This window comes from Paractinoplanes maris (assembly GCF_023544465.1).
In the GTDB taxonomy this organism is placed as follows: Bacteria; Actinomycetota; Actinomycetes; order Mycobacteriales; family Micromonosporaceae; genus Actinoplanes; species Actinoplanes maris.
On the sequence record NZ_JALPVL010000002.1, the window covers coordinates 283841 to 341055 of the forward strand.

The window sequence follows — 57215 nt, forward strand, 5'->3', positions numbered from 1 at the left end:
GGCGCCGGAGCACTCGGCGCGGGAGTAGTCGACGCCGTCGGTGCGGGTGTGGTCGGCGGTGGAGTGCCGGGAGCTGGAGTGGTCGGGGCCGGAGTGGTCGGTGCGGTGATGGGGTCCGGCCGGCCGATGGTCAGCGGGGCGGCGACACCCGGGGCCGAGCGCCAGGCATCGCCGACGAGCGCCTCCACCCCGTACGCCCAAAGGCCCTGGGAAACGCCGACCTCGACGCATCGGGTGCGGGTCAGGACGCCTGAGCAGCCACCGCGCGCGCCGACCGTCTCGCGCGTTGTCGCGTCGGTGCGGAAGACGCGGTAGCCGCGCACGACGACGCCGGCGGGCAGAGTCATCGCGGGCCAGTTGACCGTGACCGACACGCCGTGCGCTTTCACGATCGGGGCGGAAGCGGCGGGCAGTTCACCGGCCCGGGCTCCGGCCACCGCATCGGCGGCACCCGTGTCCCAGGCCGCCAGCGCCGCCAGGGGACTCGCCCACAAGGTGGCGGCGGCCAGACCGGCACTCGTGACGGCGTACAAGGAACGCGGCAGTCTCATGGCACCTTCTTCAACCGGCGATGGAGGCCTGGGGGCCGGACGCGGCACCGCCGCGCCCGGCCGTCCCGGCTCAGGCGTTGCTGGTGCCGGTGGCCTTCACCTTGATGCTGAAGACGGCGCCCTGGCAGCCGTCCTCCGAGTTGTTGATCATGTGGACCGCGTGGGGCAGCGTGAACGTCGTGATCTGGCCGGCGGCGAGGTCGAGCTCCAGGCCGGAGAGCAGGCCGTCGGTGCCGACCGGGCCGTTGCTGAAGTCACCGAAGTAGACACCGGTGTTGTTGCAGGTCGAGCCGGGCTTGACGTGCGCGGCCTGGACGCCGTCGGAGGGCGTCCACTTGATTTTGTCGACCCGCACCGGGTACGCGTTCGGGTTCTCGATCCTGATGGTGGCGTCGCCGGTCGCCCCGGGGTAGAGCGTGGCGGTGGTGCGGGCCTCGCTGATCACCAGCTCCTTGGCCGTGCCGGCCTCGGCGTAGGCGTTGCCTGAGCCGTTGGCCAGCCACGACGCCCAGGCGGCACTGGCGACGCCGGTCACGGCGAGGGCGGAGACGAGGACGATGGCACGCTTGACGGACTTACGCATGATGGCGCTCCTGGCAAAGTAGGAAGGCGCCGGTTTCGCCACTGACTCCCCGCCGGACTGTGGCGACCATCCTCATCGCCCAGCGGATCTTCGTCTCGCCCCGGCCCGTTGTCGGGCCTGGCCATCACTGTGCCCTGGCTGTGGCCCCGCCCTCTACCACCTTTGTTACCGAGAGTGACGTCAGCCAGGTAGCCAAAGCGTATCCGAACGGCTGTTTACAGGTGCAAAACGGTTGCAGCCCTTGACGCAGTAACTGCCGGTGATGGTCAGCGGCAGCCGCGGAGCACGGTCAGCGTCGTGTTCACGTCGAAGATCGGGCCCTCGGCGCTGTCCCAGCCGCCGTCGGAGCGCTGAGTCTCGCCGAGTCGCTTGCGCGCACTCTGCAGCAGCCAGTCGTCGCCCAGGTTGACCCGGCGCAGAGCGGCCGCCATCGAGGCGATGTCGGCCGGAGCCATGTCGGGCAGCCGGTCGCCGAGCACCAGCTGCACCCGCGCCGACTCGTAGAAATACTGCTGGCCGTAGAGCAGACCGGCGGCGTGCCAGCCGGCCGCGAGGAAGGACGGCCAGGTGCCGTCGGGCTGGATCTGATGAACCACCCAGGTCGCGGCGGCGCCGAGCGTGCGGGCGTGCCGCGCCGGGACGTCGAAGTGGGGGTGGGCCTCGAACTCGGCCAGGGTCATCCAGAAACCGGCCACCGAGGTGAGGTAGAGGGTGGCCTCGGGGTCGCCGGGCATCGCCCAGGCCGGCGCCTCGGCGGCGAGCTCCTCGGCCTCCTGCCAGGTGCCGTCCTGCCGCTGCACACTGGCCAGCCAGGCCAGGGCCCGATCGACCGGCTCGCCGTGCAGGCCACCCAGGTCGTCGAGCTCGTTGAGGCGGAAGCAGGTGGCGTCGATCGAGCTGACCGCACCGTCGGTCGAGGCCGGCCAGCCACCGGCGTCGGTCTGGCCCTCGACGATCCGGGCGATCACGTGAGGATCGGGACGCTGGCCGGTCCGCAGATACGAAAGACGGGCCCGCTCGACCGGATCGCCGTGCGCGACGACGTAGCCGATAGCAGCGTCGATGTCTACCACCCCGGTGACGCTACAACCCCGCTCCGCATTTTGCTGTGTCGTCCCGACCTATGCCCCATAGGTCCCTTCCGTTATCCGACAATCACGCTGGGGAGTCACCGGTGCGACTCCCCAGCGTGATTGAACGGTTACGGATCAGTACGACGGCTGCGACGGGTCGACAGTGTTGACCCACGAGACGATGCCGCCCTGGACGTGCACGGCGTCCTTGAAACCGGCCGCCTTGAGAGCCGCCAGCGCCTCGGCCGAGCGCACCCCCGACTTGCAGTGCAGCACGATCTGACGGTCCTGCGGGAAGCGCGCCAGCGCCTCGCCGGAGAGGATCTCGCCCTTGGGGATGAGGGTCGCGCCGGGAATCCGGTTGATCTCCCACTCGGCCGGCTCGCGGACGTCGACCAGGAACAGATCCTTGCCGGAGTCCTGCCAGTCCTTGAGCTCGCGGGCCGTGATGGTCGCGTCGAGCGTGGCCTCCTCGGCCTCGGGCGAGACGGCGCCGCAGAAGTCCTCGTAGTCCTCGAGCAGGTCGGTGACGGTCGGGTTGTCGCCGCAGAGGGCGCAAGCCGGGTCCTTGCGAACCTTGATCTTGCGATACTCCATCTCGAGGGCGTCGTAGACCATCAGCCGGCCCACCAGCGGCTCACCGATGCCGGTCAGCAGCTTGATCGCCTCGTTGACCTGAATCGAGCCGATCGACGCGCACAGCACGCCGAGGACGCCACCCTCGGCGCAGCTCGGGACCATGCCGGGCGGCGGCGGCTCGGGGTAGAGGCAGCGGTAGCAGGGACCGTGCTCCTCCCAGAAGACCGAGGCCTGGCCGTCGAAGCGATAGATCGAACCCCAGACGTACGGCTTGCCGAGCAGCACCGCGGCGTCGTTGACCATGTAACGCGTCGCGAAGTTGTCGGTGCCGTCGACGATCAGGTCGTACTGGCTGAAGATCTCCTTGACGTTGTCGACATCGAGCGCGGTGTTGTGGATGACCACGTTGACCAGCGGGTTGACCTCGCGGATGCTCGCCGCGGCGGACTCGGCCTTGGGCCGCCCGATGTCGGAGACGCCGTGGATGATCTGGCGCTGGAGGTTGGACTCGTCGACGGTGTCGAAGTCGACGATGCCGAGCGTGCCGACGCCGGCAGCGGCCAGGTAGAGGAGCGCCGGCGAGCCGAGGCCACCCGCGCCGACGACCAGGACCTTGGCGTTCTTCAGCCGCTTCTGTCCGTCCATCCCGACATCCGGGATGATCAGGTGCCGCGAGTAACGGCGGATCTCATCGATCGAAAGCTCTGCGGCCGGCTCGACGAGCGGGGGCAGTGCCACGTTAACTCCCCGGGTTGACGGTAAGGAACGCCCACCATTGTCACTCGCGACAGGCGTGATCTGCCATGACGATGCCCACCGGCCCGACATGCGGGACACGGGAATTTTCCCGGGCGTTCACAGCGACGGACCGGTGAGCGCCTTCCCTTTCAGGCGAGGCCACGCGTACGCCTGGCAACCGCGCAGCGTGAGCGTCTGCTGCACCATGACCGGGGCCGGCCCGCCCGCCCGGGGGCACCCCTGGTGATGATGCCCCAGCTCGTGACCGACCTCGTGGTTGATCACATATTGCCGATAGATGGAGAGGGGAACCTTGGCCCGCACGTACGGCGGGGCCGAGAGCCGCCACCGGTCGAGGTTGATGATCGCCTTCCCGTTGGTCCGGCAGGACGTGTACGGGCGTCCGCCGACCCGGATGTTCGTGCCGCCGTTGAGGCACATCCGGCCGGCGGTGTCCCGGGTCGCGAGGAAGACCGTGAAGTCGGCCGGATCCGCGCCACCCACCCGCTGCAGGCGCAACTGGCCACCGCCGGTCCAGCTGCGCGCATCCCCGAGCGTGGCGGCGACCTGCTGGGCGAAGGCGGCGGTGTCCTCGTTGCTGCCCTTCTCGACGGCCACCCGGAAACGGCGCAGCTGCCCCTTGCCGCCGAAGACCGGGCTGCGCCCCCCGGCGTACGCGAATCGGCCCGAACCACGAGCCGGAACGGCGCCGGGCAGCTGCAGCGTGCTTGCGGCCAGGGTGGTCCGAGCCGGGGTCCTCGACGGTGCCGCCGAGGGCGAGGGCGCGGTCGTTACCGGCGCGGCCGCCGACGGCGCGATCGAGGGGCCGGACGACGGGATCACCACCGGCGCCGCGCCCGGCTCCATCCGCCGGGCCACCGTGAAGCCCCCGGCGATCAGGACGGCCAGGGCGAACGCGATCAGCCACCACTTCCGCCACCGGTCACGCCCGGACGGCGGACGGATGGCAGGGGGCGCCACGGCTTCGTCGATCATCGCCGCCAGCGTCGCATACCCCGCTCAACGCTGTCCGGCCCTGGCAGATCTTGTGAGATCCACGTCGCGCCGGAAATCGCCGAATTATCCCCCGACCGGGGAACGGATCTCGTCGAGCAGACCCACCACGGCCCGGGCGACCAGCCGCGGTACCTCCATCTGGGCGACATGGCCGACACCGGGCAGGATCAGCAGGCGCGAGTCCGGGATCGCCCGCGCCACCTGCACCGGCACCCGCGGGTCGACCAGCTTGTCGTTGAGACCACCGACCACCACTGTGGGCGCCTGCACCCGGGCGGCCAGCCGCCACTGCGAGTTGGCCCCCGGCAGGTAGGCCCGCAGGAAGCTCGACACCAGGCCGCGCAGGGTGCCGAGATAGGCCTTGGGGTAGTGCTCCACGGTGTAGCGGAGCCGGATCTCCTCCATCGCCTCGGCCCGGCGCTGCGGCGAGACCTTGCTGGTGTCCCCGAAACAGGCGGCCAGCACCTGCTCGGCCATCTCCTCGGCGGTCAGGCGCGAGAACGCCCACCCGAGCAGCCGGTCAGCCCGCGGCAGGGCCAGCAGCGGCAGGGCGCGGGCCTGAGCCGTACGCCGGGGGTCGAGGAACGGCATGGCCGGGGAGATCAGGGTCAGCGTGCGCACCAGGTCGGGCCGGAGGCCGGCCACGCGCACCGCGATCGAGCCGCCCAGCGAATTGCCGACGAGGTGGACCGGCCCGCGCCGGTCGTGCTCCAGATAGCTGATCATCGTGCCCGCGAACGACGCGATCGAGTAGCGCGGACTCGGGTCGCTGTAGCCGAAGCCCGGCAGATCGACGGCCTGGGCGTCGAACCGGTCGGCGAGCAGGCCGGCGAAATCGGTGAAGTTCTGCGACGACCCGCCGAGCCCGTGGACGTAGAGCGCCGGCTCCGCGTCGGAACGCGTCGCCGGGGTGTCGCGGACATGCAGCATCGACCCACCGACGGTGACTCGGCGGGCGGGCCAGGGAACCGGTGCTTCGCCCTCCGGCAGCAGTGAGCTGTCGGGGGCCAGGATCGCGCCTCTCATCGAGACAAGAGTGCCTCAAGACGGCGGTTGACCGCGGCCAGCGTGGCCCGGACCATCGCATGCCGGTCGTCACTGGTCACCACAGCCGAGCCGGCCAGCTGCTCGACCCAGCCGCCGCAGGACAGCAGCAGCACGACCACGGCGACCTGCGACGCGCCGAACGGCACCGCGGCCGCGTGCTCGACGAAGCACCGGGCCGGGCCGTCGGGGTGCTCCGAGTCGGCGAGCAGCTCGTCGACCGCGCCGGCCGTCGCCATCGCGCACAGGCGGAGCAGGTAGCCGTCGACGGCGGGACCGCTGGCCACACCGGACGCCGTGCGGGTGCCGACGGCGAGGCGGACCTCGACGGTGGCGTCCGACCCGAACGTGTTGACGTGCACGTTCTCGATGACGATGCGGGGGCCGGGGTGCTCGCCGGGGTAGAGCGGCCGCGGTTGTCCGCACTCGACACCGGTCGGGACGACCTCGGTCGCCTCCTCGACCTCGGGGACGAGCCGGGCCGCGGCGGCGTGCCGGTCGCGCGCTTCCCGTTCCCGGGACTCGCGCTCCTTAACCTCGCGCACCCGCGCTTCCTCCTCGCGGGCCTCGCGCTCGTTGGCCTGGCGAAGTCGTGCCTCCAGCTCGCGGGCGGCCCGCAGGTCGCGGGCCTCGCGCTCGCGGCTCTCACGCTCACGCGCCTCGAGCTCCCGGCTCCGGCGTTCCCTCGCTTCGCGCTCCTGGGTTTCCCGCTGGCGGGTCTCGCGCTCCCGGGACTCGCGCTCCCGGGACTCGCGCTCCCGGGTTTCCCGCTGGAGGGCCTCGCGCTCCCGGGTTTCCCGCTCCTGGGCCTCGCGGTCCCGGGTCTCCCGCTCCCGGGACTCACGTTCGGCGGCCTCGCGGTTGACGCGCTCTTCCACTCGCTCCCGCGACGGGGCGAAGCGATCGACGGACGCAGCCGGCGGCACTGCCACCGCGGGTGTGGAGGTCGAAGCCGGCTCGGCCGAGCGAGCCCGGGGCGTAAGGGGCGGCGGGGAGATCGGGGCCGCGGGCGAAGCCGGAGCCTCGGCGAGCGGTGCCGGGGCAAGCGGTGACTGGGCGAGTGGCGAAGGGGCAAGTGACGAAGGGGCAAGGGGTGGCTGGGCAAGTGGTGACTGGGCGAGCGGCGGCGGGGCGAGCGGGGTGGCCCGGGTGGGCTGTGCGGGCACGGCCGGGGCCGGCGCGGGCCCGGCCAGGGGCTCGCCGGGCATGGCGGCGTCGAGGCCCATCCGGTCCTGCAGCAGGCGGGCCACCCGGCGGCTCACCTCGGCCGGGTCGGCGCCCTCGGCCAGATCCAGCCGCAAGCTGTGCGCACCGGTCGGGGTCTGGCGCAGCGACGCGTCACGCACTCCCTCGACCTCGCGGACCGCCGCCAGGATCGCCTGCACGTCGAATCCTTCCTCGCGTTCCTGCGCGGGCAACACGTCGCCGCGGCGCAGATGGGTGGCGATCCGGGCGAGGGCGGGGGTCTCCGCGGTGGCCTCGACGAGCGGCGGCTCGGGCACGCCCTTGGGCACATCGGGCTGGGCGGGAACCCGTTGGGGCAGGCCACGAGGGTTCGGCTCCCCCGGGGCCTCGAGGCGCGCGGTGGTCTCGCCGAAACCCGAGTAAGGGGTCGGTGGCGTGGGTGGCGTGGGCGTCGCGTAGCTCTTCAGCGGCTCGAACGGCGTCGGCGTCTCATAGGGAGCGGGCGGCTCGTAGGACAAGCGCCGGGGAAAGCTGGACGGGTCGTACGCCGGGCGGGTGGGCCCGGACTCGTCGGAGGCCACCCGTGGCACGCCCTGGATCGGCGTGCCCCCGCTCAGCGCGTGGCGGGGCGGCTCGGTGGTGCTGTGCTCGGCCGTGCCCCAGTCGGCGCGGCGGCCGCCGGGCGTGGCCGGGCGCACCAGCGGCACGGCGGCCCGCTGCTGGGTGGCCGGCGGTGGGGGCGGGGGCGCGTCGTCGAGGTCACCCTCGTACGGATAAGGCGGGGCGCTGCTGGGCGTCGGGACGTCGTAGGCCCGCGGCGCGGCGGGGCGGCCCGGGGTCAGATTTCCGCTGCCGGTGCCGGGCTCGGGCGGGGTGGGCGCGCCCTTCGACGACGTGAGCGGGCTCAGCAACTCGGAGAACCGGGACCTGTCCCAGCGGGAGCCACTGGCCGGGGACTCCCCGGACGGGGGAATCTCGCCACTTTTCCGGGCATCGGATTTCTGGGCATCGACGAAACCGGGCGGGGCCGGGGCCGGGGCGGGCGCCGGAATGCTCGACGAGGGCTGCGCCGACACGGGCAGGGCGGAAACCGGCAGGGCCGAGGACGGAAATGCCGGATTACGCGGGAATGAGCGCGTTTCGGTGCCCGGACGACGCCAGGCCGGCACCTCGTCGTCGGTCTCGACGGCGGAGCCCGTGTAGGACCAGGGACTATCTGATGTCGCCCAGCCGTTCACCCGAGTGCGCTCACGCGAATCGGCGCCGTTGCCGCTGTCTGCGGCTCCGGCGTCTCCGGAATGCCCTGATTCATCCACCGCGTGCTCCTCGCTCGCCCCCGCTGAGGCTACCGTGTGCTTGCAGTGGCGATAAGTTGCAGCGGCGCGACAATTGCCCATCGACAGCATCACGCGCCGATCCGGGCAATCCGCGCCGGCGAACGGGGTCCCACCCCTGGAGGTACGAGAGACATGACCGCTGCGTCCGGCGGAGCTCAGACGGCCCGTCCCACCCGTCTGCCGCGCTCCGCACGCCGTAAGCAACTGCTGGCGGCGGCTCAGCAGATCTTCGTGGCGCACGGCTACCACGCCGCGGCGATGGATGACATCGCCGAACGGGCGGGGGTCTCCAAGCCCGTGCTCTACCAGCACTTCCCCGGCAAGCTGGAGCTTTACCTGGCGCTGCTCGACACGCATTGCGACGCGATAATCGCCAAGGTTCGCGACGCCATGCTGGCCACCGCCGACAACAAGGAGCGGGTCAAGGGCGCCGTCCGGGCGTATTTCGACTTCATGGATCACGAGAGCGAGGCGTTCCGGCTCGTCTTCGAGAGCGACCTGCGCAACGACCCGCAGGTGCGCCAGCGGGTCGAACGCGTCGAGCAGGGCTGCATCGCCGCCGTGACCGACACCATCATCTCGGACACCAACCTGGCCGGCGACTCGGCTCGGCTGCTCGCTTCGGGCCTCGTCGGGGCGGCCGGACAGTCGGCCCAGTTCTGGCTCGCGAGCGGACGGCGTACGCCTAAAGCTGAAGCCGAAGCGCTCGTAGCTGCGCTTATCTGGCGGGGAATAGCGAGCTTCCCCCTCCAGGGCGGCGCATCAGGCGGCACCACGGCCGAAATCGGATAGCCTGGCACGCGGTAAGACAGCGAAAAGGAGGGCCCCGTGGAGGTCAAGATCGGCGTGCAGCACACGCCGCGTGAGCTGGTGCTCGAGAGCGCTCAGACCCCGGCGGAGGTTGAGCAGGCCGTGACCGAGGCGATGGCCAAGGACAGCGTGCTGTCGCTCACAGACGAAAAGGGTCGCAAGGTGATCATCCCGATCGCCAAGGTGGCCTACGTGGAGATCGCCGACTCCAACCCGCGTCCGTTCGGGTTCACCACCCGCTGAGTTAGTTCCCGCAGTCGCGGAGGGCGTCCCCACCCGGGGGCGCCCTCCGCGTGCTTTCCGGCTGGAAGTCCGCTCTGAGGTGCACGATCGCCCAGTCGGGTAGACTAGTCGCGTTGCCGTCGACGTCGATCTCTACCGATCGCCGCGGCAACCCGCGCGTGCGGCCCGCTTTTCTCCTGTGAGCGTGTGGCCCGCGCCCTATCCACACCGCGCCCCAGACTTCCGACGGGCGCACCACGAGAGGCACCCGTAAAACTTCATGACCGACAACATCGAGATCACCGAACCCGCACTCGTACCAGTGACGAACCGCGCGCCGGTCCGCCCGGACAGCCCCACCTTTGCTGAGCTGGGTGTCCGCGCCGAGACCGTGGAAGCGCTGGCCAAGGCCGGGATCACGCACGCCTTCGCGATCCAGGAGTACGCCCTTCCGATCGCCATGCGCGGCACCGACCTGATCGGCCAGGCGCCGACCGGCACGGGCAAGACCCTCGGCTTCGGTCTGCCCATGCTCGAGCGCGTCACCGCCCCTTCCGAGGGAGCCGACGGCCGTCCGCAGGCGCTCATCGTCGTCCCCACCCGCGAGCTGGGCCTCCAGGTGGCCCGCGACCTCGCCGCGGCCGGCAGCACCCGCGGCATCCGGGTCCTGCCGATCTATGGCGGCGTGGCCTACGAGCCGCAGGTCGACGTGCTCAAGAAGGGCGTCGAGATCCTGGTCGGCACGCCCGGCCGTCTGCTCGACCTGGCCAAGCAGAAGCAGCTCAAGCTGGACACGGTCCGGACGCTCGTGCTCGACGAGGCCGACCGCATGCTCGACCTGGGTTTCCTCGAGGACGTCGAGAAGATCCTGGCGATGATTCCGGCCGAGCGGCAGACCATGCTGTTCTCGGCGACCATGCCCGACCCGATCGTCGCCCTGTCGCGCCGCTTCCTGCGTCACCCGGTGACCATCCACGCCGGCCACACCGCCGACAGTGGCCCGTCGCCGCTGACCAAGCAGGTCGTCTACCGCACCCACCCGCTCAACAAGGTCGAGATGGTGGCCCGCATACTGCAAGCCCGCGGACGCGGTCTCACCATGATCTTCACCCGCACCAAGCGGGCCGCCGACCGGCTGGCCGAGGATCTCGACTTCCGCGGCTTCGCGGTGGCGGCGGTGCACGGCGACCTCAACCAGGGCGCCCGCGAGCGGGCCCTGCGCGCGTTCCGCAGCGGCAAGATCGACGTGCTCGTCGCGACCGACGTCGCGGCCCGTGGCCTGGACGTCTCCGGCGTCACACACGTGATCAACTACGACTGCCCGGAGGACCCCGAGACCTACACGCACCGCATCGGCCGCACCGGCCGGGCGGGCGCGACCGGCGTCGCGGTGACCTTCGTCGACTGGGAGGACATGCCCCGCTGGGTCCTCATCGACAAGTCGATGGGGCTGAGCATGCCGCAGCCCCCGGAGACCTACCACACGAGCCCGGCGCTCTACAGCGACCTGGACATCCCCACCGACGTGTCGAGCACGCTGCCGACCGCTGACCGGAGCCGGGTCGGCCTGTCCGCCGAGATCGAGGAAGACCTCGGTGGTGGGCGCCGGGGCCGCCGGGAGACCGGCCCTCGGGGACGCGGCGGCCGGACCCGGAGCGGCTCCGCCCCGAGCACGTCCGGCGGATCGGGGTCGGGCCCCGACTCGGGTTCGTCGTCGAGTGACGAGGGATCGGCCGAGCGGCCCAAGCGCCAGCGGCGCCGGCGCCGGGTCGACGAGGACGCCGTGGCCGGCGCCGAGACCACCGTCGCCGACGCTCCGGCCGAGACCGATGGGGCCGAGGGCGAGCGACCGGCTGGTGCCACGCGGACGCGGTCCCGTCGTCGTGTCGCCACGCCCGAGTTCTCCGAGGCCGGTGACTCCGCCGAGTCCTCCGACGCGCCCGAGTCGACCGAGTCCTCCGACGACTCCGACCCGACGGCTCCTCGCCGCCGGCGGCGCCGGGGTGGACGCGGCAACCGCGGCTCCGGTTCCGGCTCCGAGTCAGCCGCGTCGTCGGATTCGGTGGCTCCGGATTCAGCGGCTCCGGATGCTGTGGCTTCGAGTGCTGTGGCTTCGAGTGCAGCGGCTTCGGGTGCAGCGGCTTCGGATTCGGCGCCCGCCGACATGAGCGGTGGCTCGGAAGCCGGCGTCGGCACGACCGCCTGACCTCCGTACGGGAAAGCCCCTTGGTCCTCGACGACCGAGGGGCTTTTTACCGTTCTAGTGGCTGGGCTCGATGCCCAGGGCCGCGCAGGCGTCGCGATACATGCGGACGGCCTCGGCCCGCACCTGGCGGCGCTCGGTGAGCCGTTCCGAGAAGGGCACGCTCACCGGCACCTCGATGCCGTCGACCACCGCCTTGAACTCCATCGCGTCGGCGTCCAGGCCGGACACCCGGGCCGCGGTCGCCGCCGGCATGCCGCCGAGCGCGCGCACGATGAGGACATTGTCGTCGGCGTGGTCGTCGTTCATGTGCCGGGCGATCTGGTCGACGACCTCGGGCGGAAACGGGTCGGTCACGGGTGCGGCCCTCCTGGCGGGACGGATTCAGCCCCAGCGGCTCTGGAGCTCGTCGAGCACGGCGATGTTCAGGCGGTAGGCGCCGGTGACCTCGGCGATGAACTCGTCCTGCTCGGCGAGGGTCCAGGGCGCCGCGTCGAGCAGGGCGCGGTAGTGGCTCTTGAAGGCCGACGGGTCGACCCCGGCGAACACGAAGAAACGGTGGCCGTCGGCGCCGGGCAGGCCGTAGGACTGGGCGATGGCGGGGCCGAGGTATTGGCCGCCGGAGAGGTCGCCGATGTAGCGCGTGTATTGGTGGGCGACAAAACCGGTGGCGGCACGGTGGGCCACGTCGCGTAGGCGCGTGCAATAGACGGTGGTGGCCGGTAGCGCGAAGAGGCGGTCGGCCCACCTCGGCCCGTACAGGAACTGAAGGTCGGCCTCGAGGGACGGCAACCGGCGCAGCTCAGGGAACAGGAACGTGCCGACCACCGGGTCGTCGGCCATCGTGGTGGCGGCCGACTCGAGTGCCTCGTAGATGAACCAGTGCTGCGCGGTCAGATCCGCATATGCCTCCCAGGGCAGGCGGCCGGCCGCGAGCGCGTCGAGGAAGCCGCTGCGCTGGGCCGCGTCGTGCGCACCGACTGTGTTACGGCGCACACGAACGGAAAGCCGGGCAGCCCCCGGCGGATCGGTCATCAATGACATCGGCAAGGCACCCCACTTCCCAGCCCATCAGCCTATCTAAAGATCCACATGGCACCGAAGGCACCTCACGGCCCGTGCGCGGCGGGATCCTACGCCGTGCGGGTTTCCGAACAACGCGCGGCAGAATGGAGACATGCCACAAATGCTCGACGACGCCCTGACCGAGGTCCGGGAACTGCTGCTCGCGCCCGGGTTGACCCGTGCCGTCGCGGCCGGCCGCCGCCGCGGGTTCACTCCTTCGGTGACCAGGGCCGAGGTCCGGCCGGTGACGCTCAAAGGTGGCCCGCGACTGCAGATCGTGACGGACGACGGCTCGCGACCGTTCACTCGTAACGTAGCGCCCGGCGCCGAGGCGTCGGCGGCGATCGACGAGTTGCTGGCCGAGCCCTTCGGGAACTGGCACGTTTCCACCGACACGGTCACCCTGCAACTGCGAGTCACCAAGAAGGGTGAAGCGCAGGTGCACCGGGCGGCCGCCGCGCCCACCCCGGCGCCGGCGACGGACGGGCACGATCGGCAGAAGCAGTGGCTGCTCGACCCGGGTGATCCGCTGTTCGAGGTGATCGGCGGCAACGCGGCCAAGCGGCGCCAGATCGACGCCTTCCTGCGGGCGCTGGCGGCCACCCTGCCGTCGGAGCTGCCGTCACCGCTGCGCGTGGTCGACCTGGGCTGCGGAAACGCTTACCTGACGTTCGCGGCCTACCGCTACCTGGCTGGGCGGGGCGTGTCGGTCCAGGTGGTGGGGGTCGATGTGCGGGAGGACCAGCGCGTACGGAACACAGCGGTGGCCGAGCGGCTCGGCTGCGCCGACGACGTGACCTTTGTGGCGGGCACGATCGAGGAGGTGTCGCTGCCGTTCGAGCCCGACCTGGTGCTCGCGCTGCACGCCTGCGACACCGCCACCGACCAGGCGCTGGCCCGGGCCGTGGAGTGGCGGGCGCAGTGGACGCTGGCCGCGCCGTGCTGCCACCACGACATCGCGGCCCAGCTCAAGGGGCGTCCCGCGCCGGCCCCGTTCGGCGAGCTGACCCGGCACGCCATCATGCGGGAGCGCTTCGCCGACGTGCTGACCGACTCGCTGCGGGCCGCGCTGCTGCGGCTGAACGGCTACAAGGTCGAGGTCGTCGAGTTCATCGACTCGGCCCACACCCCGCGCAACCTGCTGCTGCGGGCCCGCCGTACCTCGACCCCACCCACCGAGGCCCAACAAGCCGAGTACGAGTCCTTGACCTCGGAGTGGGGCGTGACCCCGGCCCTGGAGAAAATGCTCCGCTGACCGCTCGCGGGTTGCCTTTGCGTCCGCTCGCTATTTGCCGGCGCGCCCTCAGTCGACCTTGAGAGTCCAGGCCGCGGTGTGGACCTGGCCGGCCACCTGGAAGTCGAAGAACATGCGGTAGCTGCCGCTGCTCGGCGCGGTCAGCCAGAACTTGACCTTGCCGTCGACCAGCGTCGCCTCGGGGTGGACGTGCACGTAGGCCAGGTCACCCTCCCGCATGACGACCAGGTGGCCGAACGCGCCGAGATAAGGGTCGAGCTTGGCGATCCGCCCGCCGGCACCGGTCACGGTCATCAGCAGCGGCTGGGTGGCCTGCGTGCCGGGCGTGCCCTCATAGGTCACCGCGAAGCCGTCCGGGCTGTCGCTGCGCCCCGGCGCGGGCAGCGCCTGCGGTGCGTAGTCGCCCGCCACAGTCAGGTCGCCGCCGAGCGTGGTCGCGGTCTGCTGCCCACCGACGACGGCGGTGAAGTCGGCGATCATCCGATAGATGCCCGGTTCGGCCAGCGTGAGGTCGATCCCCCAGGTGCCGTCGGTCGCCATGGTCGGGTGCAGATGCTGAAAACCGGTCAGGTCGCGCCGGACGACGATCAGGTGCAGAGGCTTGTCGTGCACGGTCGCGTACGTCGTGACCGGCGCCCCACCCGCCCCGGCAACCCGGAAGCTGAGCCGCTGCGGCTTGCCCGCCACGAAGGTCGTCGTCTCGGGCACCAGGGTGAGACCAGCCGAGCTGAGTGACAGACCACCGACGGCGGCACCCATCGGCATGGCCGCGCCGGGCTGAGTGGCAGTGCCGTCGGAGTTGTGCGTATGCGGCTGGTTCTCGTCCATGGCCATACCCGGCATGGACGACCCGGTCTGCGTACCGGCCGGGGGCGGCGCCGAGGCTGAGGCCGTCGAGTTGTTCAGCCGCCCGAGCCCATACCCCGCGAACAGCACGACGATCAGCACCGCGCCGAAAGCCGCCAGCCGAAACCCGGCCCGGTCCCCCACCGGAGTCTCAGCCCCACCGTCCGCAGAGTTGGTCGGCGCACCTCCGCTCGGAGGCTGGCCGTCCGCGGGCTTTGCCGCCGCCGCTTGCTGCTGGGGCCGCGCGTCGGACTGTGACGCCTCGGCACCGGGGTGGCGGACGTGGTCGTCGCTGGCGGCGGCGTCAGGCATTCGCGAGCTCGTAGCCGGCCTCGTCCACCGCCGCGCGCACCGCGTCATCGCTGAGCGGGGCCTCGCTGGTCACGGTGACCGCACCGGAGGCGAGATCAACCTGCACGTCGCCCACGCCCGGCAGAGCGGTCAGCTCCCCGGTCACCGCTTGCACGCAGTGCCCGCAGGTCATGCCGGTCACGGTGTAGGTATTGGTCACAGCCATGGCAGAAAGCCTTTCAGAACGGGTCACACGGACGGGCACTTCACTCGCTCATCGCGCCGGACAACCGAGCCCCGGCGCAGAAGCGGAGCCCGGTCAGGAGCGGACGAGCCGGGCGATCGCGTCCGACGCCTCTTTCACCTTGGCGGTCGGATCCCCGGCACGAGCCGCGTCGACGACGCAGTGCGCCAAGTGATCCTCGAGCAGGCCGACCGCCACCGCCTGCAGAGCACTCTTGGCCGCCGAGATCTGGGTCAGGACGTCGATGCAGTAAGTGTCCTCATCAACCATCCGCTGGAGCCCACGGATCTGCCCCTCGATGCGCCGGAGACGCCCGAGCAGGGCAGCCTTGTCCCCTGAATACCCATGCGGACCATGCTGCGGCGTCACTTCATCGGACATGACGCCAGCATACCCCCTCCCCGTATCCATCCCGCTCGCCCCCACACCATCCCGAGCCAGCGCATGTCGACGTGCACGGCGCTGCGCAGGCGCCGCCCGACCGCACGCCACCGGCTCGCCGCTGAACACCGGCTCGGCGGTGAACCCGGATGGGGACGGGCCCAGCCCGATGACACCGTCCGGCGAGTTGGAAGGACCGGCGGTGCCGGGGACCGCGGTGATCAGCCGGCCACTGCCAACGCCAACGGCAACACACCCCCGGCGCCCGAGCGGCGTAGAGCTCGGCCGGCCAGTGTCATCGTCCAGCCGGAGTCGACCAGGTCGTCGACCAGCAGGACCGGGCCGGGCAGTGAACTCAGCTCGGCGGCCACCTCGGACGGGACCGTGAACGCGTCGTGCAGCGCGCGCACCCGTTGAGCGCTGTTTCCCCGGGCGTCGGAGCCGGGCGCGTGAGCCACCTCGATCGAGCCGAGCAGGGGCAGCCGGCCGACCTTGGCAATGTGGGCGGCCAGGGAACCGATCAGCTCAGGGCGATGGGCCGACGCGACCGCCACCACCGCCGCCGGGCGCTGGGACCAGGCGTCGTCGCCGTGCGCCCAGTCCTTCAGGATCTCGACCACGGCGCCGGCCAGGTCGTCCGAGATCGGCGCGTCGGGTGATCCGGGGCCGACCAGACCCCGCAGGCTGCTGCCCCAGCCCAGGTCGGACAGCCGGCCGACGGCACGGCCGGGCTCGATCTGCTCACCCGCGGGGATCTTGCCCTTGAGGGCGACGCCGACCGCGGCCAGGCCGGTCGGCCACATCTTCTTGGGCGCGATCACGACGCCTGGGTGACCCAGGAACGCGTCGGCCGCCGCGACCGAGGCGGCGGACACCTCGGCGTCGAACTGCGGGCCGGCACAGTTGTCGCACCGTCCGCACCGCGTGGCCTCGGGGTCGTCGAGGCACCGGCGGAGGAACTCCATGCGGCAGGAGCCCGTCGATGCGTACTCGATCATGGTCTTCTGCTCGTCGGCGCGAGCCTCGGCGACCCGGCGCAGCCGCGCGGTGTCGTAGGTCCACGGCTGGCCGGTGGCCAGCCAGCCGCCGCGGGACCGCTGGACGGCACCGTCCACGTCGAGCACCTTGAGCATCATCTCGAGGCGGTTGCGGCGCAGGTCGACGAGCGGCTCGAGCGCCTGCGTGGACATCGGCCGGTCGCCGGACAGGTTGGCCAGCACGGCGCGCACCTGATCCTCCGGCGGGAAGGCCAGCGAGGCGAAGTAACGCCAGATCGCCGCGTCCTCCGCGCCCGGCAGGAGCACCACCTCGGCGTGCTCGACAGCACGACCGGCTCGGCCGACCTGCTGGTAATAGGCGATCGGCGAGGGCGGTGCACCCAGGTGAACGACGAAGCCGAGGTCGGGTTTGTCGAAGCCCATGCCGAGCGCGGACGTCGCGACCAGCGCCTTGATCTTGTTGTCGAGCAGATCCTGCTCGGCGGCGCGGCGGTCGGCGTCCTCGACCTGGCCCGTGTAGGAGGCCACGGCGAAGCCGCGCGTGCGCAGGAAGTCGGCCGTCTCGGTCGCGGCGGCGACGGTGAGCGTATAGACGATGCCCGAGCCGGGCAGGCGGTCGAGGTGGTCGGCCAGCCAGGCCAGCCGGTGGGCCGGGTTGGGCAGATCGAGCACGGCCAGCCGCAGCGAATCGCGGTCGAGCGGACCGCGCAGCACCAGGGCATCGCCGAGCTGGTCGGCGACGTCGGCGGTCACGCGGGCATTGGCGGTCGCGGTGGTCGCGAGCACCGGAGTGCGGCCCGGGAGCCCCGCCAGGAACGTGCGGAGCCGCCGATAGTCGGGGCGGAAGTCGTGGCCCCAGTCGGAGACGCAATGTGCCTCATCAACCACGAGCAGGCCGGTCTCAGCGGCGAGGCCGGGCAGCACGTTGTCACGGAAGTCGGGATTGTTGAGCCGCTCGGGGCTGATCAGCAGGACGTCGACCTCGCCGGCGCGGATCTCGGCCTCGATCAGCGACCACTCGTCGAGATTGGCGGAGTTGATCGTGCGCGCCCGGATGCCGGCCCGGGCGGCGGCGTCGACCTGGTTACGCATGAGCGCGAGCAGCGGCGAGACGATGACCGTCGGACCGGCGGGCGGGCCCTCGCCGACCCCGGTGGAGGCCGCGCCGGCGCGGAGCAGAGCGGTCGCCACGAAGTAGACAGCGGACTTGCCCCACCCAGTACGTTGCACGCAGAGCACCCGCCGGCGGTCGACGGTCAGCGCCTCGATCGCCCGCCACTGATCCTCACGCAGCACCGCATGATCACCGGCCAGCCGGCGCAGGACCGCCTCGGCCCGCTCACGCACGGCGGCTCGCTCGGCTGCGGTGGCTCGCTCGGCGGATATGGCTGCTCGCGTCGTCTCGGTCACGGGGCATGTCTATCAGGCCGGTCCGACAGAACCCGGCGTTATCCACAGGCGGCCTCGTTGTCCACAGGCAGCCGGAAAGACACGCGGCCTCCGTCTCGATCGGCGCAGAATCGGCCTCGTTCCCCACCCGTCCCCGAAGGAGCGAGCCATGGCCGGCAAGTCACTCAACCCCTGGTCAGCTGGTTACGAACGGTCGGAAACCACCGAAATCGTCGACAACTCCGGCCACCCGGTGCCAGGCTCGGAGGATGTCGAAGACGATCGCCGAGAAGCTGTTGATCAAACCCAACACCACGGTCTGGCTGTCGGATCCGGCACATGTGGCGCTCCTGACGCCGATGCCCGACGGGGTTCGCGAGGCCGACATGCTGGCCACGTCAAGCACGGCGGTGCTGTTCGTCGAGGACGCGGCGACCACGCGCGAGCAATTGGAGAAGCACCGGGCCGACCTGGACAAGCCCGCGGTGTTCTGGGTGGCCTACCCCAAGGGGAACAAGAGCGACATCAACCGTGACTCGCTGTGGCCGATCGTCGCGGATTACGACATGCGCCCGTGCGGCCAGGTGGCGATCGACGACCGGTGGTCGGGCCTGCGCTTCCGCCCCAACCGGGAGGGCGAGGGCCGCTTCACCGGCGGCGCTGAGTAGGCGCGCGACCGGCCACCGCGGTCCGCCCGACGCGGCCAGGCACGACGGGTTCGACGCGGGTGCGTCACGAGAGGTTCGACGCGGGTGCGTCACGAGAGGTTCGACGCGGGTGCGTCACGAGAGGTTCGGCGCGGGAGCGTCACGAGAGGTTCGGCGCGGGAGCGTGAGGAGCCAGATCGGGGGGCCGTGAGGAGCCCAACCAGAGACCGAGAAGCCCAACCCGAAGACCGCGAGAAGCCCAACCCGAGACCGAGAAGGCCAACTCGGAGACCGGGAAGAGCCCAACGCGGGCGGCGCAGGGGTTGAGCCTGCGCTGCCCGCGCTGTGACGATCGGCGTCAGGGTTGGGGCGACACCTCCGGTTCGCGGGACGGGCGCAGGGTGGCGGATCGGAGCGGGCGCCACGCGGCGGCGGCGACCAGGGCCATCGCCACCGCGGCGGTCCAGTAGGGGGCGACCAGGCCGTAGCCGACGGCTATCGCGCCGCCCAGGAGGGAACCCAGCGCGGCGCCGCCCAGGTCCAGGAACGAGTAGACGCTGGTGACCCGGCCGAACATCCCTGGTGGGACGTCGCGTTGGCGGATGGTGGTGACGACGACGCCCCAGACGGTGGTGTGGATGCCGAAAACGACGATCATCGCGGCGGCGGCCCACGGCTCGCGGGTCAGGGCGAGCGTCGCGTGCAGGGCCACTTCGACGAGCAGTCCGGCCCGCAACAGGAGGGCGGCACCGGCCCGGCGGATCAGGGCGGGGGCGACCAGTGTGCCCAGGAAGCCGCCGGCCGCGAACGACACGAGCAGGACGCCATAGCCGACGTCGGTGAGGCCGAGGCGCTGCGTCGCATAGAGCACGAAGATCGCGAACGCGGCGCAGAACACGACGTTGCCGACGGCCATGGTGAAGGCCAGTGTGCGGAGCAGGCGGTGCTGGAGCAGCCACCGCACGCCATCGCTGATCTCGGCCCGCAGTTTCGGCCGCCTCGCCGCGCCGTCACCGGCCGGCAGCACGGCTGGGGCGGGATCGGGAGCTATGGCCCGGATAGCGGCGATGAGGGCGGCGGACAGGGCGAACGTCACGGCGTTGACGGCGAACGGAACCGCGGCGGCCACGACGAACAGCCAGGCGCCGAACGGCTTGGCGGCGAATTGGTTGAGGAGGTTGAAGTTGGCGTACATCAGGGCGTTGGCCTTCGGCCGCTGCGGTTCGGCCACGATGGCCGGGACGAACGCCGCCGAGGCGGTGTCGGCCAGCGTCTCGCCGGTGCCGAGCAGGAAGAAGACGGCCAGGATCAGCGGTACGGAGGCAGCGCCGGCGGCTACCGCGGCCGCCAGTGCGGCCAGCGCGGCGGCGCGCAGCACGTTGACCGAGACGACCAGGCGGCGGCGGTCGAGCCGGTCGGCCCAGGCGCCGCTGATCAGGGCGAACAGTAGCCACGGCACCTGCTGGGCGAAGACCGCGCCGGCCACCGCGGCCGGATTGCTGGTGATCGAGGCGACGAGCAGAGGGCCCGCCACCATGGTGATGCCGTCGCCGAGATTGGTGACGGCGGACGACGTCCACAGCTTCCAGAAATCCGCGCCTAGGGGCGCGGCGAAAAGGGCACGCAAAAGAGCTCCTCGAGCGAAGGAAACGGTCGAAAGCGACCGCCCCGAGGCGAGGAGAGACGTGGGACCAGCGGGCTGGTCACCGCCCGGAATTACCGGGCAGTGGCACGTCCTCGCGTCGAGGCGAAGACCGTTACCGAGGTGCGCATGCGAACCCTCCGTCCGGAAGGGGGACTTGACCAGGCTGACCCTAGCCGACGGAACCCGGCAATCGGGCACGAGCGGAACGGGTTTCGGCGGACCGGCATCAAGCAGCCCGTCCCTCGGGTCACAATCGGCACATGGGGCGGACGGAGCGAAACGGTCAGTTTGGCTCGCTTCGTATCGCCGGGCGGTATCGGCTCGTCGAGAAGCTGGGCACGGGCGGCATGTCCGAGGTGTGGCGCGGCTACGACGAGACGCTCGGCCGCCCGGTCGCGGTCAAGGTGCTGTCGCCCGCGCTGGCCGACGACCAGACGTTTCGCGATCGGCTGCGACAGGAGGCGCTCGCGGCCGCCCGGCTCTGCCATCCGCACATCACCGGCATCTTCGATTTCGGCGAGTCCCCGTTCGACCAGCAACTGACCGTTCCGTACGTGGTGATGGAGCTGAACGACGGCGAGTCGGTCTCCGCCCGCATCAGCCGGCAGGGGCCGCTGCCGTGGCGCCAGGCGGTGACCGTCGCCGTCGAGGTGGCGTCCGCGCTGGCCACCGCGCACGCCCGCGGCGTGGTGCACCGCGATGTCACCCCGGCCAACGTGATGCTCACCGGTGGCGGGGCCAAGGTCGTCGACTTCGGCATCTCGGCGATCGTCGGGCAGCGCGACGCCGCCCCGGATGGCAGCCTGCTCGGCACCCCGGCCTACCTGGCCCCGGAGCGGCTCAGCGGGGCGCAGGTGTCCACCGCGACCGACGTCTACGCGCTCGGCCTGCTGCTCTACCGCTCGCTCTGCGGCCGCCACCCCTGGCCGGCCGACAACACGACCGAGGCGCTCCGCGCCCACCTGTACGCGGATGCGGAGCCGCTGCCCGCCATCCCGGGTCTGCCCGCCGCCGTCGCCGACTTGTGTCTGCGCTGCCTGGTCAAGGACCCAGCCGATCGTCCCGGAGCGGCCGAGGTGGCCCGTGACCTGGCCGCGGTCATCGGCATCCAGGCGATCATCCCGCCGTTGGTCGAGCGTGCGGCCGACGCGCCGGAGTCCGTTCGCGGCGCTGCCGGTCCGCCCGCGGTCGTGCCCCGGCGCCGTCCCGGGCTCGGCCGGTTGCTGCTCGCCTATCTGGGGCTGCCGGGTGCGGGACCGGGGCCACGACCGGCCGCCCGGGTGCTGCGTCTGCGGGCCGGGCTGAGGATCGGCGCGGCGCTGCGGCTCCGCGGGGCCCGGCCGCTCGGTGGTGGCTTGTTCGAGGGCGGACGGCTGAGCGGCGGTCTGCTGACCGGGGACAGGCTGGGTTTCCTGCGGGGGCGGCATCGGGTGCAGGCGGCCCTGGTGACCGTGGCTGTCGTGGCGACGGCCGGGGTGAGCTGGGCAGCCGGACCGGACACGCCGGATGTGCAGGAGGCGCAGGCCGCGGGTACCGGCGTGGTGGCCGCCGAGCCCGGCCACGAGGCACAGTGCTCGGTTCGCTATCAGCTGCGTCGCGACTCGGGACACCGCTACGAGGCCCAGTTGACGGTCTCCACCGCCGAGGGTCCGGCGCTCCGATCGTGGCGGGTCCGGTTCTCTTACCCGGGCACCCAGAGGATCACCAATACGTCGAAAGCCCTCACGCAGAAGGGTCGCACGGTGACCGCGAAGGGTCACGGCAAGCTTAGGTCCTTTACGTTGCGTGGCGAGTACACCGACTACAACCCGTTGCCGCTGACGTTCACGGTGGACGACGTCGACTGCCGCGCCGAGGTTCTGGCCTTCGTACCCGCCAGCCGCGGCGACCGGAACCGCGCCGACCGGAACGGCGCCGACGGGACCCGCGCAGATCGGGCGCGCCCGCTGCGCACTGATGCGGCTCAGGTGAGCGGAAGCGGAGTCAGCGACACGAAGCGCACCCGCAAGAACGGCACCCCGCAAAAGCGGTCCAACTCCCCGGTCCCTACCCCGACGGCCTCCGAGCCGCCGCCCGCGCGCAACACACCCGGCGTCTCTCTAGCCATGTGACCCTCACGCAGGACCGCCTCAGACCATGCGAGCGCATCGAGCCAACGAACAGGCCGACCTGACGAACAGGCCGAACTCACGAGCAAGCCGAGCCCATGAGCAGACCAAGCTGACACGCTGGTGCTGGAGGTGCCGCCAAGCTCGCCGGGAGCAGGCCGAGTTGACGAGCAGGCCGAGCAGGAGCGCCGCTGGCGCGGAGAGCCGACGGCATGCCGTGGACGGCGGTGTCAGCCGGCGAGAAGTTGGTCGACCGGGGCGTAGTCGTCGGTCAGGACGCGGGCGCCGTCGATGAAGTCGGACAGGGACTGGCCGGTCAGGACGATGGCGGGGTCGGCGACCTTGGCCACGCGGCGGGTCACGTCGGCTTCGGGCAGGGGTGACTTGGACGCCATGATGACGAAGTTGGCGCCCACCTCGCCCGCCAGGGCCTCGCGACTGCTGATCACGGCCACGTGCGGGAACGCGGCGGCCACGGTGGCCAGCTCGGCCCGGATGAAGCGGTCGGGCGGGTAGTCGATCACGTTCTGGACGTAGATGCCGGTGGGCCGCAGGACGCGGGCGATGTCGGTCGCCATCTCCTCGGTGGCCAGGTGCCACGGGACGGTCAGGTGGCCGAAGGCGTCGCCGACCACGAAGTCGTAGGACCCGTCGGGCTGGTCGGCCACCCCGACTCGGGCGTCACCGACCCGGACGCGCAGGTCGGGACCGGTCTGCAGGCCAAGCTTCTCGCGGTCGAGGTCGACCAGCCCACCGTCCAGCTCGATCACCAACTGGTCGCTGCCGGGCCGGGTCGCCCGCAGATAGCCGGGCATCGTGAAGCCCCCGCCGCCCAGGTGCAGCGCCTGCACCGGGCCCATCGGCAGCACGTCGGCCACCGCACCGATCCACTGGATGTACGCGAATTCGAGGTTCCGCGGGTTGTCGAGGTCGACGTACGAGTGCCGCGCCGAGTTGAGGATCAGCTCGCGCCCGCCCGCCTCGGCCGGATCCGACTGCACCCGCGCGCAGTGATAGGCCGTCTCGACGTCGCACGGGTTGGGTGAGGCCACGCCCAGCCCGGCCCCGACCAGGCCGACCGTGGCCAGGACGGCCCGGGTGCGCGGCTTCCCCGGCAGGACGGCACCCGTCTTGCGCAGCCACCAGCCGAGCACGAGACCCGACGCCGCCAGCAGGATGGCCAGCGAGATGAGGATCCAGCTCGACGAGACCGCGGCCACGAAGATGAAGCCGGTCGCCAGCGTGGCCGTGATCGCGCCCAGCGTGCCCATGCTGGACAGTCGCCCGACCACCGAACCGGTGCGGTCGAGATCGCTGAGCTGCAGCTTCACCACCAGCGGGGTGATCGTCGACAGGATGAAGGCGGGCAGGAAGACAGCCAGCGCGGCCAGCAGCAACACGGCCGGTGCGGCCCCGCCCCGCAGCACCTCACCCCCGAAGCGCACCAGCGGCAGCGTCACCGCCGTGCCGATCGCGCCGAGCAGCAGCGCCGGGGCGAGCAGGATGCGGGGGTCGAACCGGTCGGCCAGGCGCCCGCCCAGCCAGGTGCCGTAGGCGATGGCGGCCAGCGAGATGCCGATGACCGAGCTGCTCACCTGCAGCGTCACGCCGACATAGGGCCCTACCAGGCGCAACGCGACGATCTCGAGAACGAGGACCGCCCCGCTGGACCCGAAGACCAGCGCCGTGGCGAGACCGGAGGGCAGCGCGCGCTGCGGGTTTCCCATCCGCGGGATGCTATCCGCCCCAACCTGGCAGTTGGCTGTCCGCCACGAGCCGGCACCGGAGCGGATCTAAAGCATCGACACGTGCACGTGGTTGGTGTGCTCGGCCGAAGCCCCGCCACTGCCGCTGTAACTCCGCCAGCCGTCACCCGGCAACCAGATCTGGCGGAACCAGATCACGTACATCACGCCGAGCCGGCCCGCGTTCTTGACGAAGTAGGCCGCGAGCCGATCCCCGTACGCCCGGTCACCACCGGTCGCCGGCGAGTTCTTGTACGTCGTGGCGTTCGACGACATGTCACACGCCCGGCCCTTGGGATGCTCGCCCGAGTTCCGCTGACTCCAGCAGACCGTGTAGCGGGTGAAGCCGTCCGATTTGGCTTCCTTGTAGGCGTTCAGCGTGCGCGGCGTCAGGCAGCCCGAGCTGGTCGGGTCCTTGATCGTGCACTTCTCGTTGGGCCAGGACCCGTCGGAGTTGCGCGGCGCCGGCTTGGCCAGCGGCGAGTTGCCCGAGACGAAGCCGCCCGCGACCGAGCCACCGCCGACGCTGGCCAGCGCGAGCTCGGCCTCTTTCTTCTTCTTGGTGAGCGCGGCGACCTGCTTGGTCTGCTCACGCACCTCTTTGTCGATCGCCGCCTTGGCCGCCTCGGCCCGGTCGAGGGTGGCGCGGTATTTCGTCAGGACCTGCGAGTCGAACTGGGCCATCATGTCGAGCTGCTCGATGCGCTCGAGGAAGATGTCGGGCGAGGTGGAGTCGAGCAGCATCGACATGGTGTTGGGCCGGCCCAGTCGGTAGGAGCGGGTGGCGATCTCGGCCACCTGCTTCTCCATGGCCTTGGCGCCGGCCTGGGCCTGCTTGACCGTCGTCTGCAGCTGCACAGCCCGCTTCTTGGACGAGCTCAGCTTCTGGATCGCGGTCGCCTGACCCTTGGCCGCGGACTCGAGCGCGTTGCGCAGCGTCTTGTCGTCACCCTCGTCGGGATCGGCGTAAGCGGCGCCGGGCGCCACCACCAGGAATGCCAGGAACAACACGAGCACAGTGCCGAGCCGGCGCTGGAAAACCGCAGCCACGGATTACCTCCCCATCGTCAGCGCGGGCAGACTCTACCGTGATACGGACGCCAGGGGCAGATCGATCAACTGGCCGAGTAACCACCGTCGACGAACAGTGTCTGGCCGGTCACGGCGACGGCCGCGTCGCTGGCCAGAAAGACCGCACAGGCCCCGAAATCGGCGGGTACACCGTTGCGGCCGATCATCGCGCGGGCTGCGTGCTTGGCCGCGATCGCGGGGTCGGCGAAGACCGGCTCGGTCAGTGGCGTGTGGACGACACCGGGCGCGATCGCGTTGCAGCAGACGCCGTGCGCCGACCACGCCTCAGCCTGCGACCTGGTCAGGCCGACCAGTCCGGCCTTCGACGCACCGTAGGCGCCGCTGTTGCCGTACGCCCGGAAAGCCTGTTGCGAGACGATGTTGATGATTCGTCCCCAGCCGCGGTCGGCCATCCGCGGGCCGAAGGCCTGCCCGAGCAGGAACGGGGCGGTGAGATTGGCCGCCATCGTCACGTCCCAGTCGTCCTCGGTGAGCTCGCCGAGCGGCGGCCGCCGATTCACCGCGGCCGAGTTGACCAGGATGTCCGGGGCCTCGTACGCGGAGACGACCTGCTTGACGGCCGCACGATCGGCCAGATCGGCCGAGATCGCGTGCCCCTCGGCCCCGAAGCCGCGTAGCTCCTCGATCACCTCGGCCATCGGCTCGGGCCGCCGGGCGACCAGGATCACCCGGGCCCCGGCCTGCCCCAGCGCGACCGCGATGGCGCGTCCGATGCCCGAACTGCCGCCGGTCACCATCGCGGTGCGGCCGTCGAGACCGAAAAGGCTTTCCAGGTACGCCGTCACGGGCGGATGAGGATCGCCGGGTCCGGGAACAGGGTGTCGCGGGCCGTGCGCCAGATGTCGTTGTTGGCCGCGACGAGCAGCCCCCGCTCGCTGTCCTGCGGCCGGTAGGGCGTGCCGTCGAGGTGCAACGCCGTGCCACCGGCCTCGCGGACGATCAGCGTGCCCGGCACGTGGTCCCACGGCAGGATCCGCCAGAACAGCGCGAACTGCTGTTCGTCGAGGGCGACGGCCGGATACTCGTAACCCGCGCAGTGGTGGCCGTTGGTCACCTCGCCGAAGGCGCGCGCGTTCGCCGAGGCGACCGTTCGCAGGTGCCCGGGCAGGTAGTGGCCGGCCACGACACCGCGCAGGGCGGCCGCTCCGGGATCATCGGTGCGGGTCTTGACGCGTACGCCGTCGCGGTAAGCGCCCGAGCCGGCCTCGGCCACCGTCAGGTTGTCGGGGACGACATCCAGGATCCACGAGGCCGTCGGCTCGCCGTCGCGCAGCAGCGCCACCATCACCGCGAACGGTGTCTTGCCGGCCGCGAAGTTGTTGGTGCCGTCGACCGGGTCGACGATCCAGACCGCGCCGCTGTCGCCGAGCCGCCCGAGCACGCCCGGGTCGGCCGCGACCGATTCCTCGCCGACCACCTGCGAGCCGGGCAGCAGTGCCGTCAGGCCGCGGGTCAGCGCCCGCTCGGACTCCTTGTCGGCGATGGTGACCAGGTCACCGGGCGCCTTCTGCTGGATCTCGGCGGAGGAGAGGTGGCGGAAACGCGGCAGGACCACGGTCGCCGCGACCTCGCGGATGAGCTCACCGACCTGATCAAGCACGCGGCGGCAACTTCACGACGCTGACGAAGAACTCGTCGATCTGCCGGATGACCGCGATGAACCGCTCGAAGTCGACCGGCTTGGTCACGTACGCGTTCGCGTGCAGCTGGTAGCTGCGCAGGATGTCCTCGTCGGCGGCCGACGTGGTGAGCACGACCACCGGGATGCGGCCCAAGTCGTCGTCCTTCTTGATCTCCTCCAGCACCTCACGGCCGTCGCGCCGGGGCAGGTTGAGGTCGAGGAGGATGAGGTCGGGGCGCACCGAGTTCGCGTACTCGCCCTCGCGCCGCAGGTAGGCCAGGGCCTCGGCCCCGTCGGAGACGACGTTGAGCCGGTTGCGGACCTTGTGCTCCTCGAACGCCTCCTGGGTCATCAGCACGTCGCCCGGATCGTCCTCGACCAGCAACACCTCGATCGGAGTGCCGTCGGCCCGGATAGCACCGGTCATGCTGTGACCTCTTTCCTCGACTCCTGCGCCGGCGGCGCGGGCTCCTCGTCCGAGGTGCCCGGCACAGCCGGAAGGGTGAACCAGATCGACGTGCCTTCCTCGACCTCGAGGTCCAGCCAGATCCGTCCACCATGATATTCGACGATCTTCTTGACGATGGCCAAGCCGATACCGGTGCCCTCGTACGCATCCCGCGCGTGCAGCCGCTGGAAGATGACGAAGACCTTGTCAGCGAACTCGGCCTCGATGCCGATGCCGTTGTCCCGCACGTTGATCCGCCACTCGTCCCCGTCGCGCTCGGCGCTCACCCGCACGACCGACGGCACGTCGGGCCGCCGGAACTTCAGCGAGTTGCCGATCAGGTTGACGAAGAGGGTGGTCAGCAGCGGTTCCTCGCCCTCGACGAGCGGCAGCCCGGTCCAGGTGATCTCGGCGTCGTCACCGGCGCGCGCCTCGAGCTGGGACTTGACCTCGACGAGCACCCGGTCCAGGTCGACGTCGGTGAAGCCGGCGGTGAGCCGGCCGATGCGCGAGAAGGCCAGCAGGTCGTTGATCAGCCGCTGCATGCGCTGGGCCCCGTCGACCGCGAAGCCGATGTACTGGTCGGCGCGCTCGTCGAGCTGGCCGGAGTAGCGGCGTTGCAGGAGCTGGCAGAAGCTGGCCACCTTGCGCAGCGGCTCCTGCAGGTCGTGCGAGGCGACGTACGCGAACTGCTCGAGGTCACGGTTGGACCGGGTCAGCTCCTCGGCCTGTACCTTGAGCTGGTCGTTGACCCACTCGATCTGGCCGCGGGCCTCGCGCACCTCGGTCAGCTCGGCCGCGATCTTCTGCCGCATGCCGTCGACGTCCTCGGCCAGGCTGGTCAGCTCGGGCGAGCCGGTGCTCGAGATGCGCCGGTCGTAGTCACCGTCGGCCACCTCGCGGACCTGCTGGGCCAGTTCGGTCACCGGGCGGCTGACCATGCGGTCGAGCAGGAGCAACAGGGCCGAACCGGCCAGGATGATGATCGCCGCGGCGGAGATCTGGATCGCCACCATGGTCCGGCTGCTCTGCTTGGCGGCATCGGCCGACCTGGTGCGCAGCACCTGGATGTCGTCCTGCATCCCGGCGATGGCGGCCCGCAGAGCGTCGAACTGCTGGGTGGAGGTCCGCCGGAGCCGGTCCTGCCCGGCCTCGGTGCCGTCCGACTTGATCAGCGCGATCACCGGCTCGGCGACCTCGCGGTGCCAGACGTCGGCGCGCTGCCGGACCTCGGTGAGCTCGGCCCGGATGTCGGTGTCCTCGGGGTGCAGCAGCCCCTCGATGCGCGCGACCAGCCGCTGCTCGTCGGCCAGGCCCTGGTTGAAGGGCTGGAGGTTGGCCTCGTCACCGGTGATCGCGAAGCCCCGGATGCCGGTCTCCTGATCGACGTACGCCGTGTTGAGCGACTCGCCGGCGGCCCGCATCGGGCTGGCCCGGTTGAGGACGTCGTCGAGCTGGCGGTTGTTCTGGGTGGCGGTGATCGCGGCGAACACGCCGAGCGCGCTGAGCAGCACGCCGACCGTGACGCAGAGGGCGACGATGCGCCGCCGCAGGGTCCAGGTGCGTACCGAGAAGACGCTCACCGGCCACTCCCGGACGAGATGAGCAACATCGCCACGTCGTCGGCCAGCGGGCCGCCGTTGGCCTGCTCGGCCCGGCCGACCAGCCACGCCGGCAGGGCCGGAAGCGGCACCGAGCGGGCCGCGGGCTCGTCGAGCAGGTCGCACAGGCCGGACACGTCGAGCCGCTCGTTACCGGCGCCGGTGTGCCCCTCGATCAGGCCGTCCGTATACATCAGAAGGGACCAGTCTTCTCCGGAGAACTCCACCTCGGTGGCGGGCGTGGGCTTCGGGCGTACGCCGAGGACGATGCCGGTCCGTACCTCGACCGGCATGACGTGACCGCCGCGCAGCAGCACCGGGGCCGGATGGCCGGCCAGGCGGAAGACGGCCTTGTCGCGAGCCAGGTCGAGCACCACCGAGGCGACCGTCGCGAAGACCTCGCGGGCCCGGCGCTCACTCATCAGGACCTGCTCGAGCGAGCTGAGGATCTGGTCGTCGGGCACCCCGGCCAGCACCAGCGCGCGCCAGGCGACCCGGAGCTCGACGCCCAGCGCGGCCTCGTCGACGCCGTGGCCGCACACGTCGCCCACGATCACGTGCAACTTGTCCGGGCCGACCTGGACGACGTCGAAGAAGTCGCCGCCGAGCAGACCCAGGGCCCGGCCCGAGCGATAGAAGGTGTGCACCGCCACCTGGTCGGTGGACATCAGCGGCTGGGGCAGCAGACCGCGTTCGAGGCGGGCCGACTCGGCCTGGCGCAGCTCGATCTCCCGCAGCCGCTGGGCGTTCTCGTCGGCCCGTTTGCGCTCGACCGCGTACCGCAGCGAACGGGTCAGCAGGACGCCGTCGACCTGCCCCTTGACCAGGTAGTCCTGGGCACCCTCGGCAACCGCGGCCACGCCCAGGTGCTCATCCGAGCGGCCGGTGAGCACGCAGACCGCGGCACTGCCGGCGACGGCCAGCAGCTTGCGCAGACCGTCGATGCCCTCGGCGTCGGGCAGGCCGAGGTCGAGCAGCACACAGTGAATGCCGTTGAGCAGGCCGCGGGCCTCGCGCAGGCTGGTCGCCACCCGCAGGTCGAACGGCGCCTCGGCCTCGTGCAGCAGCTCGCGGACCAGGAAGGCGTCCCCCTCGTCGTCCTCGACCAGCAGGACACGCAGCCGTTCCTGACGCACCGGACTGATCAATCGGGCCGGCGGCGCGACCGAGCGCTCAGTCATGCCGTCCCCCAGTCGTCCTGCCGCCCGGCTCTGATCCCGCTGATAGTTCCGCACCCGGGCCGAGCGCACAACATCGCTTTGGTCTCATCAGGCATCCTCGGCGGCGACCCGGCGGGCGTGCTGGGCGATGACCTCGCCCAGGATGCCGTGCAGACGGCCGCACTCGCGGCAGTGCAGGTTCTCGTCGAGGTGGCGGCTGCCACAGTCGACGCAGGAGCCCCGGTCCTCCGGGTCGCGATAGGCCGCCAGCGCCTTGCACATGGCCCGGATCACGTGATCGCTGACCGCGAAGGTGCCCTCGCCGAGGGCGGTGCGCACACCGATCAACGCGACCGGAGCGTCCTCGGGCCGCGGGTCGTAGGGGGCGACGGCGTCGATGAACGCGGCCACGACGGCGGCGGGGTCGATGGGCGTGCTCACCCCGACAACGCTAGGCCACGCCGGAAACGATCTTCCCACTACCCGGTGCCGTACCCAGCCGCTTAGATGTCACCCATGCGTGCCCCTGCTTTGACCGACCCGGCGCACCGGGCGGGGGCGGCCGTTCTGGCCGTCGTGGTGCTGGTCCTGGCCGGTCTGGCCGGTCTGTGGTCGATCCGGCCGCCGGCCGCCCGGCCGGTGTCGGCGCCCGAGACGCAGTTCAGTGCCGAGCGCGCCTTCCAGCAGGTCGAGGCGATCGCCACCCGCCCGCACCCGGTCGGCAGCCCCGCGCAGGATCAGGTTCGCGAACACCTGCTCGCCACCCTGCGCGGTCTCGGCCTGAAGCCCGAGGTGCAGGACACGGTGTCGATCGAGGGCGCCGGGCTCTCGGCCAGCGCGGGCGGCACCAGCCTGGCCCGGGTCCGCAACGTGATCGCCACGATCCCCGGCACCGGTTCGACCGGCCGCGTCTTCCTGGTCGCCCACTACGACTCGGTGCAGGCCGGCCCGGGCGGCAACGACGACGCGGCGGGCACGTCGGCGGTCCTCGAGACGGCCCGGGCCCTGCTCGCAGCCCCGCGGCTGCGCAACGACGTGGTGCTGGTGCTCACCGATGGCGAGGAGGCCTGCCTCTGCGGGGCCAAGGCGTTCGTCGACCAGCATCCGCTGGCCCGCGACGGCGGGGTGGTGCTCAACCTCGAGGCGCGGGGCAGCAGCGGGCCGGCGATCATGTTCGAGACCTCCGAGGGCAACGGGCGGCTGGTCGAGGCGTACAGCCACGCGGTCAAGCCGGTCGGCACGTCGTTCGCCGTCGAGATCTACCGGATCATGAGCAACGACACCGACTTCACCGCGTTCCGCAAGGCCGGGTTCGCCGGGCTCAACGCGGCCTACATCGACGGTGCCGCCGTTTATCACGGGCCGACCGACGTGCCCTCGGCGATGGACCGCGACAGCCTCCAGCACCACGGCGACAACGCCCTGGCGGTCGTCCGTGAACTGGGCGGACGCGACCTGGCCGGGCTGAAGGTCACCGGCGGCGAGGACGCGACCTACTTCCCCGCCCCCGGTCTGCTGGTCCGCTATCCGGGCTCGCTGGTCTGGCCGATCGCCGTGCTGGCCGCGCTCGCGGTGGCCGGGCTGGCCGGGCTGGCCCGCCGCCGACGGCTGATCACCGGTCGCCGGGCGCTCGGCGCGGGCGTGCTGACCCTGGTGCCCATCGTGCTCGCCCCGCTGCTGGCCCAGGGGCTCTGGTTCCTGCTGACGATGATGCGGCCGGAGTACGCGGCGATGCCGATCGACCCCTATCGGCCGGGGCTCTACCGGCTGGCCGTCGTCCTGCTAACCCTGGCCGTGGTGTCCGGCTGGTTCGCGTTGCTGCGCCGCCGCGTCGGGCCGGCCGCCCTGGCCATCGCCGGGCTCGGCTGGCTCGCCGTGCTCGGGGTGGTGCTGGCCGCGTTCGTGCCCGGCGGCTCCTACCTGGCCGCCCTGCCCGCGCTGGCCGGGGCGCTGGGTGGCCTGGTCGCGGTGCTCACCCGGGGCTGGGTCCCGGTGGTCGGGGTGGCCCTCGGCGGTGCGGTGGCCACCCTCGTCCTGGCGCCCACGATCGTGATGCTCTTCCCGGCGCTGGGCCTCGGCCTGGGCGCGGCCGGCGCCTTCCTGGCCGTCCTGCTCGGGCTCGCGCTGCTGCCGGTGATCGACCTGATTCACCCGGTGGCGGGCGGCCGGCGCGGCGTCGAGGCGCTGCGCAGCCGCCGGCTGGGGGCCCTTCCCACGCTGGCCGCCGCGCTCGCGGTGCTGGTCTGCGCGGGGGCCGGTCTGGTGACCGACCGGTTCGACGCCGAGCGCCCGGCTCCGACCCAGCTGATGTACGCGCTGGACGCCGACACCGGCACGGCCCGGTGGATCAGCGACGAGTCCGACGTACAGCAGTGGACCAGCCAATACGTGTCGGGCCGTCCGCACCGCGTCGACGACACTCTGCCCGCCTTCGGCCCCGGGCCGGTGCGCACCGGCGAGGCGCAGCCGGCCGACCTGCCCGCCCCGAAACTCACGGTCGAGTCGGACACCCGGTCGGGCGACTCCCGCACCCTCACGCTGCGCCTGGAGCCGCAGCGGCCGGTCCGGCTGGTCACCCTGCACGTGCCGGGCGCGGTCGAGGTCGAGTCGGCGACGGTCGAGGGCCGCCCGGTGCCGGTGCACTCACCGGATTTCGGCTTCGCCTTCCACGCCCCGCCGGCCGCCGGCATCGCGGTCACGCTGACGCTGAAGGCCACCGGCCCGGTGCGGTTCCGGGCCATGGACGCCGGCGACGGGCTGAGCGGCCTGCCCGGTTTCCGGCCCCGCCCGAGCGGTGTCGGCATCGTCGGCTCGCACACCAGCGAGATGCTGGCGGTGGCGAAGACCTACACCTTCTAGCTCAGCGGCCGCGGCCGCGGCGGCCGGTCGACTCGTTGTGCTTGAAGTGGACGAAGAGCCGTCCCCAGTTGTCGCCGTCCTTCTCGACCCGGTGATAGAGCTGCTTGATCTCTTTCTGGTCGAGGAAGCGCAGCACCTTTTTCTTCAGGGCGCCGCTGCCCTTGCCCGGGATGATCTCGACCGTGCTGGCCTTCTTCTCCACGGCCTCGTCGATGATCCCCCGCAGCGCACGGTCGATCTGTATGCCCTTGTTGAAGATGTCGTGCAGGTCCAGCTTGAGCTTCACGTGACCAACCTTAGGCGTTCTCGGATTTGCCGAGCCATTCCTCGACCCGGCGGACGGCTTCGGTGTAGTCGCTCTGCTGCTTCATCGCCGCGGCCAGCCGCAGATGCGGCAGGGCCTCGCGAAAGCGGCCGGCCCGTTCCAGCGTGCGGCCGAGCACGTGATGCGCGTAGTGATCGGACGGGTCGTGCTCGATCAGGCTCCGGAGCTGCTGCTCGGCGTGGTTGAGCTGGGCCGAGTTGAAGTAGGCGCGGGCCAGCAGCTGGCGTACGGCCGTGTTCTGCGGCTCGGCCTCGACTATCGGCTCGAGCAGGCGAGCGGCGCCGAGCGGATCCCCGGACTCGAAGAAGAAGGTGGCCCGGCGGTACTCCTCGAGAAGGTCCACGTGTCGCTCCCCACTTCGGCGGCATCTCTAACGCTGGCACAACAACGCGCCAACGGCGAGTGTTCCGATGATCCAAGCTTCCCGACAAAACGGCTCATACAGCAACTCAGCCGTCAGACAATGCCTGGTGTGGGGGACTTTCCTAGCCATCTCGTGACCGCGCCGGCCCGTCCACGGTTCGGGCGACTCAGGGCGACCGTGATCAGTGCGTTCGTGTTCGGCCTGTGCCTCCTGCTGGCCGGCGGCACGGCCTCACCGGCGCTGACGTCGCCCGCGTTCCTGATCGCGGGGATGCGGGAGATCCCCTCGCCGCCGCAGGGCACCTCGTGGGCGCCGTCGCCGCGCACGGCCGACGGCCTGCGGATGGTCGCCAGCACCGACGGCCAGGAGTTCCAGCTGCACACGGCAGGGGGCGACCGCACCTTTCTGCCCGGCGTCGACCTGGGCGACACCACGCCCGGTCACCTGCCCGGCGAGGGGGCGATCTCGGCCGCCCAGTACCGGGCCTGGTTCGCCGCGATGAGCTGGCTCGGACTGCGCGTGGTCCGGATCTACGAGATTCACCCGCCCGCGTTCTACGACCAGCTCAGCGCGTGGAACCAGGCCAATCCCGAGCGCCCGCTCTACCTCGTTCAGGGGGTCCGGCTGCCCGACGAGACGTACGTCCGCAAGGGCAACCTCTTCGACAAGGCCTTCACCGACGTCTTCCGCCGCGAGCTGCGAGCGGCCGCGCAGGCGGTGACCGGCGACCTCAGCCGGGTGGCGACCTTCGGACAGGTCGGCGGCGCCTGGACCACGGATGTCACCCCGTGGCTGGCGGGCTGGATCATCGGCCGGGAGATCGACCCGCGGGCGGCGGCCGCGTCCGACCGGCGCAACGCCGACGTGCCGCGGTTCATGGGCCGCTACTTCCGCAACACACCCAAGTCGACGCCGACCGAGCGCTGGCTGGCCGCCCGCATGAACGACCTGGCCGGATACGTCGCCCGGTACAAGGTGAGCCAGCCGATCGCCTTCGTCAACTGGCCGACGACCGACCCGCTGCGCCACCCGCAGGAGCCGCTGCCCCAGGAGGACCTGCTCCCGATCGACGCCAACCACGTGCTGCCCACGGCGGACTGGCCGGCCGGGTCGTTCGCCAGCTATCACGCGTACCCGTTCGCTCCGGACTTCCTGCGCTACGAGCCGGGCCTGGCCGGCTACGAGTACGAGGGCAACGCCGACCCGTACGCCGGTTATCTCGCCGACCTGCGCCGGCACCACGCCACGATGCCCACGCTGATCACCGAGTTCGGGGTGCCGTCGTCGATCGGATCGGCCCACAACGCCCCGCTCGGCCGCACACAGGGTGACCACAGCGAGCGGGACGCGATGCGGATGAACGCCGACTTGCTGCGGATGATCCACGACCAGGGGCTGGGTGGCGGGTTCGTCTTCAGCTGGGCCGACGAGTGGTACCGCTACACCTGGAACACGGCCGGCCAGCAGGATCCGGCCCGCCGCCATCTCTGGCACGACCCGCTCACCAACGAGCAGCACTTCGGGCTGCTGGCGATGGACGCCGACGGCCCGCCTGACAGCGGCGAGCAGCGGCTGCTCGACTCCGACGGGTGGCCCGCCCGCGAGGTCACGGCCCGGGTCGACGAGGAGTACCTGCATCTGAACGTGCGGCTGGGCGACTCCGCGCCGGGCACGATGATGGCCTCGTTCGACGTCCTGCCGACGGTGACCGGCACGCCCATGCCGGGCAGCGGCGACCGGCGGCCGGACGCCGTCTTCGCGCTCAACCTGGTCGGGCACAGCGGACAGGCGTACCTCAGGAATCAGCTCGATCCGATGAAGCTCGACTTCGCGGTCCCGGCCGCGCAGCGGGGGGCCGCCCCGGACGGCTGGAAGCCGGTCGAGCTGGTTGTCAACCGGGCGCTCACGGTGCCCCGGACGGGCGTCAAGCTGCCGGTCGAGCTGCAGAACGCCGGTCAGTTGCGGCACGGCTCCTGGGATCCGGAGGACGACGAGGCGGACAGCCGGGCGCTGTGGGAGCTCGACGGCGCCGACCTGACCGTGCGCGTGCCGTGGGCCATGCTCGGGTTCGCCGACCCATCGTCGCGGCGGGTCGGCATCCCGAAGAACGGCAAGCTCACCACCCAGGTCAGCCCGGGGGTGACCGTGTCGTTCACCGCCTCCGGCACCGACCAGGCGGTCGGCCAGGTGCGGTGGTCGAGCTGGAACCGGCCGTACTACTCCGAGCGGCTCAAGCAGGGGGCGGCCGACCTCCGGGACGCGGCGCTGGTGGTGACCACCGCCGGCTGATGCCAGTACCGTGGGAAGCACTCCACAGCTGGTACACAGGAACGGGAAAGCAAGTACATAGCGTTGCCCGCCACAGTGAGGGCATGACGATGGCGAACTCCGATTCCAGCACCGACCTGCGCCGAGCCGACGGCACGCCCGTCCGCATCCTCGTGGTCGATGACGAGCCGACGCTGGCCGAGCTCCTCTCGATGGCGCTGCGCTACGAGGGCTGGGACGTCAAGAGCGCGGGCGACGGGCAGACCGCCGTGCGCACCGCCCGGGAGTTCCGCCCGGACGCCGTCGTCCTCGACATGATGCTGCCCGACATCAACGGGCTCGAGGTGCTGCGCCGGCTGCGGGGCGAGTCGCCCGAGGTGCCGGTGCTCTTCCTGACGGCCAAGGACTCGGTGGAGGACCGGATCACCGGCCTGACCGCCGGCGGCGACGACTACGTCACCAAGCCGTTCAGCCTCGAAGAGGTGGTGGCCCGGCTGCGGGGCCTGATGCGCCGGATGGGTCACTCGCCGATGCGTACGGACTCGCAGCTGATCGTCGGTGATCTCTCGCTCGACGAGGACAGCCATGAGGTGCGCCGCGGCAACGACCTGGTCACGCTCACGGCCACCGAGTTCGAGCTGCTGCGCTATCTGATGCGCAACCCGCGCCGGGTGCTGAGCAAGAGCCAGATCCTCGACCGGGTGTGGAACTACGACTTCGGGGGCCAGGCCAACGTGGTCGAGCTCTACATCTCGTACCTCCGGAAGAAGATCGACGCGGGCCGCTCGCCGATGATCCACACGATGCGCGGAGCCGGCTATGTCCTCAAACCCGCCGACTGAGATGTCCCTGACCCATCCCGCCCGCTGGCGCAGCCCGGCCGGCTGGCCGCTGCGCACCCGGATCGTGGCGATCATCATCGTCCTGCTCACGGTCCTGGGACTCGCGGTCGGCGGTACGGCCTACTTCTTCCTGCGCGACACCCTTTACACCCAGGTCGACGCCAAACTCCAGGCCAACGGCCGTCCGCCCGGCGGCCCGTTCGGCTCGTTCGACGCCGACCACCCGTTCCGGGGCGCCGAGCCCGGCTCGATCACGCTCTTCTACACGAGCGCGACCGACGTGGCCGGCGGCCAGGTCGTCACCTACACCAACGCCGACGGCAACCCCGACACCCGCTATCAGGCGCTCGACGACGCCACCGAGGCGGAGCTGCTTCAGGTGCCGGCGGACGAGACCACGTCGACGATCAGCCTCGACGGTTACGGCTCGTTCCGGGTCACCGCCGAGACGCTGGGCAACGGCATCGTCCGGGTGAACGCGCTGTCGCTCAAGAACACCAACTTCACCCTGCTGCGCGTCGCGCTGGTCACCGGGGGCGCGGTGCTGATCGCGCTGGGGATCGCCGGCTGGGCCGGGGCGCTCATCGTCCGCCGTACGCTGGCCCCGCTGGACCGCGTGGCCGCCACCGCGACCAGAGTCTCCGAGCTGCGGCTCGACCGCGGCGAGGTGCAGCTCGCGCAGCGGGTGCCCGAGCGCGACACCGACCCGCGCACCGAGGTCGGCCAGGTCGGCGCCGCGCTCAACCAGATGCTCGACCACGTCGGCAACGCGCTGGAGGCCCGGCACGCCAGCGAGATGCAGGTCCGCCAGTTCGTCGCCGACGCCAGCCACGAGCTGCGCACGCCGCTGGCCGCCATCCGCGGTTACGCCGAGCTCAGCCGCCGCAGCCGCGCCGCCGTCCCGGACGAGATCGCCCACGTGCTGGGCCGGGTCGAGTCCGAGGCGAAGCGGATGACCGGGCTGGTCGAGGACCTGTTGCTGCTCGCCCGCCTCGACTCCGGCCGCCCGCTCGCGCACGACCCGGTCGACCTCAGCATGCTGGTCGTCGACACGGTCAGCGACGCGCACGCGGCCGGCCCCCGCCACAACTGGCAGCTCGACCTGCCCGAGGAGCCGGTGATCGTGATCGGCGACGGCGCCCGGCTCCACCAGGTGCTGGCCAACCTGCTGGCCAACGCTCGGACCCACACGCCCGAGGGCACCGAGGTCACGGTCGGGGTCAGCTCGACCGGCGGCTCGGCCGTGCTCCAGGTCACCGACGCCGGGCCGGGCATCCCGGCCGACCTCCAGCCGCACATCTTCGAGCGGTTCGCCCGCGGCGACAGCTCCCGCTCCCGGGCCGCCGGCAGCACCGGTCTGGGTCTGTCGATCGTGCACGCCGTGGTCACCGCACACGGTGGACAGGTCTCGATGGAGAGCCACCCTGGCCGTACGGTCTTCACCGTCCAGCTGCCACTCGGCCACCCCGCCTCCGCCGTCTCACCAGCTGAGCAGTTGGCGCAGATCGCACCGACCGCCGGCTGAGGCGCTATGCTGGCCGACATGTCTCGTTGGTATTCGTGGTTTAGCGGGCCGGCTTTCGCCGGTGCCTCAGCCATGACCCAGCCATGACCTGAGACACCAAGCCAGAGCCGGCCCGGGCAGCGACATGACGTCGCTGCCTTTTTGTTTGCCGGCTCTCACCGTGGGCGCCGGCTGAGGAGTGGAGACCCACCGTGACTGCCCCCGAGGTTCAACGCGTTCGTGACCAGCGCATCGACAAGGTCGTGCCGCTGATGAGCCCCGCGCTGCTGCACCACGAGCTGCCGCTGACCGGCGAGTTGCACGACACCGTGCTGGAGGGCCGCCGCCAGGTCGAGGACGTGCTCAACGGCCGGGATCCGCGGCTGCTCGTCGTGGTCGGCCCATGCTCGGTGCACGACCCGGCCGCCGCCGGTGAATACGCCTCGCTGCTGTCGTCGGCGGCCCAGCGGTTCGCGGACGACCTGCTGGTCGTGATGCGCGTCTACTTCGAGAAGCCGCGCTCCACCGTCGGCTGGAAGGGCCTGATCAACGACCCGGCGCTGGACGGCACCGGCGACGTCGGCACCGGGCTGCGGATCGCCCGCCGGCTGCTGCTCGAGATCGTCGGCCGCGGGCTGCCGACCGCCGTCGAGTTCCTCGACCCGATCACCCCGCAATACATCGCGGACACGGTGGCCTGGGGGGCGATCGGCGCCCGGACGGTCGAGTCGCAGGTCCACCGGCAGCTCGCGTCCGGCCTGTCGATGCCGATCGGCATGAAGAACCGCCCCGACGGCAGCATCGCCACCGCGATCGAGGCCATCCAGGCGGCCGAGGTGCCGCACGTGTTCCCCGGCATCGACTACTCCGGCACCCCGGCGATCCTGCACACCACCGGCAACCCCGACACCCACCTGGTGCTGCGCGGTGGCGGCGGACAGCCCAACTACAGCGCCCAGGACGTGGCGGGTGCCCTCGAACTGCTGCGCGAGGCCTCACTGCCCGAGCGTCTGGTGATCGACTGCTCGCACGGCAACAGCGGCAAGGACCACCTGCGCCAGCCCGTGGTCGCCGATGACGTGGCCGGTCAGATGGAGGCCGGTCAGCGCGGCATCAGCGGCGTCATGCTCGAGAGCTTCCTCGTGCCCGGACGGCAGAACCTGGGTGGTGAGCTCACGTACGGGCAGTCGGTGACCGACGCCTGCATGGGCTGGGACCCGACCGTCGAGGTGCTGGAGCGGCTCGCGGCGGCCTCGGCCAAGCGGCGTGCCCTGCTCAGCTGAGCTACATCCCTTTGAACGCCCCGGATTCACAGCCGGGGCACAGGGTCGGCATAACGGCGGGACAGGGCCGGCGTCGAATCTTGTCGAGGTAAAGGTCCGCTTTTCTGTGGAGAGCCTCGATGACGACGACGTTGCCCGTCCCGCCGCCGGTCGCGCCCGACCGGCCGGCGCCACCGCCGGCCCGGCGCACGGCCGACCCCGTCTGGGTACGCCCGGCACTGCTGGCCCTGCTGCTGGCCACCGCCGTGCTCTACCTCTGGGGCCTGAGCCGGAACGGCTGGGCCAACTCCTTCTACTCGGCCGCCGTGCAGGCCGGCTCGGCGAGCTGGAAGGCGTTCTTCTTCGGCTCGTCCGACGCGGCCAACTCGATCACGGTCGACAAGACGCCCGCCGCGTTGTGGGTGATGGCGCTGTCGGCCCGGGTCTTCGGGGTCAACGCCTGGAGCATCCTGGTGCCGCAGGCGCTGATGGGCGTGGCCAGTGTCGGCCTGCTCTTCGCGACGGTGCGCCGCTGGTACGGCCCGGCGGCCGGCCTGATCGCGGGCGCGGTGCTCGCAACGACCCCGATCGCCGTGCTGATGTTCCGTTTCAACAACCCGGACGCCCTGCTGGTGCTGCTCATGGTGGCCGCGGCCTACGCCACCGTCCGGGCCATCGAGAACGGCTCGACCAAGTGGATCATGCTGGCCGGGGTCTTCGTCGGCTTCGGCTTCCTGGCCAAAATGCTGCAGGCGCTGCTCGTGGTGCCGGCCTTCGCCCTGGCCTACCTGGTCGCCGGGCCGCCCAAGCTGGGCAAGCGCATCGGGCAGCTGCTGCTCTCCGGGGTGGCGCTGGTCGTCTCGGCCGGCTGGTACATCGCGATCGTCGAACTGGTGCCGGCCTCGATGCGGCCCTACATCGGCGGCTCGCAGAACAACAGCATCCTCGAGCTCACCCTCGGCTACAACGGGCTCGGCCGGCTCAACGGTGACGAGACCGGCAGCGTCGGCGGCGGTGGCGGCGCGGGCGGCGGCATGTGGGGGTCGACCGGGCTGCTGCGCATGGTCGAAAGCGCGCAGGGCGGACAGATCTCGTGGCTGCTGCCGGCGGCGCTGATCCTGCTGGTCGTGGGGCTGGTGGTGACGGCCCGCCGGGCGCGTACCGACCGGCAGCGGGCCGGGCTGCTCGTCTGGGGCGGCTGGCTGCTGATCACCGGGCTGGTGTTCAGCTTCATGCAGGGCATCTTCCACGCTTACTACACGGTCGCGCTGGCCCCGGCGATCGGCGCGGTGGCCGGCATGGGAGTGGCGCTGCTCTGGCGGCGCGGGCTCCTCGGCGCGGTCACGCTGGCGGCGACCGTGGCGGTCACGGCCTGGTGGTCCTATCACCTGCTGGCGCGGAGCGCGGACTTCCTGCCCTGGCTGCGGTGGGTGGTGCTGATCGGCGGGCTGGTGGGGGCGGTGGCGCTGCTCGGCGCCCTTCGCCTGCCGGCTCGGGTCGCCGCGCTGGCGGCGGGGGTTTCGCTGGCCGCGGTGCTTGCGGGTCCCAGCGCGTACGCCGTGCAGACCGCGGCCGAGGTCCACACGGGGTCCATTCCGTCGGCCGGGCCCGCTGTGGCCGGCGGCTTCGGCGGCGGGCCGGGGCGTGGTGGTTTCGGCGGCAACCGTGGTGGCTTCCCGGGTGGGGGCTTTCCCGGTGGTGGCCAGGGCGGCTTGCCTGGCGGTGGTTTCCCGGGTGGGACCAACCAGAACGGCGGCACTGGGCAGAACGGCACCGCCCAGGGCGGCAACGCTCAGGGCGGCACCGCTCAGGGCGGCACCGCTCAGGGCGGACGCTTCGGCGGACGTGGCACCGGCGGCGGTATGCGCGGTGGCGGTGGCGGTCTGCTCGACGCGGCGACGGTCAGCGACGAGATGAAGGCCCTGCTCGAAGCCGACGCCGACCAATACACCTGGGCGGCGGCCGCGGTGGGATCGCAGAGTGCGTCCGGCTACCAGCTGGCGACCGGCGACCCGGTGATGGCAGTGGGCGGCTTCAACGGCAGCGACCCCTCGCCCACCCTCGCCCAGTTCCAGCAGTACGTGGCCCACGGTCAGATCCACTACTTCATCGCCGGCGGCGGCTTCGGCGGCGGACGCAGCATGGGCGGCAGCAGCGCCAGCTCGGAGATCGCGACCTGGGTCTCGGAGAACTTCACGGCCCGGACCGTCGGCACCACCACGGTCTACGACCTGACCCAGCCCACCTCATCGACAACCGCCTGACAGCCTTTTCCTCCCCACATCGGCCGGCTCCCACCAGGAGCCGGCCGATGTCTTGCTGCCCTAATCCATTCACCGCAGACAGCAGCTTCGCCCCTTCCCCGCCGGCGGCTCACCTCTCAGCCCGCACGGCACACCCGGGTCGCCACGCCAATCCGTACGATTCGCAGCTTCGCCCTTCCTCGCCCGCCGCTCATTCCGCGCGGCGCACCCGGTCGCGATGCCGACCCGTACGGTTCACAGCGACGCCACAGGATGAGCACAAATCACCCTCAGCACCCGCGATCACCGTTGTGGCATGAGCCTTTCGACGCAGCCGGCGAACGCGGCGGCCCCGACCCGAACCGACTCCCCGGTGCTCGACGTGGTCGTTCCGGTCTACAACGAAGAGATCGACCTCGAGCCCTGCGTGCGGCGGCTTCACGCGTACCTGAGCGCCTCGTTCCCCTACCGCTTCCGCATCACCATCGCCGACAACGCGAGCACCGACTCCACGCCCGCCGTGGCCGGTCGGCTCGCCTACGAGCTGCCCGAGGTGGCTTCGGTGCGGCTGGCCGAGAAGGGCCGGGGGCGCGCGTTGAAGTACGTGTGGACGCAATCCGACGCGCCGGTGCTGGCCTACATGGACGTCGACCTTTCGACCGACCTGGGCGCCCTGCTGCCGCTGGTCGCGCCCTTGATCAGCGGGCACTCGGACCTGGCGATCGGCTCCCGCCTGGCCCGCGGCTCCCGGGTGGTGCGAGGCGCGAAGCGGGAGTTCATCTCCCGCAGCTACAACCTGATCCTGCGCAGCACCCTCTTGGCCCGGTTCTCCGACGCCCAGTGCGGCTTCAAGGCCATCAGGTCGGACGTGGCCGCCCGCCTGCTGCCGATGGTCGAGGACACGGGTTGGTTCTTCGACACCGAGATGCTGGTGCTGGCCGAACGAGCCGGCCTGCGCATCCACGAAGTACCGGTCGACTGGGTGGACGACCCCGACAGCCGGGTCGACATCGTGTCCACCGCCGTAGCCGACCTCAAGGGCATCGTCCGCCTGCTGCGCGCCTTCGGCTCGGGCCGGCTCCCCCTGGCCACGCTTCGCGATCAACTCGGCCGCGACCCGCTCCCGGTGGCCGGCGTACCCGCGGGCCTGACCGGCCAGCTGATCCGCTTCGCCGCCGTGGGGGTGGCCAGCACGCTGGCCTACCTGGCCCTGTATGCCCTGCTCCGCCAGGGAATGGGTCCACAGTGGGCCAACTTTGTGGCCCTCCTGCTCACCGCGGTCGCCAACACCGCCGCCAACCGCCGCTTGACGTTCGGCGTACGAGGCAACGACAGCGTCTGGCGTCACCAGACCCAAGGCCTGATCGTCTTCGGCATCGGGTTGGCCCTGACCAGCGGAGCCCTGGCCGTTCTGAGCGCCCTGCATTCCGCCCCACCCAAGCCGGTGGAACTGGCCGTCCTGATAGCCGCCAACCTCCTGGCCACCGCAGTCCGTTTCCTGCTCCTGCGCATCTGGGTCTTCCGGTCCCGTCCCCCAGCGGAAGCCACCGCCTGACTCAGCCGTCATCGCCCTGCCCAGACCACATGCCGGCCCAACCAAGCTCCGAGGAGGTGGCAGCCAGCCCGTTCCGCAGGTCCGGGTCAGCGAGTTCCCGGCGAACGCGGGCCGGCGTCAGCTCACCGACCGCCCGCAGATGCGTTCATGAACGAGCCGTGACCAGGGCACGGTCGGCCGAACCCGGCCTCCGCAGCCGCGTGCCGTACGGCTCGCGTACACCGACGGCAACACGCGGGCGGCCCGTTCGTCGCGTACTCGTCGGCAACCACGCCCAGGCGTTCGCCCTGCCCGCCGCCGAGTGGGACACCACCCTCGTCAGCAACCACGCCCAAGCGGTGGCCTTGTCCGCCGCCGAGCCGAGCACCACCGCCGTCAGCAACCACGCCGAGTGCGGCACGCCGCCACGGCTTTCACGACCGGCGACGCTCCGGGCGAGGCCGAAGATGGTGAGTGCCCGAAACGGGGCTATTGCTCCGGCGGCAGTTGGTCCGGAGTTATCCGCTGGGGGCGGCCCGGCGGCCGGCGAAGCACAGCGGCGGCGATGACCACCGTGGCGAAGAAGGCGGCTGCCGCCGCGGCGACCCACCAACCGAGGACGCCGAGGATCAGGGCGGCGATCCAGATGGTGACGGCAGTCAGGAGTAATGACCAGGACGGGCGTTTGGGACGGGGTGGTTCCAACCGGCCGCTGGTCATGCGGGCGCAGAACTCAGGATCATCACGACGAAGCTGACGCTCGAGCTGTGCCAAGCGCCGGTTGTCTTCCCTGCTCAACATGTCGCCACCTCCGGTCGGCCCGCGCCCTTGCTCGCATCGGACGGCACGCACTCCGATCAATGCCATTGTTACTCACACGTTGCCTTCCGGATACCACCAGAATTCCGCGCCGCTCACCCACCGGGACAAAACCCTCAAGACGACCCTTCGTGACCGGCCTCCATCCCATGCCGTGGACCGCTCACACGACCCCGGTGTCGCTCAGCAGATGACAGCGTCATGCCACTTCGTCCGACCCACGAGCAGCCCACACCCGCCGTCCGGAGAGTGGTCAGTTCCTCCACAGTCCCGAGTCAGGACCGCCGCCACACATAGCGCGCGACCTCCGCCTGATACGTGTCCACGACGCAATGGAGGCCGGCGCTGTGTCGAAAGCGTGCCTCCTCATGGCTTCACCGAACGTCAGCGCGTGCACGAGTGGGACTGCACTGATGGGACGAACCAGAAGCGGCAGTTCGTTGACGGCACGTGCGTACCAGATAACGCGCTCGCCCGCGGCCTGGTCGTCACCGCACCAGGAAGGCCAGCGGGCCACCTCGGCCAGCACTCTCTGCCCGACCGCGCAAGATTCTTGGGCCATCCGGCGGGCACGGCAGACGACACAGCGCGCCATCCGGCGGGCACGGCAGGCGACACAGCGCGCCATCCGGCGGGCACGGCAGGCGACACAGCGCGCCATCCGGCGGGCACGGCAGACGACACAGCGCGCCATCCGGCGGGCACGGCAGACGACAGAAAGCGGACGGCGGGCCCTCCAGCGCGGATGGGGTCCATCCAGCACGGCCGGTAGCCAATCCAGCGCCGCCACCACGCTGACCGCAAACGACCCGGTGCGTACGGCGGGCCGTCGAGCGCGGATGGCGAGCCAATCGCGCAACTGGCGACGGTGGACGGTGAACGACCCGGCGCATACCTCGAGCGACCCGGCGCGGACAGGCCGCACCCGGTCGCGGTCACCGGGTCGAGCGTTGAGCTCGGAGAGCCGCGACCGGGGTGGGTTGGCGCGTTACTCGAAGGTGACTGTGGCTTCGGGGACCTCTCGGGCTCGGGCGACCTCGGCGGCTTCCTTTTCGATCTGTTTGCGGCGTGGGGACGGGAGTGAGCTGAACGTGGTGACGGTCAGGTCGACCCGCTTGCGGCCGGCGATCTTGGCTCGCCATACGCCGGTGATCTCGCCGTCGAGCAGGAGGGCGCCTGGGTTGCCGAGCGTGCGCCAGACGTCTTTCTGCTGGTCGCGATCGGGGACCAGCAGGTCGCGGTCGCGGGCCTGGAGCAACGGATCCATCGGTGGGACGAAACGGGCGCCGGACGGGGCGGACGCGGCCTTGAGCTTCGTCAGGGCGTCGGTGGGGATCCATGCCTTGCGGCCGTCCACGGTCACCTCGGTCAGGCGGTCGGCGGGCCAGACGGATTTCATCTCGGCCGTCGAGCTGCCCAGATATTTCCCCACCTCGATCGGGCCGGCCGGGCCCAGGAAGCGCAGGTAGGTCAGGATCAGCTCGTCGAGGCCTTCAGACTCGGTCGGGCGTGGCGGCGCGTCGGGGATCGGGCCGAGCATCGCGTCGCGGCCACGGGACTGGACCTCGATGCCGCCGGCCAGGCCGGAGTGCTGCCAGACGTTTCCGGCGATGTGCCGGGCCTCGCAGCTGCGGCACTCGTAGGTCAGCGAGCGCGGCACCCGTCTGCTCACCTCGGTGCTCACCTCGCCGCGGGGCATCGCGTCGTGCACGACCTCGCGGAACGCGTCGGCGGTGACCCGGAACGCCTCGATCCCGAGTTTCATGCCGTCGGGGATCTGGCCGCTCTTGATGCGCGCCGAGGCGTCGGCGTCGCTGATCGGCCACAACTGTCTGACCAGGGTGGTCAGGTCGGCGCGACGATGCCGATGAGGTGCCCCGCGAGCTGCCCACACGGTGATCAGCCGGTCGTCGGCGGCGGCGGCGCTGGTGCGCGCGGCCAGGGCCACCTCGGCCGAGCCGGGTGTGTATTCCTGCACGCCGAGATCGAGGATCGGCAGGTCGGCGGGGCGGGCGGAGCTGCGCTGGGCCAGGCCGAGCGCGGCCACCCGGTAGGCCATTGCTTGTGCACGGTCGACGGTGACCACGACACCCCCAAGGAGCGATTCAGGTGCGACGACCGTACCGCCGGGCTGCGACATTTTTCAGTCGATCGCTACGCCGGCCGGACTGGTGCTCGACCAGCTCCCAGGTGTCGAGCCGGCTCGACCCGTGCGGCCCCTCCTGCAGGATCGGGGGCTCGCCGGTGAGCCGATAACCGCAGCGCCGGGCCACGGCGGTGCTGCTGACGTTTCGCGGATCGATCCTCAGGAGCAGCCGGCTGAGATGCAGACTGCTCTGGGCGTACGCCGAAAGCAGTGACAACGCGCCCGACGCGAGCCCGCGCCGGCGCTCCCGGACGTCGACCAGATAACCCAGCTCGGCCTCTTTGAGGCCGAGGTCGACACCGAAGAGCAGGACCTCGCCGAGGGGCCGGCCACCATCGGCCGTGATCGCCAGCTGGATCCGCTGACCGGTGACGCGATTTTGATAGCAGCGCTTCAGGTACGCGATGCCGGCCTCGACGTCGAACGGCGACGGCATCGGCGTCCACCGGGCGATCTCGGGTTCGTCGAGCATGCGCACCAGGTCATCGAGGTCCTCGGAGCGCCATTCGCGCAGGAGGATGCCGTCTCCGGTCAGGGTGAGCGGAAAAGGGAGACGGCTGGCGGCCATGAATGGATCCTGCCCGGAAGGACCGGTTCCGGCCAGTAGCGTGGGATATGAAGCCCATGAGTGATTAGTCATGCCCGAAACGTCGGATAGCCGCTACCGTCCGCGACGAAACAGCGCGATGATGACCATTGCCCTCCCATGTCTGACCAAAGTGGAGGGTTTTCGGGTGGGAGGACCCGGCGAGTCGTACCGTAGGTGGCGTGGAGGGATCAACCGCAGCGACGACCCGGCGAGGCGAGACCTATGCCGGGCGGTCACGCGAGCAACGGGCCAGCGAGCGGCGGGCCCGGATCGTGGCGTCGGCGGTGCACCTCTTCGGGACCCGCGACTACGAGGACGTCACCGTGGCCGACGTCTGCACCACGGCTCGGGTGTCCAAAAGGTACTTTTACGAGCATTTCGAGGATCGGGCCGACCTGCTGCTCAAGGTCAATCGCGAGCAGAACGAGTGGCTGCTCCGCGGGGTTGCGGCTGCGGTCCCGGCTCAGCCGGCGAGCCTCGCGGAACTGTTCGGCCCGGCGCTGCACACCCTGGTCAGCATGCTGAAGAGCAACCCCGAGAGCGCCCGCGTGATCTACGTGAACGCGCCACGCATGGAGAGCCGGCGCCGCGGGGTGCTGCGCGAGGACGCCCAGTTCGTCGCCGCCGTGCTGCGGCGGGCCGGGGGCACACCCCAGGACCAGATCGGGTACGACCGGACGCTGCTCGCCCTGGTGGCCGGCCTCAGCGAAGTGATCATCGACTGGATCTCACACGACATGGCCGGCGACCCCGACCGCCTCGCCGACCACCTGACCACCGTCGCCTTGGCCCTCACCACCACCGCCGTCTCGCTCTGAAGCGCGCCGAGCCACTCCGGCGACCCGACCCCGAACCAACCGGCGCACCGGCCTTGGCGCAGAGGGCGGCGGACGGCGGACGGCGGGACGGCATCAGAGGCGGCGGGGGTGGTGGGTGGCGCCAGCAACGACGGGGTGGCGCCAGCGACGACGGGTTGCGCCAGCAACGACGGGTTGCGCCAGCAACGACGGGGTGGCGCCAGCAACGACGGGTTGCGCCAGCAACGACGGGTTGCGCCAGCAACGACGGGGTGGCGCCAGCAACGACGGGTTGCGCCAGCAACGACGGGGTGGCGCCAGCAACGACGGGTTGCGCCAGCAACGACGGGTTGCGCCAGCAACGACGGGGTGGCGCCAGCAACGACGGGTTGCGCCAGCAACGACGGGTTGCGCCAGCAACGACGGGTTGCGCCAGCAACGACGGGGTGGCGCCAGCAACGACGGGTTGCGCCAGCAACGACGGGTTGCGCCAGCAACGACGGGTTGCGCCAGCGATGACGGGTTGCGCCAGCGATGACGGTGATGCCAGTAACGATGGGTGGCGCCAGCGATGACGGGGTGGCGTCAGAGGCGGCGGGCGGTGATCTCCATGCCGGTGGCTCGCAGGCGGGTGACCAGCGCGTCGCCGATGGCTGTGGCCGGCGTCAGGACCCCGCCGCCCGAGGCCGGCAGCGCATCGCCGTCGAGGGCGAGCGCGAGCGCCGACTCACCGAGCATGACGGCGGTGGCCGCATAACCGGGATCCCCCTGAGCCCGGAACCGAGCCCCATAGCGCGCCCCGGTGGTCGTGGTGGTGAAGAAGTCGACGGTGAAGTGCCCGTCGCGCTGCGCCTTCTCACTGGGCCCGCTGCCCGGTGCGGGGAGGACGCGGTCGAGCACGAACCGGGTCGGCGGCAGCATCATCCCGGCCACCAGGGCGCCGAAGCCCAGCTTGAGGCCGTTCGCGATCAGGGGCGAGATCGGCGACGTCCCCACGCTCATCAGCTCGCGATAGCGGAAGCGGCGACCGTACCGATGGTTGTGCAGAGCGTTGCTGCGGCGCACGACCCGGGTGTTGTACGAGGCCATGAAGAACGGCGCGAGCGTGCCCCGCAGAGTCGGGTGGACGTCGGCCCCCTTGACCGTGGCCACGTCCCCCTGCCGGCCGAGGTCGGGCTCCTGGTTGCGGTCGGGGCTCAACGAATACGGGCTGGCGGCGAGCCGGCGCAGGCCGCGGTCGTTCCGCATCACGTCGAGTTGGTGGCGCAACGTGTCGATGGTGCCGCCGCTGACCCCACCGCTCATGCTGGTCACCACCATGGCGGTGTCGGTGAGCTCACCCTCCCCGTCCGCCGCGACCTGCTGGGCCAGGACGTGCACGCCGATGTCGGAGGGGATCGAGTCGAAGCCGCACGAGTGCACGATCCGGGCACCCGTCTCGCGAGCCCGTTCGTGGTTGGCGTCGATGCTCTGGCGGGCGAAGACGACTTCGCCGGTCAGGTCCACATAGTCGGTGCCGGACTCGGCGCAGGCGGCGGTCAGCGCGGCGCCGTATTTCAGGTAAGGCCCGACGGTGCTGAGCACAACCCGGGTCGAGGCGGCCAGCCGGGCGAGCGCGGCGTCGTCGTCGGCGTCGGCCACCAGGACCGGCCAGTCGACGCCGAGCTTGTCGCGGACGGCGGCCAGCCGGGGCGCGGACCGGCCGGCCAGCGCCAGGCGGGTGCCCGCCGGGGCGTGCTCGGCGAGGTAACGCGCGGTCAAGGCGCCGACGAACCCGGAGGCGCCGTAGACGACGATGTCGTGATCCCGAACCCGATCGCTCATGGTTCTGGATTCTCCATCAGCGCCCCCGGCCCGCTTGATCGGTTTAGTCTCGATCCGATTGTTCCCATCCACTTCCGGCTGGTGACCTGCACCGACGTGTGATGAGCCCGTCGTGGCCCACCGGCCCGGTCTGCGCGTAGCGGACCCCGCGGGCGGAACGCCGAGTCCTGCCGCCGCCCGACGGATCGAACTCTCACGGCATGGAGCGGGGGACCCACGTTCCTCGGCGCGTCCGCGCGCCTCGGGGTGAAGCCGCCACCTGTGCGGCCGGGCACCTCAGCCCGAACCCGACAGCTGACCTCGTAGGCGTGGAGGCCCATCTGTCATGCCACAAATCTGTCATCGTGCCCGCATCGCGCTGGTTGTCGTCACGGCCGGCCTGCTCGCGCCCGCAGCACCAGCCACCGCAGCACCAGCCATCGCAGGACCCGTCACCGCGGCGGCACCCTCCGGCGGCACCGAGGTCAACTGGGACGCCATCGCCCACTGCGAGTCAAGCGGAAACTGGAGCATCAACACCGGTAACGGCTATTACGGCGGCCTGCAATTCAGTGGCCGGACGTGGCGCGCCTACGGCGGATCACGCTTCGCCGGCACAGCCGACCAGGCCACTCGCGCCGAACAGATCCTGATCGCCGAGCGCGTCCTCGACGCGCAGGGCATCGGCGCCTGGCCGACTTGCGGCCGACGGGCCGGCTCGAGCAAGCAATACCGGGTCACGACCCCGCCGAGCCCGACGGGGCGTTCCTATGTCGTCCGGCTCGGCGACACGCTCGAGCTGATCGCCGACCGGACCAACATCGCCGGCGGCTGGCGTGCCCTCTATCGGATCAACCGGAACGTGATCAGCAGTCCGCACCGGATCTATCCCGGCCAGCGACTCAACCTCTGACCCGCGGATCATGATTTCGGCGTGACGAACTCGGGTTGGTCGAGGACGCGCAGCCAGCTGCCGTCGGGCTGGCGGCGCACCACCTGAGCCCGTGCACCCGAGCCGTCGCTGGGTGGCGTCGCGGTCAAGGCCAGGTCACCACTGATCAATGTCGGTAGCGGCTCCTCCGGGGTGAAGGCCGGCATATGCGGCAACGCCTCCTCCCACAGTCGTTGGATGGCAGCGCGGCCGACCGTTTGCTGCCCCGGCGGGTAGGCCATCACCGCGTGCGGCTCATAAAGGAGAGCCAGGCCCTCGGCGTCTTTGGCGTTCGCGCGCTCGACGAAGAGGCGGGTCAGGTCCTCGGGCCGGTGGGCCTTCGCTCGTTCGTTCATGGGTTCATGCTTCTCCAGGGCGCTGTACAAGTCCAACGCATAGTTCTTATGGAAACTAGAATTCGCAGTCATGGAACTGCGTCAGCTCGAGTACTTCGTGACCGTCGCCGAGGAGGCCAACTTCACCCGGGCCGCCGAACGCGTCCGTATCAGTCAGTCGGGGGTGAGTTCCCAGGTCAAAGCGCTGGAGCACGAACTGGGAGCCGTGCTGTTCGACCGTTCCGCCCGGACCGCACGGCTCACCGAGGCCGGTGTGGAGGCACTCCCGTACGCCAAAGCGGCCCTCGACGCCGTGGCCGACCTCCGCCAGGCGGTCGACGAGGTGCGCGGCCTGGTCCGCGGTCAGCTCACCGTCGGGATGGTGACCGGGTGTGAGGTCAAGCCGCTCTTCGCCGCGCTGGCGGCCTTTCGCCGGGAGCACCCGGCGATCGGGCTGGATCTGATCGAGGACCACTCCGACCAACTGGTCGCGGGCGTGCGGGTGAGCACGGTGGACATCGCTCTGGTGGGCGTGGCCGGCAGCCCACCGGAACACCTGGAGTCCCAGGTCATCGTCCGCGAAGGCCTGGTCGCGCTGGCCCCGGCCGGGTCCGAGATCGCGCGCCTCGACCGCATCCAGTTGGCCGAGCTCACCGCGCACCCTCTCGTCACCCTGCCCGAGGGCACCGGAATCCGCACCGTTCTCGACGACTCGTGCCTGGCCGCGGGCCTCTTTCCCGATGTGGCTCTGGTCGCCTCGGCGCCCGGGGCGGTGGCCGAGCTCGCCGCGCGCGGTCTCGGCCTGGCCGTGCTCAGCGAGTCCATGGCCACCGCCTTTCCCTCGCTCAAAGCCATCCCGATCGAGGGCCTGAGCATCCCCGCACTGCTGACGCTGGTCTGGCGGCCCCGCCTGAGCCCGGCTGTGGCCGCCCTGCTCCCCCACCTGCGCCAAGCCTTCGGCACCGGCGAACAGCCGCGATGAAGAACGAGCCCCAGCACCGGCGAACAGCGGCGGCACAGACCTCCGGGCGGGATCAGATCGACGTGACCAACGTGACCGACGTGATCGACAGGCGGAAGGCGCGGGCGGCGCGGGAGGCGCGGGAGGCGCGGGAGGCCGCAGGAGGCCCGGGAGGCGCGGGAGGCCGCAGGAGGCCCGGAGGCGCGGGAGGCGGCGGGGAGGCAGGGGAGGCAGCCTCAGACTCGCGGGTCGATGTGCATTTTCGGTGCCGATCCGCGCCGGCGCCCGGCGAGCACGTCGGCCGCGTCGTCCAGCCCGACCGTCTCGGCGACCAGCGGCCTCGGATCGACCGCCCCCGACGCGTACGCCTCGATGGTCGCACCCAGCCCGCCCGAAGCACTCAGAACGCCGGTCAGGGTGACGTCCTTGAGAACGGCCTGACGAGTGTCCACCAGGGACGGCTCGCCGGCGATGCCGATGCAGACGACCCGGCCGCCCGGCTCGACGCGGTCGAGGGCGAACGCCGGCAGCGAGGGTGCGTTGGTCGCGTCGATGATCGAGTCATACGGCCCGGACGGCAGCTCGTCGCGCGTCCACGCGTCGGCGAAACCCAGCGAGCGGGCGAACTCGAGCGACTCGTGGGTCGCGCCCAGCAGGTGCACGTCGGCACCACCGGCACGGGCGAACATGGCCGCCAGCAGGCCGATCGTGCCCGGCCCGAGGATCAGCACGGTGCGGCCCGGCGCGGGCTGGGCCGCCCGCACGGCGCGCAGCGCGTTGCCACCCGGCTCGACCAGCGCGCCCAGCGTGGCGTCGACCTCATCGGGCAGGGCGAACAAAGCCTTGGCCGGCACCGGCAGCCGCTCGGCCAGCGCGCCCGGCCAGCCGTGCCGGATGCCGATCTCGTAACGGTCGGCGCACAGGTGCTGCCGCCCGTTGGTGCACCGCGCGCACTTCCCGCAGCCGAGCATGGTGTCGCCGGTGACCCGCCGGCCCAGCCACGAGGCGTCGACGCCGGGCCCGACGGCCGACACCACGCCGCTCCACTCGTGCCCGATGCGCACCGGATAGGTGGCGTCGCCGGTCGCCAGATAGGCCATCTCACCGCTGAGGAACTCCATGTCGGTGCCGCAGACCCCGGCCCGCTCGACGTCGACGACCACCTCACCGTCGCCGGCCACGGGCGGATCGACCTCGACGACCTCGGCCTGCCCCGGTCCGGTGATCACGAAAGCGCGCATGCCCACAGTCTGCCGCGCCCGGACGCCGGGCGACGGTGATGCCGCTGACAGTCAGCGGGCCGGCTCGGGGACTGGCCGGGTGGTGCGGGTCGTGGCGAGGCGGGGCTCGGCCAGGACGGCCAGGAAGGCGATGGCCGACAGGGCGGCTCCGGCCAGGGCCGGCGCGCGGGGGCCGGCGGTGGTGAGCAGGGCGCTGCCCAGCAGGGCGCCGGAGGTGATGCCCACGTTGAAGGCCGTGGACGTGCCCGCCGCCGCCATGTCGGTGGTGGTGGGAGCGACCTCCAGGACCCGCACGCCCAGGATCGAGGCGGCGCCGGACAGGGCGAACCCGGCGAACGCGGTGGCCGCCACCGCGGTGATCTGATCGGCCCCGAAGGCGAACTGGACGGTCAGGGCCACCGCCTGCAGGGCGGTCACCACCAACCAGCTCGGCCAGCCCCAGCGGCTGACGACCAGGCCCGCGACCAGGACGCCGAGCAGACCGGCGACGCCGCGGAGCAACAGGATCGGGCCCAGCGCGGACGGGTCGAAGCCGCTCACCCGGGTCAGGAACGGGTCGATGTAGGTGAAGGCGGCGAACGCCCCGGCGACGGTGATCGCGCTGGCCACCACGAGCACGCGGTAACGCCCGGCGTCGGGGGCCGTGCCCCGGTCGGCGTCACTCGCGCCGCGCGGGGTCTCGGGCAGGAGAACCAGCACGACGACCAGGACGACGACGCCGAGCGCACCGAGGACCAGGAAGGGCGGACGCCAGCCCGCCTGCTGGCCCAGCCAGGTGCCCAGCGGAACGCCGACCAGCGGGGCGGTCGAACTGCCGGCGAACACCATGGACAGCGCGCGACCCCGCAGCCGCTGCGGGAACAGCCCGGCCGCGGCGGGGGTGACGACCGCCCAGAAGACGGACTGGCTCACCGCGATCGCGACCCGGGCGGCCAGCAGCGACGCGTAGTCGACGGCCAGGGCCGAGAGCGCGGTCGCGACGGCGAAGACAGCCAGCAGGACGACCAGCAGCCGGCGCCGCGGCCAGGACGAGGTGAGCCGGGTGAGCGGGAGCGTCACGGCCACCACGACGAGCCCATACGCCGTCACCAGCAGGCCGATCGAGGACTCGCTGACGCCCAGGTCAGCAGCCATCGCGGCGAGCAGGCCGATCGGCAGCGTCTCGACCGTGACGTAGAGGAACGCGGCGAGCGACAGCGCCGCCAGGGCCACCCACGCACGCGTCCGGCTCATGACCTGACGCTATCGAGGGCGTACGACAAAATGTCGCCGAAGAATGTCGCCGAAGCAGGGGCGTCGATCCGTTCGGCCGATCAAAGGCCGTGGCCCGCGCCCTTACGATGCCCGTCGTGTCTCATCGGATCATGCGAGCAGCGCTGTCGGCCGCCCTCGTCACGGGCTCGACCGCGCTCGTCCTGAGCGCCCCCGGCCCGGCCTCGGCCGTCGACCTCGCGAAGCCCCTCGAGATCGCGTCGTTCGGTGACCTCGTCGTGGACGGCCCCGGCAAGCGGATCCACATCTCCGATCCGGTCGGCGGCAAGCTGGTCACGACGGACTTCGCCGGGGTGGTCCAGAACACCTCGACCGACAATCCCGGTATCACCGGGCTGACTCTCACCAAGAGCGGCGACGTCTATGCCGCGTCGCCCAGCCGGAACGCGCTCATCGCCTTCAACGCGACCGGCAAACGGCTCGAAACCTACCCGAACACCGAGGTCGAGCCGGCCACCGTGGCCGAGGCCGGCGGCTCGTTGTGGTTCGGCGCGGCCGGCGGCGGGCTGGGCAAGCTCCAGCGCGGCGACGAGGACGAGCTGGTTCCCGACCTCACCAGCACGACCTTCGACAAGGCGCCGGCCCTGGCGGCCAATGGCAACCTGATCGCCGCGGTCGACCCGTCGGCCGCCGCCGGCACCGTCAGTGTCATCGACGTCTCGACCGCCACCCCGTCCACCGTGGTCACCCAGGGTCTCGGTCAGACGCGTGACCTGGCGTTCACCGCCGACGGCAGCCGGCTGGTCGTGACCGGGCCCAAGGGCCTGGCCCGCGCGGTGAAGCCGGCCGACCTGAGCACGATCCAGAACTACACCGCCGGCACGGACGGCAACGCCGTGGCCGTGAAGCCGGACGGCACCGTCGCGGTCGGCATCGGTGGCACGACCAGTAAGGCCGTCTCGGTCTTCGCGCCCGGCTCGGCCACCCCGGCCAAGCAGTTCTCGCTCAAGGGCACCGGCACACTGCAGCCCGGCGGTCTGGCCTGGGAGCCCGGTGGCCCGCGCCTGTTCGGCGTCTCGGGCAGCGGTGGCAAATACTCGCTGCAGATCTTCGGCGACCCGAGCAAGCTCGCCACCGCGCTTCAACTGACCGTGCCGGCCAAGCTGTCGTTCGGTCAGACGGCCACGATCACCGGCACCTTCACCGGCGCGGTCCCGGCCGGGCTGCCCGTGGTGATCACCCGCAAGGACGCGGCCGGCAGCCGCCGCGTGGGCCCGCAGACGGTGCCCGCCTCCGGCAAGTTCTCGATCAGCGACAAACCCACCCGGGCCGGATCGGTCACCTACACCGTCGCCTTCGCCGGCAACGCCGACTACCTCCCGGTCACCGCCACCAAGTCGTTCCCGGTGGGCACGATCAAACCGACGACACTCACTCTTGACCGCAACGGCAGCACCTTCGCCGCCGGGTCGACGGTGACGTTCACCGCCAAGCTGGGCGCCACCCACTCGAGCCGTACGGTCGAGATCTGGGCCGACCCGTACGGCAGTGACCTGCCCAATCGCCTCGTGCGCACGGCCACGGCGAGCAGCCAGGGCGTCGTGACCGCATCGGTCAAGCTGACCCGCACGACGACCATGTCGGCGATCTTCCGCGGTGACGCCTTCACCTCGGCGCGCACGGTCAAGTCGACGGTCGCCACCAAGGTCAGCGTCTCGGTCGCGCTCGACCGGCACTACGGGACAGGCAACATCGGCTCCGTGTCGTATCACTTCCTGCGCTCGACGATCAATCCGCAGTTCATCACCAGCATGTCGGCCTACCCGGGCCGGTCGGCCTATCTGGAGATCCAGTATCACGACGGCAAGCAGTGGCAGCCGTGGAAGGCCGTCTATACCAAGCTGTACGACAACAAGGCCTACAACGAGCTGACCGGCACCCACACCGTCGGGTTGATGTATCGGGTACGGGCCTCCTACATCTACGCCAAGTCGGGCGACACGGTGAACACCACGACCTACGGCACCTACAAATACTTCACCTTCACGAAGTAGCCGTGCGGGCCGGCACTCGAGCCTGCTTAGACTCGACGCTTGTGACGAGACGACCCCGCCTGGAGATCGAGTACTGCACGCAGTGCCGCTGGCTGCTGCGGGCCGCGTGGACGGCTCAGGAGCTGCTCACCACGTTTCAGAAGGAGCTGGGTGAGGTGGCCCTGGTGCCCGGCACGGGCGGGGTGTTCGAGATCCGGCTCGACGAGGAGCTGCTCTGGTCCCGCCGGGAGAGCGGCTTCCCGGAGCTGCCCGAGCTGAAGCGGCTGGTGCGCGACCGCATCGCCCCCGGCCGCTCCCTCGGCCACACCGACCGCGCGAGCGAGGACCGGCCGAGCGACCACGCCGGCCAGGACGCGGGTAATGCGATGGCGACGACCGACGAATCGCCCTAACGTCGGCCGCGTGATCTATCAGCATCCGCTGCACTACCTGCTCGGTGTCGAGGGGCTGTCCCTTCTCCGGGCCTACGGCGGGGAGCGCGACCGCGCCTTCGCCGAGGAGCGGGTGGCCGAGATCCGCCAGCTGCTGGACGACCCGGCGCTGGCCGTCGACGGGGTCGAGGCTCGCGCGGTCGACACGGTCACCGGTTATCGCGTGTGGTCCGAGACCTACGACCAACCGGGCAACGGCCTCTTCGCGTACGAGGAACCGTTCGTCCGCGGCATCGTCGAGGCGCTCGAGCCCGGGGTCGCCGTCGACGCCGCCTGCGGCACCGGACGGCACGCGGCCCATCTCGCGTCGCTCGGCCATCGAGTGACCGGAGTGGACAGTTCGCCCGACATGCTGGCCCAGGCCCGCGTCCGCGTGCCGCAGGCGACCTTTCTCGAGGGCGACCTGGACGCGTTGCCGGTGGCCGACGAGCACGCCGACCTGGTGATCTGTGCGCTCGCCCTGGCCCATCTGCCCGATCTGCGCCCGGCGCTGGCCGAGCTGGCGCGGGTCCTCAAGCCCGGCGGCCATCTGATCGTCACCGACATCCACCACGAGCGGGTGCTGCTCGGCTCGGTGCCGCACGTCCGCACCGACGACGACGAGCCCCGGCTGATCCCCTCCCACCGGCACCGGGCCAGTGATTATCTGGCCGCCGCCCTCCCGCACGGCCTGATCGTGCGGGCGTGCGCCGAGCCGATCGCCGACGGCCCGGTCGGCCGGCGCTTCCCGATCGAGGAGTGGGACACCTGGCCGTGGACCCTGATCGGCCAGGCCCCCGAGGCCTTCCAGGCGGCGGCGGCCGGCTCCCCGGTCGCG

At 71.2% G+C, this 57215-nt stretch carries 50 protein-coding genes and 1 riboswitch (2 of these 51 running past the window's edge); of the genes, 19 read left to right on the forward strand and 31 right to left on the reverse strand.

Annotated features, from left to right (window positions below):
- From NAG42_RS06265 to NAG42_RS06295, 7 genes are all read right to left on the reverse strand, one after another.
- A protein-coding gene (locus tag NAG42_RS06265) for a hypothetical protein (protein WP_250028706.1) crosses the window boundary here: on the reverse strand, positions 1-551 show its 5' portion. The gene continues 268 nt to the left of window position 1, outside the view; the window shows 551 of its 819 coding nt (coding positions 1-551); the start codon lies at positions 549-551; its stop codon lies off the left edge, out of view.
- A 70-nt stretch (positions 552-621) separates the two neighbouring features.
- A complete protein-coding gene (locus NAG42_RS06270; protein WP_250028707.1) occupies positions 622-1134 on the reverse strand; it encodes a hypothetical protein in 513 nt (170 codons plus the stop codon).
- A gap of 266 nt (positions 1135-1400) precedes the next feature.
- On the reverse strand, positions 1401-2207 hold the full coding sequence (locus NAG42_RS06275; RefSeq protein WP_250028708.1) for a prenyltransferase/squalene oxidase repeat-containing protein: 807 nt from the start codon (positions 2205-2207) through the stop codon (positions 1401-1403).
- Between the two features lie 135 nt (positions 2208-2342).
- Positions 2343-3524, reverse strand: a complete 1182-nt coding sequence (gene moeZ, locus NAG42_RS06280; protein WP_250028709.1) for an adenylyltransferase/sulfurtransferase MoeZ — start codon at positions 3522-3524, stop codon at positions 2343-2345.
- 117 nt (positions 3525-3641) lie between these two features.
- Positions 3642-4520, reverse strand: coding sequence for a DUF3152 domain-containing protein (locus tag NAG42_RS06285; protein ID WP_250028710.1), 879 nt, complete (start codon positions 4518-4520; stop codon positions 3642-3644).
- Between the two features lie 84 nt (positions 4521-4604).
- A complete protein-coding gene (locus NAG42_RS06290) occupies positions 4605-5567 on the reverse strand; it encodes an alpha/beta hydrolase (protein ID WP_250028711.1) in 963 nt (320 codons plus the stop codon).
- Positions 5564-7846, reverse strand: coding sequence for a Daple (locus tag NAG42_RS06295; protein WP_250028712.1), 2283 nt, complete (start codon positions 7844-7846; stop codon positions 5564-5566). The genes NAG42_RS06290 and NAG42_RS06295 overlap by 4 nt, the downstream gene beginning before the upstream one ends.
- A 393-nt stretch (positions 7847-8239) precedes the next feature.
- On the opposite strand from NAG42_RS06295, the gene NAG42_RS06300 reads away from it, so the two are divergent.
- From NAG42_RS06300 to NAG42_RS06310, 3 genes are all read left to right on the forward strand, one after another.
- Complete coding sequence (locus NAG42_RS06300; protein WP_250028713.1) at positions 8240-8899, forward strand: TetR/AcrR family transcriptional regulator; 660 nt, start codon at positions 8240-8242, stop codon at positions 8897-8899.
- Positions 8900-8935: 36 nt separating this feature from the next.
- A complete protein-coding gene (locus NAG42_RS06305) occupies positions 8936-9160 on the forward strand; it encodes a DUF3107 domain-containing protein (RefSeq protein WP_221376931.1) in 225 nt (74 codons plus the stop codon).
- Between the two features lie 259 nt (positions 9161-9419).
- Positions 9420-11345: a DEAD/DEAH box helicase gene (locus tag NAG42_RS06310; RefSeq protein ID WP_250028715.1), complete on the forward strand. Its 1926-nt coding sequence runs from the start codon at positions 9420-9422 to the stop codon at positions 11343-11345.
- Positions 11346-11399: 54 nt separating this feature from the next.
- Here NAG42_RS06310 and NAG42_RS06315 read toward each other — a convergent pair whose 3' ends face one another.
- Together NAG42_RS06315 and NAG42_RS06320 are read right to left on the reverse strand one after the other, a co-directional pair.
- Positions 11400-11699, reverse strand: a complete 300-nt coding sequence (locus NAG42_RS06315; protein WP_250028716.1) for a DUF2470 domain-containing protein — start codon at positions 11697-11699, stop codon at positions 11400-11402.
- A gap of 27 nt (positions 11700-11726) precedes the next feature.
- Positions 11727-12386: a biliverdin-producing heme oxygenase gene (locus NAG42_RS06320; RefSeq protein ID WP_250028717.1), complete on the reverse strand. Its 660-nt coding sequence runs from the start codon at positions 12384-12386 to the stop codon at positions 11727-11729.
- Between the two features lie 133 nt (positions 12387-12519).
- Here NAG42_RS06320 and NAG42_RS06325 point away from each other — a divergent pair, with 133 nt between their 5' ends.
- A complete protein-coding gene (locus NAG42_RS06325; RefSeq protein ID WP_250028718.1) occupies positions 12520-13662 on the forward strand; it encodes a class I SAM-dependent methyltransferase in 1143 nt (380 codons plus the stop codon).
- A 48-nt stretch (positions 13663-13710) separates the two neighbouring features.
- Here NAG42_RS06325 and NAG42_RS06330 read toward each other — a convergent pair whose 3' ends face one another.
- From NAG42_RS06330 to NAG42_RS06345, 4 genes are all read right to left on the reverse strand, one after another.
- Positions 13711-14820, reverse strand: a complete 1110-nt coding sequence (locus NAG42_RS06330; RefSeq protein ID WP_250028719.1) for a DUF8832 domain-containing protein — start codon at positions 14818-14820, stop codon at positions 13711-13713.
- The gene (locus tag NAG42_RS06335; protein ID WP_250028720.1) at positions 14813-15025 is read right to left on the reverse strand and encodes a heavy-metal-associated domain-containing protein; all 213 of its coding nucleotides are present in this window, start codon (positions 15023-15025) and stop codon (positions 14813-14815) included. The genes NAG42_RS06330 and NAG42_RS06335 overlap by 8 nt, the downstream gene beginning before the upstream one ends.
- Positions 15026-15118: 93 nt before the next feature.
- The gene (locus tag NAG42_RS06340; RefSeq protein WP_250028722.1) at positions 15119-15424 is read right to left on the reverse strand and encodes a metal-sensitive transcriptional regulator; all 306 of its coding nucleotides are present in this window, start codon (positions 15422-15424) and stop codon (positions 15119-15121) included.
- Between the two features lie 221 nt (positions 15425-15645).
- Positions 15646-17769 carry a RecQ family ATP-dependent DNA helicase gene (locus NAG42_RS06345; protein WP_250029319.1) on the reverse strand — a complete coding sequence of 708 codons (2124 nt, stop codon included), beginning with the start codon at positions 17767-17769 and terminating at the stop codon, positions 15646-15648.
- A 311-nt stretch (positions 17770-18080) separates the two neighbouring features.
- Here NAG42_RS06345 and NAG42_RS06350 point away from each other — a divergent pair, with 311 nt between their 5' ends.
- Positions 18081-18479 carry a hypothetical protein gene (locus NAG42_RS06350; protein ID WP_250028723.1) on the forward strand — a complete coding sequence of 133 codons (399 nt, stop codon included), beginning with the start codon at positions 18081-18083 and terminating at the stop codon, positions 18477-18479.
- Positions 18480-18816: 337 nt separating this feature from the next.
- Here the strand turns inward: NAG42_RS06350 and NAG42_RS06355 are convergent, their stop codons facing one another.
- Positions 18817-20085: an MFS transporter gene (locus NAG42_RS06355; RefSeq protein WP_250028725.1), complete on the reverse strand. Its 1269-nt coding sequence runs from the start codon at positions 20083-20085 to the stop codon at positions 18817-18819.
- Between the two features lie 278 nt (positions 20086-20363).
- On the opposite strand from NAG42_RS06355, the gene NAG42_RS06360 reads away from it, so the two are divergent.
- Complete coding sequence (locus NAG42_RS06360) at positions 20364-22214, forward strand: serine/threonine-protein kinase (RefSeq protein WP_250028727.1); 1851 nt, start codon at positions 20364-20366, stop codon at positions 22212-22214.
- A 227-nt stretch (positions 22215-22441) separates the two neighbouring features.
- Here NAG42_RS06360 and NAG42_RS06365 read toward each other — a convergent pair whose 3' ends face one another.
- The 8 genes from NAG42_RS06365 to NAG42_RS06400 all read right to left on the reverse strand — a co-directional run bounded on the left by NAG42_RS06365 (position 22442) and on the right by NAG42_RS06400 (position 30319).
- Entirely contained in the window at positions 22442-23938 is a 1497-nt protein-coding gene (locus tag NAG42_RS06365) for a fused MFS/spermidine synthase (protein WP_250028729.1), read from the reverse strand.
- A gap of 66 nt (positions 23939-24004) precedes the next feature.
- Positions 24005-25006 carry a coiled-coil domain-containing protein gene (locus NAG42_RS06370; protein WP_250028730.1) on the reverse strand — a complete coding sequence of 334 codons (1002 nt, stop codon included), beginning with the start codon at positions 25004-25006 and terminating at the stop codon, positions 24005-24007.
- A 65-nt stretch (positions 25007-25071) separates the two neighbouring features.
- Positions 25072-25833 carry an SDR family NAD(P)-dependent oxidoreductase gene (locus NAG42_RS06375; protein WP_308201118.1) on the reverse strand — a complete coding sequence of 254 codons (762 nt, stop codon included), beginning with the start codon at positions 25831-25833 and terminating at the stop codon, positions 25072-25074.
- On the reverse strand, positions 25830-26648 hold the full coding sequence (locus tag NAG42_RS06380) for an inositol monophosphatase family protein (protein ID WP_250028732.1): 819 nt from the start codon (positions 26646-26648) through the stop codon (positions 25830-25832). Before NAG42_RS06380 ends, NAG42_RS06375 begins: the two co-directional genes overlap by 4 nt.
- Entirely contained in the window at positions 26641-27096 is a 456-nt protein-coding gene (locus tag NAG42_RS06385; protein WP_250028734.1) for a response regulator, read from the reverse strand. Before NAG42_RS06385 ends, NAG42_RS06380 begins: the two co-directional genes overlap by 8 nt.
- Complete coding sequence (locus tag NAG42_RS06390; protein ID WP_250028735.1) at positions 27093-28700, reverse strand: sensor histidine kinase; 1608 nt, start codon at positions 28698-28700, stop codon at positions 27093-27095. The genes NAG42_RS06385 and NAG42_RS06390 overlap by 4 nt, the downstream gene beginning before the upstream one ends.
- Entirely contained in the window at positions 28697-29899 is a 1203-nt protein-coding gene (locus NAG42_RS06395; RefSeq protein WP_250028737.1) for a PP2C family protein-serine/threonine phosphatase, read from the reverse strand. Before NAG42_RS06395 ends, NAG42_RS06390 begins: the two co-directional genes overlap by 4 nt.
- Before the next feature lie 87 nt (positions 29900-29986).
- Entirely contained in the window at positions 29987-30319 is a 333-nt protein-coding gene (locus NAG42_RS06400) for a hypothetical protein (protein ID WP_250028739.1), read from the reverse strand.
- Between the two features lie 75 nt (positions 30320-30394).
- Here NAG42_RS06400 and NAG42_RS06405 point away from each other — a divergent pair, with 75 nt between their 5' ends.
- The gene (locus tag NAG42_RS06405; protein ID WP_250028741.1) at positions 30395-32737 is read left to right on the forward strand and encodes a M28 family peptidase; all 2343 of its coding nucleotides are present in this window, start codon (positions 30395-30397) and stop codon (positions 32735-32737) included.
- A 1-nt stretch (position 32738) separates the two neighbouring features.
- Here NAG42_RS06405 and NAG42_RS06410 read toward each other — a convergent pair whose 3' ends face one another.
- Both NAG42_RS06410 and NAG42_RS06415 read right to left on the reverse strand, forming a co-directional pair.
- Positions 32739-33023, reverse strand: coding sequence for a Smr/MutS family protein (locus NAG42_RS06410; protein ID WP_250028743.1), 285 nt, complete (start codon positions 33021-33023; stop codon positions 32739-32741).
- A 10-nt stretch (positions 33024-33033) separates the two neighbouring features.
- Positions 33034-33405: a tetratricopeptide repeat protein gene (locus NAG42_RS06415; RefSeq protein WP_250028745.1), complete on the reverse strand. Its 372-nt coding sequence runs from the start codon at positions 33403-33405 to the stop codon at positions 33034-33036.
- A gap of 198 nt (positions 33406-33603) precedes the next feature.
- Here NAG42_RS06415 and NAG42_RS06420 point away from each other — a divergent pair, with 198 nt between their 5' ends.
- The 6 genes from NAG42_RS06420 (at position 33604) to NAG42_RS06445 (ending at position 43100) form a co-directional block, all read left to right on the forward strand.
- Entirely contained in the window at positions 33604-35715 is a 2112-nt protein-coding gene (locus NAG42_RS06420; protein ID WP_250028747.1) for a hypothetical protein, read from the forward strand.
- A gap of 83 nt (positions 35716-35798) precedes the next feature.
- The gene (locus NAG42_RS06425) at positions 35799-36536 is read left to right on the forward strand and encodes a response regulator transcription factor (protein WP_250028749.1); all 738 of its coding nucleotides are present in this window, start codon (positions 35799-35801) and stop codon (positions 36534-36536) included.
- Positions 36514-38061 carry a sensor histidine kinase gene (locus tag NAG42_RS06430; protein WP_284044932.1) on the forward strand — a complete coding sequence of 516 codons (1548 nt, stop codon included), beginning with the start codon at positions 36514-36516 and terminating at the stop codon, positions 38059-38061. The genes NAG42_RS06425 and NAG42_RS06430 overlap by 23 nt, the downstream gene beginning before the upstream one ends.
- Positions 38062-38252: 191 nt before the next feature.
- Entirely contained in the window at positions 38253-39323 is a 1071-nt protein-coding gene (locus tag NAG42_RS06435; protein WP_308201119.1) for a 3-deoxy-7-phosphoheptulonate synthase, read from the forward strand.
- A 119-nt stretch (positions 39324-39442) separates the two neighbouring features.
- The gene (locus tag NAG42_RS06440) at positions 39443-41566 is read left to right on the forward strand and encodes a glycosyltransferase family 39 protein (RefSeq protein WP_250028750.1); all 2124 of its coding nucleotides are present in this window, start codon (positions 39443-39445) and stop codon (positions 41564-41566) included.
- A gap of 295 nt (positions 41567-41861) precedes the next feature.
- Positions 41862-43100, forward strand: coding sequence for a bifunctional glycosyltransferase family 2/GtrA family protein (locus NAG42_RS06445; RefSeq protein WP_250028752.1), 1239 nt, complete (start codon positions 41862-41864; stop codon positions 43098-43100).
- A 468-nt stretch (positions 43101-43568) separates the two neighbouring features.
- On the opposite strand, the gene NAG42_RS06450 is transcribed toward NAG42_RS06445, so the two are convergent.
- The 3 genes from NAG42_RS06450 to NAG42_RS06460 all read right to left on the reverse strand — a co-directional run bounded on the left by NAG42_RS06450 (position 43569) and on the right by NAG42_RS06460 (position 46612).
- Positions 43569-43880, reverse strand: a complete 312-nt coding sequence (locus NAG42_RS06450) for a DUF3040 domain-containing protein (RefSeq protein ID WP_250028754.1) — start codon at positions 43878-43880, stop codon at positions 43569-43571.
- A 1006-nt stretch (positions 43881-44886) separates the two neighbouring features.
- Positions 44887-45984, reverse strand: a complete 1098-nt coding sequence (locus tag NAG42_RS06455; RefSeq protein ID WP_250028755.1) for a DNA glycosylase AlkZ-like family protein — start codon at positions 45982-45984, stop codon at positions 44887-44889.
- A 19-nt stretch (positions 45985-46003) separates the two neighbouring features.
- Positions 46004-46612, reverse strand: a complete 609-nt coding sequence (locus tag NAG42_RS06460) for a GNAT family N-acetyltransferase (RefSeq protein WP_250028757.1) — start codon at positions 46610-46612, stop codon at positions 46004-46006.
- Positions 46613-46812: 200 nt separating this feature from the next.
- Between NAG42_RS06460 and NAG42_RS06465 the strand changes: the two genes are divergently transcribed.
- Positions 46813-47451, forward strand: a complete 639-nt coding sequence (locus tag NAG42_RS06465) for a TetR/AcrR family transcriptional regulator (protein WP_250028758.1) — start codon at positions 46813-46815, stop codon at positions 47449-47451.
- A gap of 564 nt (positions 47452-48015) precedes the next feature.
- Here NAG42_RS06465 and NAG42_RS06470 read toward each other — a convergent pair.
- A complete protein-coding gene (locus tag NAG42_RS06470) occupies positions 48016-49254 on the reverse strand; it encodes a saccharopine dehydrogenase family protein (RefSeq protein WP_250028759.1) in 1239 nt (412 codons plus the stop codon).
- Positions 49255-49440: 186 nt separating this feature from the next.
- A riboswitch (cyclic di-AMP (ydaO/yuaA leader) is annotated at positions 49441-49560 on the forward strand.
- 19 nt (positions 49561-49579) lie between these two features.
- Here NAG42_RS06470 and NAG42_RS43950 point away from each other — a divergent pair.
- Positions 49580-50146, forward strand: a complete 567-nt coding sequence (locus NAG42_RS43950) for a LysM peptidoglycan-binding domain-containing protein (protein WP_284044933.1) — start codon at positions 49580-49582, stop codon at positions 50144-50146.
- 8 nt (positions 50147-50154) lie between these two features.
- Here the strand turns inward: NAG42_RS43950 and NAG42_RS06485 are convergent, their stop codons facing one another.
- Positions 50155-50520, reverse strand: a complete 366-nt coding sequence (locus NAG42_RS06485; RefSeq protein ID WP_250028760.1) for a YybH family protein — start codon at positions 50518-50520, stop codon at positions 50155-50157.
- 70 nt (positions 50521-50590) lie between these two features.
- Between NAG42_RS06485 and NAG42_RS06490 the strand changes: the two genes are divergently transcribed.
- A complete protein-coding gene (locus NAG42_RS06490; RefSeq protein ID WP_250028761.1) occupies positions 50591-51481 on the forward strand; it encodes a LysR family transcriptional regulator in 891 nt (296 codons plus the stop codon).
- 215 nt (positions 51482-51696) lie between these two features.
- On the opposite strand, the gene NAG42_RS06495 is transcribed toward NAG42_RS06490, so the two are convergent.
- Positions 51697-52701, reverse strand: a complete 1005-nt coding sequence (locus NAG42_RS06495; protein ID WP_250028762.1) for a zinc-dependent alcohol dehydrogenase — start codon at positions 52699-52701, stop codon at positions 51697-51699.
- A 51-nt stretch (positions 52702-52752) separates the two neighbouring features.
- A complete protein-coding gene (locus NAG42_RS06500) occupies positions 52753-53934 on the reverse strand; it encodes an MFS transporter (protein WP_250028763.1) in 1182 nt (393 codons plus the stop codon).
- Positions 53935-54050: 116 nt separating this feature from the next.
- Between NAG42_RS06500 and NAG42_RS06505 the strand changes: the two genes are divergently transcribed.
- The 3 genes in view from NAG42_RS06505 to NAG42_RS06515 are tightly spaced (at most 41 nt apart) and all read left to right on the forward strand, a layout consistent with a single transcriptional unit that may run on beyond the window.
- Complete coding sequence (locus tag NAG42_RS06505; protein WP_250028764.1) at positions 54051-55967, forward strand: YncE family protein; 1917 nt, start codon at positions 54051-54053, stop codon at positions 55965-55967.
- Positions 55968-56008: 41 nt separating this feature from the next.
- Positions 56009-56359 (forward strand): Rdx family protein, encoded by a 351-nt coding sequence (locus tag NAG42_RS06510; protein WP_250028765.1) that lies wholly within the window; start codon positions 56009-56011, stop codon positions 56357-56359.
- A 10-nt stretch (positions 56360-56369) separates the two neighbouring features.
- Positions 56370-57215: the 5' portion of a methyltransferase domain-containing protein gene (locus NAG42_RS06515; protein WP_250028767.1), read on the forward strand. It continues 63 nt past the right edge of the window; only the first 846 of its 909 coding nucleotides appear in the window; it begins with the start codon at positions 56370-56372; the stop codon falls past the right edge of the window.

What these genes read in the sequence shown, in the direction of transcription:
- NAG42_RS06270 (WP_250028707.1), bottom strand. Translation starts at nt 1,134, where the DNA reads ATGCGTAAGTCCGTCAAGCGTGCCATCGTCCTCGTCTCCGCCCTCGCC.
- NAG42_RS06285 (WP_250028710.1), bottom strand. Translation starts at nt 4,520, where the DNA reads ATGATCGACGAAGCCGTGGCGCCCCCTGCCATCCGTCCGCCGTCCGGG.
- NAG42_RS06290 (WP_250028711.1), bottom strand. Translation starts at nt 5,567, where the DNA reads ATGAGAGGCGCGATCCTGGCCCCCGACAGCTCACTGCTGCCGGAGGGC.
- NAG42_RS06300 (WP_250028713.1), top strand. Translation starts at nt 8,240, where the DNA reads ATGACCGCTGCGTCCGGCGGAGCTCAGACGGCCCGTCCCACCCGTCTG.
- NAG42_RS06310 (WP_250028715.1), top strand. Translation starts at nt 9,420, where the DNA reads ATGACCGACAACATCGAGATCACCGAACCCGCACTCGTACCAGTGACG.
- NAG42_RS06320 (WP_250028717.1), bottom strand. Translation starts at nt 12,386, where the DNA reads ATGTCATTGATGACCGATCCGCCGGGGGCTGCCCGGCTTTCCGTTCGT.
- NAG42_RS06325 (WP_250028718.1), top strand. Translation starts at nt 12,520, where the DNA reads ATGCCACAAATGCTCGACGACGCCCTGACCGAGGTCCGGGAACTGCTG.
- NAG42_RS06330 (WP_250028719.1), bottom strand. Translation starts at nt 14,820, where the DNA reads ATGCCTGACGCCGCCGCCAGCGACGACCACGTCCGCCACCCCGGTGCC.
- NAG42_RS06335 (WP_250028720.1), bottom strand. Translation starts at nt 15,025, where the DNA reads ATGGCTGTGACCAATACCTACACCGTGACCGGCATGACCTGCGGGCAC.
- NAG42_RS06340 (WP_250028722.1), bottom strand. Translation starts at nt 15,424, where the DNA reads ATGTCCGATGAAGTGACGCCGCAGCATGGTCCGCATGGGTATTCAGGG.
- NAG42_RS06350 (WP_250028723.1), top strand. Translation starts at nt 18,081, where the DNA reads ATGTCGAAGACGATCGCCGAGAAGCTGTTGATCAAACCCAACACCACG.
- NAG42_RS06360 (WP_250028727.1), top strand. Translation starts at nt 20,364, where the DNA reads ATGGGGCGGACGGAGCGAAACGGTCAGTTTGGCTCGCTTCGTATCGCC.
- NAG42_RS06365 (WP_250028729.1), bottom strand. Translation starts at nt 23,938, where the DNA reads ATGGGAAACCCGCAGCGCGCGCTGCCCTCCGGTCTCGCCACGGCGCTG.
- NAG42_RS06385 (WP_250028734.1), bottom strand. Translation starts at nt 27,096, where the DNA reads ATGACCGGTGCTATCCGGGCCGACGGCACTCCGATCGAGGTGTTGCTG.
- NAG42_RS06395 (WP_250028737.1), bottom strand. Translation starts at nt 29,899, where the DNA reads ATGACTGAGCGCTCGGTCGCGCCGCCGGCCCGATTGATCAGTCCGGTG.
- NAG42_RS06405 (WP_250028741.1), top strand. Translation starts at nt 30,395, where the DNA reads ATGCGTGCCCCTGCTTTGACCGACCCGGCGCACCGGGCGGGGGCGGCC.
- NAG42_RS06425 (WP_250028749.1), top strand. Translation starts at nt 35,799, where the DNA reads ATGACGATGGCGAACTCCGATTCCAGCACCGACCTGCGCCGAGCCGAC.
- NAG42_RS06430 (WP_284044932.1), top strand. Translation starts at nt 36,514, where the DNA reads ATGTCCTCAAACCCGCCGACTGAGATGTCCCTGACCCATCCCGCCCGC.
- NAG42_RS06440 (WP_250028750.1), top strand. Translation starts at nt 39,443, where the DNA reads ATGACGACGACGTTGCCCGTCCCGCCGCCGGTCGCGCCCGACCGGCCG.
- NAG42_RS06445 (WP_250028752.1), top strand. Translation starts at nt 41,862, where the DNA reads ATGAGCCTTTCGACGCAGCCGGCGAACGCGGCGGCCCCGACCCGAACC.
- NAG42_RS06450 (WP_250028754.1), bottom strand. Translation starts at nt 43,880, where the DNA reads ATGTTGAGCAGGGAAGACAACCGGCGCTTGGCACAGCTCGAGCGTCAG.
- NAG42_RS06460 (WP_250028757.1), bottom strand. Translation starts at nt 46,612, where the DNA reads ATGGCCGCCAGCCGTCTCCCTTTTCCGCTCACCCTGACCGGAGACGGC.
- NAG42_RS06470 (WP_250028759.1), bottom strand. Translation starts at nt 49,254, where the DNA reads ATGAGCGATCGGGTTCGGGATCACGACATCGTCGTCTACGGCGCCTCC.
- NAG42_RS43950 (WP_284044933.1), top strand. Translation starts at nt 49,580, where the DNA reads ATGCCACAAATCTGTCATCGTGCCCGCATCGCGCTGGTTGTCGTCACG.
- NAG42_RS06485 (WP_250028760.1), bottom strand. Translation starts at nt 50,520, where the DNA reads ATGAACGAACGAGCGAAGGCCCACCGGCCCGAGGACCTGACCCGCCTC.
- NAG42_RS06490 (WP_250028761.1), top strand. Translation starts at nt 50,591, where the DNA reads ATGGAACTGCGTCAGCTCGAGTACTTCGTGACCGTCGCCGAGGAGGCC.
- NAG42_RS06495 (WP_250028762.1), bottom strand. Translation starts at nt 52,701, where the DNA reads ATGCGCGCTTTCGTGATCACCGGACCGGGGCAGGCCGAGGTCGTCGAG.
- NAG42_RS06500 (WP_250028763.1), bottom strand. Translation starts at nt 53,934, where the DNA reads ATGAGCCGGACGCGTGCGTGGGTGGCCCTGGCGGCGCTGTCGCTCGCC.